The sequence below is a fragment of the Aeromonas simiae genome, assembly GCF_014892695.1.
Taxonomy (GTDB): Bacteria; Pseudomonadota; Gammaproteobacteria; order Enterobacterales; family Aeromonadaceae; genus Aeromonas; species Aeromonas simiae.
The window spans coordinates 194,696-242,500 of record NZ_CP040449.1 but is presented as its reverse complement, the minus strand read 5'-3'; the positions used below and the strand labels follow the sequence as shown (position 1 = coordinate 242,500).

The window sequence follows — 47,805 nt, the reverse complement described above, 5'->3', positions numbered from 1 at the left end:
TGCTGTTTCGTAACAGCCGCGCCAACATCCAAGGGTTCCCGGAGCGCCACCTCAACGTCTATCCCATGGCGCTGCCAGAACAATACAAGACCGCCATCAAAGTGATGGGCATGATGGGCAGCAACAGCGGCGACTTGCAAACACGCGCCCTGCGCTATCTCTATCCCGAAAAGATCTTCCAGCAGTTCGAAGGCGACAACGCCAGCTGGACTCAATTCGACCCCCGTGTCGACTGGCTGCTGGAGCTGCTGCTCTCGGCTCGCCAACAGAAGGTACTGGTGATTTGCTCCGAAGCGGCCACCGCCATCGCGCTGGAAGAGGCCGTTCGTACCCGTGAGGGGATCCGCGCCGCCGTCTTCCATGAAGGCATGTCCCTCATCGAACGCGACAAGGCTGCCGCCTACTTTGCGCAAGTTGAAGGGGGGGCCCAAGTACTACTCTGCTCCGAAATCGGCTCGGAAGGGCGTAACTTCCAGTTTGCCAGCCATCTGGTGCTGTTCGATCTGCCGCTGAACCCGGATCTGCTGGAGCAGCGCATCGGCCGACTGGATCGTATCGGCCAGCGCAATACGGTAGAACTCCACGTCCCCTATCTGGAAGGCACCTCCCAACGCGCCCTGCTGCGCTGGTATCACGCCGGTCTCGATGCCTTCGAGCAGACCTGTCCAACCGCCCGTCCGATTTTCGAAGAGGTGCGCGAGGAGCTGTTCACCCTGCTCGCGGCCAATGACAGCGCCGACGACGCGCTCGATGCCTTGCTCGAGCGTACTCGCGCCATCCACGAGCCGCTCAAGGCCAGGTTGGAATCAGGCCGGGATCGCCTGCTCGAGATCCATTCCAGTGGCGGTGACAAGGCCAATGCGCTGGTCGAGCTGCTGGCGGCCGAGGATGATGACACCGCCATGGTGGCCTTCGCCCTCAATATGTTCGACGAAATCGGCATCAATCAGGACGATCGTGGCGAGAATGCTCTGGTTCTCACCCCGGGAGATCATATGTTGGTCCCCAGTTTCCCGGGCCTGCCCCAGGACGGCATGACGGTCACCTTCGACCGCGAGACGGCGCTCTCTCGTGACGACATGGCGTTTGTCTCTTGGGATCACCCCATGCTGCGCGGTGGCATTGACCTGATCCTGGGCTCCGAGATTGGCTCAACCTCGGTGGCACTGCTGAAGAACAAGGCGTTACCGGTCGGCTCCACTCTGCTCGAGCTGGTGTTTGTGGCCGAATCGGCTAGCCATCCCCAGCTCTATCGCTTCATGCCGCCGACGCCGATCCGCCTGCTGCTGGACAAAAACGGGAATAACCTGGGTGAAAAGGTGCCTTTCGAAACCTTTAACCGTCAGCTCACACCGGTCAACCGCCACCTGGGCAGCAAGCTGGTGACCACCTCCCAGCCGCTGATCCACGGTCTCATCGGCAAGGGTCAGGAGATTGCAGAGACCCTCAAGGTCAAGATCACCGACGACGCCCGCACCCGCATGAGTCATACCTTGCAGCAGGAGCTGGCCCGTTTGACCGAGCTCAAGGCGGTCAACCCGAACGTGCGTGACAGCGAGCTGGCCTATGTGGCCGACTTGGAGGCAGAATTGCTCCATCTGATTGACCAGACCCAGCTCAAGCTGGACGCCATCCGCTTCATCGTGGTCACCCACCAGTAACAGACAGAGCGAGAGAGATGATCGACTACAACCCGCCCAAGGAGCCCTGGCTCGAGATCTTGTATCAGGATCGCGACATCATGGTGGTTAACAAACCCACCGGCCTGCTGAGCGTGCCCGGCCGTGGCGCCGCGTATGAAGACAGTGTGCTGTGGCGCGTGCAGCAGGAGGGGTTTCCACGAGCGGCAGCGGCCCATCGTCTCGACATGGCGACCAGCGGGGTCATCGTCGTACCGCTCACCCCCAACGCCCACCGGGAGTTAAGCCGCCAGTTTCGCGAGCGTGAAACCGACAAGCACTATCTGGCCTGGGTATGGGGTGAAATGAGTGAGGAGAGTGGTCAGGTCGACCTGCCCCTGTGCGTCGACTGGCCCAACCGCCCCCGGCAGAAGGTGGATTTTGAAGAGGGGCGCAACGCACTCACCCTCTGGCAGAAGCTGAAAGTAGAGCATGGCAACACACTCGTGAAGCTGACCCCCATCACCGGACGCTCGCACCAGTTACGGGTACACATGCTGGAGCTGGGTCATCCCATACTGGGGGACAATCTCTACGCCCACCCGCAGGCATTGGCGGCGGCCCCGCACCTCTATCTGCACGCGGCTCGCCTTGAGATAAGCCATCCACGCAGTGGCGAGCGTATCGCCTTCGAGGCGCCAGCCCCTTTCCCGCTCTGAACACGACCCATGAAAAAGCCTCGGCTAATGCCGAGGCTTTTTTTAATCACATCACACCTTGATATTGATGTGGCTGCCGAGCGTACCACTGCTGGAAGGCTGCGGCGCCGGTGCAGACTGCGCAGCCGATTCCAGCAACGCCAGGGCAGCCTGGCCTTGTTGCTCCTGCTGCTTCTTCGCAAGGCTCGCGACCATCACTTCCTGGCCATAGCTGGCAGAGACGGATCCGGATATTTCCATGGTTTACCTCCTGTCCAACACCATTATCGGCCGGCATGCTGACTTCATGATGACTTTATCGCCCCCCCTCCCGCACAGGTCCCCCGGAGGGAAAACCGTCCACAAAAAAAGGGCCCTGACGGGCCCTTTTTGAGAGTGCGGGTAGAGAGGCTGTCGGGTAGCAGGAGCACATTGCTGTTCCCCCGCCCCCTAAGAACCGTACGTGCAAGTTTCCCCGCATACGGCTCAAGCCTTTATAAGTCCATACCATGGCATGGACCAGCGACATAGATGAGACTTGAGATTACTTTATGGCAACCCATATGGAGACAGCAGCTGCGACGAGTCCAACGAGGATAACGAGTTCACGATATACCTGTTTCCACCCAGTTAGCTTTTGCCACCACCCTTTCTTTTGCTCGTGATAGTCGATCATGGCTTGTCGTCCCTCGAGTGTAATCTTGGGACTGAGGTAGCACCTCCCCGTGTCAGCACTTGCATCCTTAGCCTCAGCCAGACCTGCGCTGAGTAATTCCGCGAATGCGTCTATGTTGAACTCGGGAGATTCATCCACCCCATCGGCCAGTGAGCCATCAGCAAGCATCTTAAGTATCTGGGCGTGCTCTTCTGTAATCATCGAGCCTCCGTTCGGGTTGTCGAGCAACAAGGACACATACGACACCATATCTCTCAGCCAAATATAGCAGACTGAACGCTAATATGTGTTTGACCATGCATGTTGACCCGGTCCTGTGTTCATCTCGGCAAATTATGCACCTGCCGGTGGCAGTTCGGGTGCAACATCATCAAGTTCTCGGCCTCGTCCCCGCCGCCCTCTGTCTTCCGGATGATGTGGTGGATATCCCAATCCTCATCATCTTTGAACATCTGGCCGCAGATCGGACACCTGTGGTTTTGGCGCTCCCAGATCAACCGCAGTTTGCCTTGCTGTAGTTTGTTCTCCTTCCAGAGCTTGATTTGCCTCTGTTCGAAATACAGCTCGTCGCTACGATCGAAGGGATTGGCCTCCGCCCTGATCTTGATGTGCCGCTTGATCGGGGTCTCTTTGCTCTTGAGCAGCCGAACTGGCTTGCCCTCGGCATCGAAACTCTGGAATACCCAGTGCTCACCGCCCACCGAATGAAAGTATTTCTCCTTCACCCAGCGTTTATTGCGGTTCTGGTGCCTGCGACAGCACCAGCGCCAGAGTAGTTTCCAGACCCGGTAGTCCACATAGCCAAAGCTCTCTTTGGCAACCACATGACGGTGGTAGTTGGCCCAACCCCGAATAACCGGGTTGAGCAACCGGATCAACACGTCCTGCTTGACCATCAGATTGCCTCTGACGATTGCTCGAATCTTCTGGAGGTGTGTACGCAAGTTCTTCTTACTCGGCTTGATCAACATCTTGCCGTGATACTTACGCAGGTTTTGCCCCAGAAAATCGAAACCGTCCGTGATGTGCGTGATCACCGTTTTCTCCGGTGACAGCGCCAGCCCCCGTTCTGCCATAAAGGCCTCGACCAGGGGTTTGATCTCATCTTCCAGCAGCTCTTTCGAGATACCGGTGATGATGAAGTCATCGGCGTAGCGCACATAGTTGACCTTGGTCTTATAGCTGGCTTTGGTGTTCTTGCGCCCAAAATGAGCTTCGAGCACCGCCTCCAGTCCATCCAGCGCCAGATTGGCCAACACCGGTGAGATGATCCCCCCTTGCGGAGTTCCTGCCTCAGTCGGGAACAGACGGTTGGACTCCATGAATCCCGCCTTCAGCCACTTTCCGAGCACCTGTTTATCCAACGGTATGTTGGCAAGTAACCAGTCGTGGCTGATGTTGTCAAAGCACCCCTTGATATCACCCTCCAACACCCACTCGGCCGAGTTACCCCGGCTGAGATTGACGAAGCACTGCTCAATCGCATCTGCCGTCGAGCGCATGGGGCGAAAGCCATAGCTGTTGCGATCTGCGGTAGTCTCCGACACAGGTTCGAGTGCCAGCAGGTAAAGTGCCTGCATCGCCCGATCCAGCATGGTCGGTATCCCCAAAGGACGACGTTTACCGTTGGCCTTGGGGATGTAGACGGCGTTGTTTCCCAAATCAGCCAGCAAGTCATGACGTTCCCAGCCCAGGGTGAGCGCTACACTCGGGGCTTTCTGACAGGTAGGCCAAGGGTATTCAGTTTGTTCATCGCACACACGTAGGCCATGACCTCTCCCACTTGACCGTTGTAGTTACGCAGACTGATTTTCCCCGTCAGCAACTGTTTGAACCGGTACATCGCCGTCTCTGCCAGCGAGCGACGGTGATACCCCGATATCTTCTTCCAGTGCGCCAACCCTTCCTTGCGCATCACCAGCACAGCCTCATTTCTTGGATGCCCCTTTTTCCAGAGCCCCGCACTCTTGCGAGGCGGGATACAGGCTATCGCCCCTTTGCGCGAGATAAGCTGATGGCTGGCCTTGCTGTCATAGGCGCCATCTGCATAAACACGCCCCAGCTTACGCCGCAGAGGGTTAAGCAAGGTGGGCAACACCTCAGCATCATGGACATTTTCCAGCGAGACTTCCGCCGCCACGATATCGTGGCTCACCGGGTCTACCGCCAGATGCAACTTGCGCCACACTCGCCGCTTCTCAGCGCCATGTTTTCTAACCTTCCACTCGCCTTCGCCAAACACCTTCAGGCCAGTCGAGTCGATAACCAGGTCGGTGATGCGCCCCTTGCTGGGCTGCCGATAGGTCACGGTCACCGTGCGGGCCCGCTTGCTGACACAGCTATAGTCCGGTGCGCACAACGGCACATTCATCAACTCGAACAGGGAGTCGAATAGTCCCTGAGTAGCCCGCAGAGTGAGGTTGAAAATTCCCTTGAGCATCAGGAAGGTACAGATGGTCTGGTCAGTGTAAAGCTGGCTGCGGCCCCGCCGCCCATGATGGTCGTGGTAGAGCCAGTTGTTCATGACTTCGGCATCAACCCAGAAGGTGAGTGAACCTCGGTTAATCAAAGACTTGTTGTATTTAGGCCAATTGGTGATGGGGTGAAGCGACTTGCCCATAATGCAGACTTGAAGAGGATGGTGGTGATCAGATCACCAAGTCCTCTGTTAGTTCCATTCAAGCTGCATCGATTTGGGAAACAACGCCGATGTAGACCCGACGTAACGGCTTGGGCCGGTAGCCCGTGCGCGTCAGCCTGCCTATTGCTCGCCATTTGGCTTCTGGAGTACTCCACAACTCCCTGTCTACACCAGGCGTTTTCTTGCCCCGGTTTTCGGTGACTCGTTTCACTGCCAATGCCTTGGCTGCAAACGAGCGAGTCAGCATCCGTTGCAAGGCTTTTACCTTGCGCCAGCGCCGCTCTTTAGTCGCCTTCGCGATCCGTACCTGTAGCCCCCGAACCTGCCGCGTCACTCGATACCAGTCGATGGTATGCCAGCTCTGCGGTGGGCCGGAGAATGCAGGTACTGTTGTTGCTGTACTCATCTTGCTACTCTCCTCAGTGCTTTGTTGAGAAAGCCCCGAGCAGGTAACAGACGGATCATCCCCTTGCGGGAGTGATGTCTGCTCCCGCAAGGGTTCGGGCGAAAACGGCTGTCACCGTTTCGCCCACTTTCATCTCACTGTGGGCGCTTTACACGCCTTCACACGATTAAAGACCAGTTGGAAGTGGGCCCCGTTTCCGGTGGAGGAACCTTTAACCCCCTATCCACCCCATTACAGGGTGGCCTTCGCTTTTTCCAACCTCCTATACCCGCACCCTCGACAGCTCTCCTTGCGGATTGCCTGCCCCGTCAAAGCGGGGCAAAGATACGGGTTTTCCAAGTTCCGTGCCGATGACACGAGTCACTTAGGTCCTGCCAGTACACCGAAGGCGTGATGGCAACGTATCCCCAGATGTAAGAGGGATAGCCAGCCTTGTACCTTTTGGTCAGAGCGCGTCAGTAGCTTGCGCTCATTGCGGCTGACGGTGCTTGTTAGCAGTTCACATAATGTTGACCATATGACCCAGCCTAGCCTCTCATTCACCTGCTACTGGTGAAATCGCCGGGCGACCTCGCGGTCACATCGGCCCCTAGCGGGGAGTACATTGTCAGGAAGCTTCGCACCCCACCGTTACCGGTGACGCACTACCCCTAGGCTACTGTTGGTTGCACAACAGGTTCCGCTCGGACAGACAGCGATGGCTACGACCATCAAGGGCTACCGTGGAACAATCATCAGACACAGCTTCGCACCGGCAGGTGCTCAAGCTTTTGATAGACACGAGTATTCCCGTTACCTCGCTGCCTCACAGAGAGGCAACTTCAACGTGTATCGTACGCTTGCGCGGGGATACAGGCTTTCGCCCATACCTGAAATCGGACTCCACGTAGTGGAGACCGATATTCGGGCCTGGAACAAGCCCGAATATCGGGTTTTCTCAAATGCTATTTCGGCGGGAGGGTAGTGACCACCACTGTAAAAAGTTAGTGGTCACTATGGACGTAGCCCGCTCGGTTAGCTACCTACGCGACTCTCGTCGCACTACATCATGCCGCCCATACCACCCATGCCACCCATGTCCGGCATGGCCGGCGCATCCTTCTTCGGCAGGTCGGTCACCATGCACTCGGTGGTGATCATCAGACCGGCGATGGAGGAGGCAAATTGCAGGGCAGAGCGGGTCACCTTGGTCGGATCCAGGATGCCCATCTCCAGCATGTCGCCATACTGCTCGGAGTAAGCGTTGTAGCCGTAGTTGCCTTCGCCGCTCTTCACCGCATTGGCAATCACAGAGGCTTCTTCACCGGCGTTGATGACGATCTGACGCAGCGGGGCTTCCATGGCACGCAGAGCAACCTTGATACCCACGTTCTGATCTTCGTTGTCGCCACGCAGGCCGGCCAGCTTGGCCGCAACGCGAACCAGCGCCACGCCACCACCGGCAACCACACCTTCTTCTACCGCAGCGCGGGTCGCGTGCAGGGCGTCATCGACGCGGGCTTTCTTCTCTTTCATCTCGACTTCGGTGGCAGCGCCCACCTTGATCACCGCAACACCGCCGGCCAGCTTGGCCACGCGCTCTTGCAGCTTCTCGCGATCGTAGTCGGAGGAAGTCTCTTCGATCTGCTGACGGATCTGAGCCACACGGCTCTGGATCAGGGCGGCATCACCGACACCATCGATGATGGTGGTGTTCTCTTTGGTGATGACGATGCGCTTGGCGCGGCCCAGATCTTCCAGTGCCGCCTTCTCCAGCTCCATGCCCACTTCTTCGGAGATGACGGTACCGCCAGTCAGGATGGCGATATCTTGCAGCATGGCCTTGCGACGGTCACCAAAGCCCGGCGCCTTGACGGCAGCAACCTTGACGATGCCACGCATGGTGTTGACCACCAGGGTCGCCAAGGCTTCGCCTTCCACGTCTTCGGCAACGATCAGCAGCGGCTTGCCTGCTTTGGCAACGCCTTCCAGTACCGGCAGCATTTCGCGGATGTTGGAGACCTTCTTGTCGACCAGCAGGATGAAGGGATCATCCAGCTCGACAGAGCCGGTTTCCGGCTTGTTGACGAAGTACGGAGAGAGGTAGCCGCGGTCGAACTGCATGCCTTCTACCACAGCCAGTTCGTCGTCCAGGCCTTGACCATCTTCGACGGTGATGACGCCGTCACGACCGACCTTGTCCATGGCTTCTGCAATCAGCTTGCCCACTTTCTCGTCGGAGTTAGCGGAGATGGTGCCCACCTGAGCGATGGCATTGTTGTCGGCACAGGGCTGGGACAGGGTTTGCAGCTCGGCAACGGCGGCCACAACGGCCTTGTCGATACCGCGCTTCAGATCCATCGGGTTCATGCCGGCGGCGACTGCCTTCAGGCCTTCGTTGACGATGGCCTGAGCCAGTACAGTCGCGGTGGTGGTACCGTCACCGGCGGCGTCGTTCGCCTTGGAGGCCACTTCCTTCACCATCTGGGCGCCCATGTTCTGGAACTTGTCTTCCAGCTCGATCTCACGAGCAACAGAGACGCCATCCTTGGTGATGGTCGGGGCACCGAAGGACTTATCCAGCACCACGTTACGGCCTTTCGGGCCCAGCGTCACTTTAACGGCATCGGCCAGGATGTTGACGCCTTCCAGCATCTTGATACGGGCTTCGTTGCCAAATTTAACGTCTTTTGCAGCCATCTTGTTCAATCCTTATCAATGAATTCGGGACAGGGGTGAAATTACTCTTCGACAATCGCCAGGATGTCGGTCTCAGACAGGATCAGCACGTCCTGACCATCCAACTTCTCGGTCTTGACGCCATAACCCTCGTTGAAGATGACCTTGTCACCCACCTTAACGGCCAAAGCCTTAACCTCACCGTTATCCAGAATTCGACCAGTGCCCACGGCCAGAACTTCACCACGGGTGGACTTCTGGGCCGCAGTACCAGTCAAGACAATGCCGCCAGCAGATTTGGCTTCGGCTTCGATGCGCTTGATGATGACGCGGTCGTGCAGTGGACGAATTTTCATCGATAACTCTCCCAAAATGAGTCTTCTTTGTTTGGTGATACTGGCCATTCCTGGCCAACTCTTTGATGTTTCCAGATGTGGGGGCACAAGCCGCCCCTTCAAGGGCAGATACAAAAAAAATTTTTTCACGTACCATGAAATCTTGTTTATCGAGCCCCGGCATCGCCCAACACCAACCTTGCACTCACCCAATCCACTCCACCATGCCCCCATCCCCACCCTGCTGGCCCGTCTGACCGGCCCCATGCTGCTGGGGATTGTGGCGATCCACGCCTTCAATCTGATCGATACCTTCTTCATCGGCATGCTCGGCACCGACGCGCTGGCGGCGGTGAGCTTTACCTTTCCCGTCACCTTCGTGATCACCTCACTGGCCATGGGACTGGGGGCCGGTCTCTCCGCCGTATTGGGGCACACCCTCGGTCAGGGGCGCCATGAAGAGGCAGCCCGCTTCACCACCGATGCGCTGTTTCTCGCCGTGCTGCTGATTGTCGTGTTGGCCCCTCTCGGGGCGCTCACCATCACCCCACTGTTTCGTCTGCTCGGCGCCAGCGGCCCCCTGATCGCCCTCATCCACGACTACATGGCGATCTGGTACCTGACCATGCCCCTGCTGGTACTGCCCATGGTCGGCAACGCGGCCATGCGCGCCACCGGGGATACCAGAACCCCCAGTCTGATCATGGCCATGGCGGGGCTGCTCAACGGCCTGCTCGATCCCCTGCTTATCTTCGGCTGGGGGCCACTGCCGGCCTTAGGTATCAAGGGGGCTGCCATCGCCAGCTCCCTTTCCTGGCTGATGGCAACCCTGGGGAGCCTGCACATTCTCTATCGCCGTGAACAGTTGCTGCGCTTGCAACTCTCGGCAAAACCACAACTTTTGCTCCACTGGCAAGCCATGCTGCATGTGGCGCTACCTGCGGCTTTCACCAATATGCTCAACCCGCTCGCCAATGCCCTGTTGATGGTGCTTTTCGCCGGCCTGGGAACGGAGGCGGTGGCGGCCTACGGCGCTGCATCGCGAGTCGAAGCCCTGCTGCTCATCGTCATGATGGCGCTCTCCTCCGTGCTGGCCCCTTTCGTTTCACAAAACACCGGCGCTGGCCACCCACTGCGGGCGCGCGCCGCATTGATGCTGGCGATGCGCTTTGCCATCGTGTTCCAGCTCCTGCTCTACGCCATGCTCTGGCTGCTCGCGCCCTACATAGGCCCGCTCTTTAGCCGCAACCCCGCTGTGATAGGGGCCATCACTCTCTATCTTTCGCTGGTTCCGCTCGGTTATGGCTGCCAGGCGCTGGTCATGTTGCTGGCCTCGGCCCTCAACGGCGTGCGGGCCTCAGCCATCTCCTTGCTGTTCAACAGCCTGCGCCTGTTCGGCTTCCTGCTGCCGGCCGCCTGGATCGGTGCCAAGCTCGGGGGACTAGGTGGCATCTATACCGGCATACTGCTGGCCAACCTAGCCGTCGGCATCCTGGCCTATCTCTATGCCCTCACCCGCTTCGAGCCACTGTGCCGGCGCCGCTGCCCATAATAAAAAGCGGAGCCTGTGGCTCCGCTTTTTATGGCGATGAGGGCAAGTTTCATCTCAATCCTTACGCTCATACTCCCCCTCGATGGTGTGCCCATCGGAAGGCCGCTGGCCCGTCGGGCCATCGAAGGGGCCACCACGAACCGTGAAATGGCCTGATCCCATCAGCTTGTCGGCAAGGCGGTTACGCAGCGCCGGTTGCAGCAGCAACACCGCCACGATATCGGTGACAAAGCCGGGGATAATCAGCAGCAGCCCCGCTAGGGCCAGCATCATGCCACTCATTACCTCCCGCCCCGGTAGTTCACCCAATTGCATCTTGTGCTGGGCCTCCATCAAGGTGCGCAACCCCTGGCTGCGCACCAGCGAGGAGCCCACCAACGCGGTCAAAATCACCAGCGCCACGGTCGGTAGGGCGCCGATGACGGAGCCCACCTTGATGAGCACCACCATCTCTAACAGGGCCAGCCCAACCAGCCCGAGCAACAATTTTCCCATGAAGACCTCAATAATGGATGGTGGGGTAACCCCCCGCTCTTATCACCAATATGGGGGGGGGATGGAACGCTTTTCAAGCGCCACCGTTTCATCCATTGCGCCGAAGCGCCACAATTTATGGTGCAAGCGGGTGATGCGAAAGATAAGCTTTTGTATAACAGGCAAATAAAAATTTGAGGATGCTTAAATTTTGTCGTGAATCATCAAATTTAGTGATCCAAGTCTGATTAGAGTTACCCCCAATGAGATAACATCCCCTTCAGCTGTTGGGGTTTTACCCACTCTCCCACACTATGTGTAATGCTTCAGGACGATTCTCTGCGCAAGGAACACGCAATCACACGGTGAGGAATGTTCAATCCGTTTCATTTCTGAGGCAAAACAATGAGCGACATCAAAAACGTCCGCATTGAGGAAGACCTGCTGGGCACCAAAGAAGTATCCAATGATTTTTACTATGGCGTGCACACTCAGCGTGCCATCGAGAACTTCAAGATCAGCTCTCAGAAAATCTCCGACGTCCCTGAATTTGTCCGCGGCATGGTTCTCACCAAAAAGGCCGCAGCCCTCGCCAACGGCGAACTGGGCACCATCCGTCCGGACATCGCCGACAAGATCGTCGAAGCCTGCGACGTCATGCTCAACACCGGCAAATGCTTTGATCAATTCCCGATCGACGTCTTCCAGGGCGGCGCCGGTACCTCCGTCAACATGAACACCAACGAAGTGCTGGCCAACATCGCCCTCGAGCTGATGGGTCTGGAGAAGGGCCGCTATGACGTGGTCAACCCCAATGACCACGTCAACAAGTGCCAGTCGACCAACGACGCCTACCCGACCGGTTTCCGCGTTGCCGTGGTCAACAGCACCGACGTCACCCTGGCCGCACTGGAAACCCTGATCGCCGCCTTCGATGCCAAGGCCTCCGAATTCAAGAGCGTGCTGAAGATGGGCCGTACCCAGCTGCAGGATGCCGTGCCCATGACTCTGGGCCAGGAGTTCCACGCCTTCGCCGTCACCCTGCGTGAAGAGATCAAGTCCATCAAGCGCTGCCAAGAGCTGCTGCTGGAAGTGAACCTGGGCGCCACCGCCATCGGTACCGGCCTGAACACCCCGCCCGAGTACTCTGCCCTGGCCATTCGTCGCCTGGCCGAGATCACCGGTCGTGCCTATGTGCCGGCTGAAGATCTGATCGAAGCCACCTCCGACTGCGGCGCCTATGTCATGCTGCACGGCGCCATCAAGCGTCTGGCCATGAAGCTCTCCAAGATCTGTAACGATCTGCGTCTGCTCTCCTCCGGCCCGCGTACCGCGCTCAAAGAGATCAACCTGCCGGAAATGCAGGCGGGTTCCTCCATCATGCCGGCCAAGGTCAACCCGGTTATCCCGGAAGTGGTCAACCAGGCCTGCTTCAAGGTCTTCGGTAACGACGTGACCATCACCTTCGCCGCCGAAGCCGGTCAGCTGCAACTGAACGTCATGGAGCCGGTGATCGGCCAGGCCATGTTCGAATCCCTGAGCCTGATGGAGAAGGCGTGCATCTCCCTGCGCGAGAAGTGCGTGGAAGGCATCACCGCCAACCCGGAAATCTGCCGCAATCACGTGCTGAACTCCATCGGTATCGTGACCTACCTGAACCCCTTCATCGGTCACCACGAAGGGGACATCGTCGGTAAAATCTGTGCCCAGACCGGCAAGAACGTGCGTGAGGTTGTCCTCGAGCGCGGTCTGCTGACCCCGGAACAGCTCGACGAGATCCTCTCTATCGACAACCTGATGAACCCGCAGTACAAGGCCAAGCGCTATACCCGCGAAACCGCCTAAATTGCTTGAAGGGGTGGGCTGATGCCCACCCCTTGAGAGCCGTTTTCCGAATGTCTCTGCTACAGCACAGTCGGAAAACGGCTTTTTGAGTTAGTACACTAAAAAATCAAAAAATGGAGTTAACACTATGATTGGCATTGAGTTACTGGTCGTGCTCGCAGCGATCTATCTGGGCGCCCGGATAGGTAGCATAGGGATCGGTTTTGCCGGTGGTTTAGGGGTACTGGTGCTGACCTGGGGCCTCGGGGTGCAGATCCCGGGTGACCAACTGGTCAGCTACATCCCCTGGGACGTGATCATGATCATCGCGTCCGTCATCTGCGCCATCGCCTGCATGCAGTTGGCTGGCGGGATGGACTATCTGGTGCACCTGGCTGAAAAAGCCCTGCGCAAGAACCCCAAATACATCACCTTCGCCGCCCCCGTGGTCACCTACCTGATGACCATGCTGGCCGGTACCGGCCACACCGCCTTCTCCACCCTGCCGGTGATCGCCGAAGTGGCCAAGGAGCAGGGCATCCGTCCGTCCCGTCCGCTCTCCATCGCGGTCGTCGCCTCCCAGATCGCCATCACCGCCTCGCCGATCTCGGCGGCCGTCGTGGCCTTCTCCGGCATGCTTGAGCCGTTTGGTGTGGACTATCTGACCCTGCTGGCCATCTGCATCCCCTCCACCTTCATCGCCTGTATCCTGGGAGCCTTTGTTGCCAACATGCTGGGCAAGCCGCTGGAGCAAGATGAAGTCTACCTGGAGCGCAAGGCCAAGGGCCTGATCAAGCTGCGCGGTAGCACCCAGCTCGAGATCAAACCCTACGCCAAGCTGTCGGTCTGGATCTTCATTGCCGCCATCGTCGCGGTCATGGCCTATGCCACCGCCATCTCCGGTAAAGTGGGCCTCATCACCAACCCGCCGATCCCCCGCGACGGCGCCATCATGGGCATCATGCTGGCCGCGGCCACCATCATGACCCTGCTCTGCAAACTGGACGTGACCCAGGTGACCAACATGCCGACCTTCAAGTCCGGTATGTCCGCCTGTATCTGCGTACTGGGTGTGGCCTGGCTCGGCAACGTCTTCGTGAAGGGCAACATGGACACCATCCAGCTCATCGCCGGCGACCTGCTGAACCAGTACTCCTGGCTGCTGGCCGTGGTGCTGTTCTTCGCTGCCATGCTGCTCTACTCCCAAGGCGCCACCACCAAGGCACTGATGCCGGCCGCCCTGGCACTGGGTGTCAGCCCGCTGACCGCCATCGCCTCCTTCGCCGCCGTAAGCGCCCTGTTCGTACTGCCGACCTACCCGACCCTGCTGGCCGCGGTCGAGATGGACGACACCGGCTCCACCCGTATCGGCAAGGCGGTGTTCAACCACCCCTTCTTCGTCCCGGGTGTGGCCACCATCGCCATCGCCGTGGCGCTGGGCTTCTTCTTTGGCGGCATGATGATCTAATCTGCCAATCGCAACAAAAATGCCGACCCAAGGGTCGGCATTTTTTTATGGGCCAAGCTCAGGCCAGCGCGCGGATGCTCAACTCGGGGCGGCGAACAAAACAACGCGCCAGCAGCAGCATGGTCGCGATACCGATGGTGCCGAGCACCAACCAAGGCAGATCCGGCTGCCCCTGCGCCAGGGCTACATCGTAGAGCGAGCCGCCCCCCACGTACCCCGTCATCCCCCCGATGGCCAGCCCCAACCGGCTAAATCCCATATAACTGCCACGGGCGGCCGGATGAGCCAGCTTGGTCATCAGGGTCTCGCGAGCCGGCTCGCAGATGATGATGCCAAGATAAAAGCAGGCCAACAGGGCAAACACCCCTGGCAGGGTATGGGCAAACGCCACCAGCCCGATGCCGATGGTCATCATCAGCACTCCGGCCATCAGACGATTCTCCAGCCGAAAACGCCGCTCACTGAAGCGCGCTATCGGGTAGAGCAGCGCCAGCGAGAGGGCGGTCTCAAGGCAATACATCCAGCCCACCGCCGTCGTGGTCCCCGCCATCTGCTTGACCAAGATCGGGAAGATCAGCATCACCTGAACCCACAGCATGTAGTAGCCACTCAGCACCAGCACCAACCGGCAGAAGGCGCGGTCGGCCAGCACTTGGCCGAGCCCCTCCCACATCGGCGTCGGCTTGACCGAGAGGCGATAGGCCGGCAGCAACACGGCGTTGCACAGCGCCGCCAACATGAAGAGCGCCGCCCCAAGCAGGCAGACGTAGGTGAAGTCAAAGCGCAGCAGCCAACTGCCGAGCAGCGCCCCCAGCACGGCGCCGGCACTCTCAAGCATCATCAGCAGTGAGATAAAGCGACCACGCTGATGGGGACGGGTGAACTTGATGACCAACGCGGCGCGCGGCGGATCGAATAGGCATCCCCCCAATCCGGAGAGAAAACAGGAGAAGATCAGCATGGCGCCGCTGTCGGCCCAGGCCAGCGAGGCAAACCCGGCCGCCCGCAGCAACATTCCAGCGACGATGAGCGGGCGGGCCCCGAAGCGATCGGCAAGCGACCCGCCGAAAATGCCGAGCCCCTGCTGGGTCAACTGGCGCAGTCCGAGCGCCAGCCCCACCAGACCGGCGGCCCAACCCAGTTGATCCACAAAACGCAGGCTGATCATCGGCATCACCACAAAGAACCCGAGGATCACCAGCGTGGTGTCCAGTGCCAAAAACCAGCGCCCCCAATACCTTGCCTTATCGACCATGACCACCTCTCACACACTCAGGAAGTCATTGTGCGGTGGCATCAGATATAGTGGTAGACGACAACTATCTATATTTAATATTGGGTTTTGTTATGTCTCTTGATCTCGATGACCTGCAACTACTGCTCGATGTGGCCCAGTTAGGGAGCTTCAGCCAGGCGGCGGCCATCCGTGGCTGGTCACAACCCATGGTCAGCCAGCGCATCGCCCAGCTAGAACAACAACTGGGGGCGCCACTGTTTCAGCGTCACCGTCGCGGCGCCACCCCCACCCCGGCCTGCCAGCAGTTTCTGCCCGCCGCCGGCCATGCGCTGGCCGCCATCGCCGAGGGGCGCCTCGCCATTCAGGGGGCCCCCGCTCTGCCTCGGGTGCACTTGGCCAGCCTCCCCTCCCTCACCTCTGTGGTGTTCAGCCCACTGCTGATGACGCTGGTCGACAGTGCCTTCGAGATCCGCTGCAACACCGATCACTCCGGCGTCATCATGCAGGAGCTGCTGGCCGGGGAGACCGACATTGGCTTCGTGCTCAAATGTCCGCCGGTCGCCGGCCTACAGATGGAGCTGCTGTGCCGCGCCCCCATCATCGCCGTTGCCTCCCCGCTGCATGCGCTGGCCGGCCAGCAGGGGCTCACTCTGCACGATATCGCTAACCAGCGGCTGGCCCCGCAGCAGTGGGGGCCGGGGTGCGATGCCTTCATCCAACAGTTGCGGCGCCTGCGCCAACCCACCAGCCCACTGCATGCCATCCAGCCGGCGGGGGCGGCGCGCGAGCTGGCGCTGGAGCACGGCTTCATCACCTTGATGCCGGCATTAGCAGTCGAGCGGGATCTTGAACTGGGACGACTGGTGCAACTGGATGTGGTGGATCTGCCCCAGGATCACTGGGATGTGATGATGGCCTGGCGAGGCGGCAAGCGCCCCAATCCGGCCAAGGAAACGGTGTTGGAGGCAGCCCGCGCCATGGCCAGGCGCTGGCGCAAGGAGTAGCGGCGCAAAGGGAAGGAAAGTGAAGTCAGCCCCAGCCGTTGAATGAAAAACAGGCAACAATACAAAATATTGTCATTACGCCTCCTATTTGGGGGATTGTTCCTGGATTCTGCCCTTGGCGTCTCACTCCACGATTGGATAGAGTGAAAAAGAAACCTCTCAACAGCGGAGCCTCCCTTGTTTACTTGGCCATTGGATGAAGACCTCTCCTTGATTTTTTTACGGCCCGAGATGAGTACCGAGCTTTTCACCTTATGCCGTGATAATCGGGACTATCTGGGGCAATGGCTGCCCTGGCCTCCTCTGCTGCGCCACGTCGATGACATGGGGCTGTTTATTCGTCACGCCATCGAGGGGTTTGCCCGTGGCGAAAGCCTGCACTGTGCCCTCGAATATCAGGGAGAGGTGGTAGGAGCCATCGCCTACAACCAGATCGATCGCCGACTTGGCGTCGTGGTCATCGGCTATTGGTTGGCTGAACGCAGGCAAGGCAAGGGCATTATCACTCGCGCCTGTCGTGCATTGATCCAGCACGCTTTCGAGCAGATGGGTATGGAGAAAGTCGCCATCAATACCGCCGTCGATAACCAGGCCAGTCGAGCCGTCTGTGAGCGGCTGGGATTCCAGCTCGAGGGTATCAATCGCAACGCCGAACGGTTGCAACGGGGCATGGTGGATCACGCCTGTTATGGCTTGTTGCGCGAAGAGTGGCAGCAGAGGGAGGCGCGCGGGTGAACCAAATCCCCCATCTTGTCACCGCCCGCACCCGCCTGACCGTGCTGACACCGGATCACGCCGATCTCATCCTCGACTACTACCAGCGTAACCGCAGCCACCTCGAGCCGTGGGAGCCGCAGCGGCCGGCCAACTTCTATACCCTCCCCTTCTGGCACCAACGCCTGCGTGACAGCTACCAGCAGTGCTTCGCCGGTACCGCGCTCAACCTGGCCGCGCTGGATGAGAGCGGCCGCATGATCGCCAGCTGTAACTTCACCAATATCATTCTGGGGGTCTTCCAGGCCTGCCACCTCGGCTACTCTATCGACGCCACAAGGCAGGGAGAGGGATTGATGCAGGAGATCCTGACATGCGCCATCGATCACCTGTTCCAGGAACGCGGCCTGCACCGCATCATGGCCTGCTATATGCCACGCAACGAACGCAGTGGAAGGTTATTGACGCGGCTCGGCTTCGAGCAAGAGGGAAGGGCGCGGGACTACCTGATGATCAATGGTCGCTGGGAAGATCACATTCTCACCTCGAAACTGTGCACCACCCCATAAAAAAACGGGCCCGATGGGCCCGTTTCTTCGTCGCGTGGCGACTTACTTCTTGGCTTCTTCAACAGTAGCGGCGGCAGCGCTGGCAGCCTTCTCTACGGTTTCAGCAGCGGCGCTGACGGCCTGCTCGGTGGTGGCAACAGCTTCGCTGACGGCCTGCTCAGTGGTGGCAGCAGCTTCGCTCACGGCCTGGGCGGCAGTCGCGGCCGGCTCAGCGGCAGGAGCCTTGGCCTCTTCTTTCTGGCCACAAGCGGTCAACATCAAACCCAGGATACCGGCTACCAGTACTTTATTCATCAGTCATTCCTCAAACATGGTGGAGAGATGGCATCTCACCATCCCTGTGAACCGGAGCGAGCCCGGTCTGACACGGTGCGCACTATATCTCTCTGAAACCAGAAGGAAAACGTGTCTCTCAATGAGTTTTTTTTACCGTTTGATAAAAGATAAGACTGTAACGCCACAAGTCAGTAAAAAGTGAGAAATAAACGCACGGAATGTGGTGAAGAACACCAAATTCAGCTCATTTTCTGACAGCAATGACTCACGAAAAAAAGTGCGTTTTTTTTTCTTCTGACCCTGACTCAGACAAAAACTGACTCGCATCCCAGGCGGCGCCCCTCTGCGGCGCTGTGGGTGGCCAGCTCGAGCAGACGCATCACCCGTAGCGCCTCAACCGGCTCCACCGGATTCGCGCCCCGACCCGCAATGGCACGTGCCACCGCAGGATAGTAGCCCGCATAATCACCCGGCACAGGCAGGATGGTGGTCTCCTCGATCTGCTCATCCTGTTGGCGATAGAGCACACCGGCGCTCTCCCCCTCGCCCCAGCCAGGCTGGCCCGGCAGCAAGCCCGCCTTGAGCCAGCTCTCCTGCTGATCGAGCTCGAACTTGAGGTAGCTGCCCCGGTCACCGTGGACGGCAAAGCGTCGCACCCGGTGCGACACCAGCGAGCTCGCACCAAGACGCACCCGCCGTTCGCCATAACCCAACGTCACCTCGAAACCATCGTCACTCAGCGCCCCTGCACGCTGGGCCACGATGTCGGCCTGCAACCAATCGGGCTGGCCGAACAGCTGCAACACCTGATCGAGCAGGTGCGGGCCGAGATCGAACCAGAGGCCGGCGCCAGGGCCTGCCCCCTCGCGCCAGCGCTGGCGAACCACGGGGCGGAAGCGATCGAAGCGGGATTCCATCTGCTTCCAAGCCCCCAGATCCCCGCTTTCGATCAGCCGGCGCAGGGTCAGAAAATCGGCATCCCAGCGCCGGTTATGGAAGATGGAGAGCAGCAGAGCGCGCTCCGCCGCCAGCGTGATGAGCCCTTGCGCCTCGCTCACATCGAGGGCAAACGGCTTGTCGATCACCACATGCTTGCCTGCCAGCAACGCCTGGCGTGCCAACGGGGCATGGGTATCATTCGGTGTGGCAATCACCACCAGCGCGATGGCCGGATCGGCCAGCATGGTCTCCATGTCGCACACCCGCACATCGGGCAGATCCGCATGCACCTTGCTGGCGTCACGGCTGACCACCGTGCTCAGAGCGATCCCCTCGGCGCTGCGCAGCAGGGGGGCATGAAAGGTCTTGCCGGCATAGCCATAGCCCACCAGGGCAGTTTGCAACGTCATCACATTCTCCTCAGTTCAACGCACACAGGCGGCGCCCGCGTCGGGTCAATAGCAACAGCAAAGGCGGCAGCAGCAGCCACATGTGCAGTTCAAGCTGCTGCAATGGCGTGGCCACCAGCACACCGCTCAGACCAACTAGGGCTCCTGCGCCGCTCATCTGGAGCAGCCCCAGCAGGGCCGAGGCCGTGCCGGCACAATGACCAAAGGGAGCCAGCGCCAGTCCGGCAGCGGAGCCGAGCACCATGGCAAATCCGATGCTGGAGATAAACACGGGCCCCATCATGGCCAGCGGCGTCGCCATCCCCTGCAACAGGCTCAGCAGCAGCGCCGACAAGGATATCACGAGCAGACCGGCGCGCAGGGTGCGGCGCGGGCCGAAACGGCCGATAAGGCGCGGCGCCATGAAGCAGGCCAGGATGTTGAGCACAGCGTTAGCGGTAAACCAGTGGCTGAACCCCGCCATGTCGAGCCCCAGCGTCACCATCAACTGCACTGGGGCTGCGGTGACATAGGCGAGGATCACCGCCATTGCCAGCATGCAGAGCGAGGCATTGAACACAAAGCGCGGGTCACCGATGACGGGGCGATAGCGTGCCCAGGCGATGAGCGCCCCCTCGCTGTGGGTCTCGGTCGGGCGGGTCTCTGGCATACGCCACCACAGCCAGCCCCCGACCAGGGCCGCATAGCCGGCCATGAACCAGAAGTTCGCTTCCCAGTGAAAGCGAGTGGTGAGCCAGCCGCCAAGCAGTGGCGCCAGCGCGGGGATGAAACAGATGGCGCCATTGAGGTAAGAGATCATCTGGCCGCTTTTGCTCGGGCCATAACTGTCACGCACCACGGAGAAGGCCGCCACCGAGGTGGCACAGGCCCCCAGCCCCTGCAAAATGCGGGCTGCCATTAGCGCCTCCAACGAGCCGGCGTGGGCCGCCAGCAGCGCGCTGAGTCCATAGATGAACATGCCCCATAGGGCCACCGGCCGGCGGCCATAGCGGTCGGCTAGGGGGCCGGCCAGCAGTTGGCCCAGCCCCATGCTGAAGAGAAAACCGGTGATGGTGGCCTGCATCGAGAGCAGCGGCGCCCCCAGTGACTCGGCCATCAACGGGATGGCAGGCAGGTAGATGTCGATGGCGAGCGGGCTGAACAACACCAACAGGATCAGCAGCAACAACAATCGCACTCGGTGCTCCTTTTCATTACATGGCATTAACGGGTGCGGCGAGTCTACGGCGTCACTGTAATGAACGGAAATGGATTGTATTCACCTCTGTTATTCCCAAAAGGAAAGATAACTGGCGAGCCGCCACGGGTATAGTGATGGCAATGAAGGAGGCGTCATGGCATGCACCGGCATATCGATGTAAGCGGCACCGCCTGGTTCATGGGCGATCTGCACGGCTGCCTGAGTCAGCTGGAGGCGGCCCTCGCCCGCAGCAACTTCCGGCCTGAGCGCGGTGATGCACTCATCGCGGTCGGCGATCTCATCGACCGGGGCCCGGATAGCCTCGCCTGTCTTGCCCTACTTGAGCAGCCCTGGTTTTACAGCGTGCTCGGCAACCACGAGGCGATGCTGCTGGAGGCCATGGCCGGCGATCGCCAGGCCGGCGCCCTGTGGCGCCGCAACGGCGGCGAATGGGCCGATCAGCTCGCGCGCGGCGAGCGCCGCCACCTCTATCAACTGCTGCCACGGGTACGCGATCTGCCTCTGGCGCTGACGGTACGGCTCGCCGGGGGCGAGCGCATCGGCGTGGTGCATGCCGACCCCATCACCCATGACTGGCGCCTGCTGGATGAGGCCTTCTGCGAGCGCTACCGGCGCGATCTGCTGTGGCAGCGCCAGCGCATCACCACCCTGCTGCTGGGTGGCCATATCGATGCACAGATTGCCGGCATCGACCGAGTAGTGATGGGCCACACCCCGCTGCGCGGCCACTGGTTACGTCGGGGCAATCTGTGCTGGCTCGACACCGGCGCCGCCTATCACGGGCACCTCACCTTGCTCGATCAGCACGCCTTGTTGGCCGGCTGAATCCCCCTTGCGCCACATTGTTGCTTTCCCTGTCAGGAGAGAGCGCCTAGAATGCCCCGAAATTCGTTTCGGAGGTAGATGATGAACAAACTCGTACTGGCGACCGGCAATCAGAAGAAGGTCAAGGAGCTGGCAGCCATGCTGGCGGATCTCGACATCCAGGTAGTGCCCCAGAGCGAGTTTGCGGTGAGCGAAGTGGCCGAAACCGGCACCACCTTCGTCGAAAACGCCATCATCAAGGCCCGCCACGCCGCCAAGGTGACCGGGCTGCCCGCCGTGGCCGACGACTCCGGCCTGGAGGTCGATCTGCTACAAGGACGCCCCGGCGTCTACTCGGCCCGCTTCGCCGGCGATCAGGCCTCCGATCGCGATAACATCGACAAGCTCTTGTCCGAGCTGAGCGGCATGCCGACCGAGCTGCGTACCGCCCGCTTCTGGTGTGTGCTGGTCTACATGCGCCACGAAAACGACCCCACTCCCCTCATCTGCCAAGCGAGCTGGGAAGGGCGCATCACCGAGGAGCTGCACGGCCAGAACGGCTTTGGCTACGATCCGGTCTTCTTCGTCCCCTCCGAGGGATGCACCAGCGCCGAGCTGTCGGCCGAGCGCAAGAACCAGTTGAGCCATCGCGGCCAGGCGCTGGCCAAGCTCAAGGCCGCTCTCGCCGCCGCCGACTAATCCTGCACCGAACCGAAAGTGCGATAGACTGGGGCCCACGGGCCCCGTTTTGTTGATGGAACCACCATGCTGCAACTGCCTCCCCTCTCCCTCTACATTCACATTCCCTGGTGCGTGCAGAAGTGCCCCTACTGCGACTTCAACTCCCACGCCCAGAAGGGGGAGCTGCCCCACCAGGAATACGTCGCCGCCCTGCTCGATGACCTAGAGCAAGACTTGCCCATGGCCCAGGGCCGGCCACTGCACTCCATCTTCATCGGTGGCGGCACCCCCAGCCTGCTCAGCGTCGCGGCGATGCAGGCGCTGCTAGATGGCGTCCGCGCTCGCCTCCCACTGGTGGATGATTGCGAGATCACCATGGAGGCCAATCCGGGCACGGTCGAGGCGGAGAAGTTTGCCAGCTTTCGCGCCGCCGGGGTGAATCGCATCTCCATCGGGGTGCAGAGCTTCCAGCAGCAGAAGCTGACCCGGCTCGGCCGTATTCACGGGCCGGACGAGGCGCGCGCCGCCGCCGCGCTGGCCCACGCCATTGCGCTTCCTACCTTCAACCTGGATCTGATGCATGGCCTGCCGGATCAGAGCCTCGATGACGCCCTCTATGATCTCGAGCAGGCCATCACCTGCGCCCCGCCCCATATCTCTTGGTATCAGCTCACCATAGAGCCGAACACGGCGTTCGCCTCCAAGCCGCCGCGCCTGCCAGACGATGAGGTGTTGTGGGAGATCTACGAGCGTGGCCACGCCCTGCTCACCGCCAATGGCTACCGCCAGTACGAGATCTCGGCTTATGCCAAAGAGGGGTACCAGTGCCGCCACAATCTCAACTACTGGCGTTTCGGGGATTACCTCGGCATCGGCTGCGGCGCCCATGGCAAGCTAACCCTGCCCGCCGAGGGGCAGATAGTGCGTACCGCCAAGGTCAAACACCCCAAGGGCTATCTGGAGCCGGGCCGCCCCTATCTGGATCAACGCTGGGTAGTGGAAACGGACGACCTGCCGCTGGAGTTCTTCATGAACCGCTTCCGCCTGTTCGAGCCGGTTCCCAAGACGGAGTTCACCGCCTACACAGGGCTGTCACTGGAACGGGTCGAGAGCGTGCTGGCGATCGCCCAGAGCAAGGGACTGATCACCGACCACGGGGAGAGCTGGCAGCTGACGGCGCTGGGGCACCGCTATCTCAACGTGCTGCTCGAGCTGTTTATGGACGAATAAGAGGGAAGTGCGCTCAGCAGGCGACGAACATCATCGACTGCTGACCGCACTCCCACCCCTTGCGGTGCTTGGGGGTGCGCTGAAAACTGCCCTTGCCCTTGCCGCTTTTCTCGACCCGCACCTGAAACAGGGGCGAGGTCACCAACGCCTTGAGGTGATTGTCATTCACGGTGCCACGCTGATGCTCGTGGGCGGTGGCGACGTCGACCACCTTCTTCTTCTTGGCCATATCGGCTCCTTTTCATCGTATGCCCGGCATGGGGCGGTTAAAAAACGCGCCGATTGTGCGCCCACTTTCATTGCGATGCAATAGATTGCCCACCCCCCTTCACGCCCCGTGCTCGTGATGCTCGTGGTTCCCCGTTTCCCCCGATTCCAGGGTCTCGAGAATGGCGCAGTGCTCGGCCGAACGCGGCCCACCGCAGCAGATGGCGGAGAGCGCCTTGAGGTTCTCGCGAAAGCGGACCAGCTCGTGGATCTTCGCCTCCACTTGGTCGAGCTTGGCGTCGGCCACCGCCTTCACCTCCTGGCAGGTGACGCTGGCCTTATTGCGATCGAGATCGAGCAGCTCGCCGATGTCGGCCAGGGAGAAGCCCACCGACTTGGCCCGCAGGATAAACTCGAGACGGCGACGGTCAGCCTCGCTGTAGAGCCGATAGCCCGCCTCACTGCGAATGCTGGGGGCGAGCAGGCCATTCTTTTCGTAAAAGCGCAGGGTGTCGGCCTTGATGCCGCACGCCTTGGCCAGTTCACCGATCCGGTACATGTCTCCTCCTTACTCTGTTGGCGCTACTGTACACCCGCCACCCACTTTCCCCAATGCGGGCCAGCCTGTTACAACGACAAATTGGACTCGAAAACAATCGTTTGCTTCAAAATCAATGACAAACGTTTAACGCCGCGCCAATCAAGGCCTTGCACCGGCAAAAAATCCCCCACCGCTCACATTTTTTGTGTAAAATGCGCGCCGACAACCAACGCCGCCCTCAAGCGGGTATTTCCCAAAGCTGACTGCTTCAAGTCGGCTTTGTGAAATTCCCCCCACATCATCACGGGGACTCTCGTTGTGCGTGCGCGTGCCCGGGTCCCCATCACCTTGAGGACGATAGAGTAATGGAACAAGCCAGGCCCATCCGCCGCGCCCTGCTGAGTGTCTCGGACAAGACCGGAATCCTTGAGTTCGCCCGCGCCCTGAATGAGCGTGGCGTGGATCTGCTCTCCACCGGAGGCACCGCCAAGCTGCTGGCCGAGGCTGGATTGCCGGTGACCGAAGTCTCCGACTACACCGGTTTTCCCGAAATGATGGACGGCCGCGTCAAGACTCTGCACCCCAAGGTACATGGCGGCATCCTCGGTCGTCGCGACCGTGACGGCGCCATCATGAGCGAGCACGGCATCAACCCCATCGACATGGTGGTGGTCAACCTCTATCCGTTCGCCGCCACCGTGGCCAAACCGGGTTGCACCCTGGAAGACGCCGTCGAGAACATCGACATCGGCGGCCCGACCATGGTTCGCTCTGCTGCCAAGAACCACAAGGATGTCGCCATCGTGGTCAAGGCTGCCGACTATGACCGGGTCATCGCCGAGATGGACAGCAACGGCAATAGCCTGCGCCTTGCCACCCGCTTCGATCTGGCCATCGCAGCCTTCGAACACACCGCCGCCTACGACGGCATGATCGCCAACTACTTCGGTACCATGGTGCCCTCCTATGGCGATAACAAAGAGGGTGACGAGGAGTCCCGTTTCCCGCGCACCTTCAACGCCCAGTTCATCAAGAAGCAGGACATGCGCTACGGCGAGAACAGCCACCAGGGTGCCGCCTTCTATGTGGAAGAGCAGGCCGCGGTAGGCTCCGTCTCCAGCGCAACCCAGTTGCAGGGCAAGGCCCTCTCCTACAACAATATCGCCGACACCGACGCCGCGCTCGAGTGCGTGAAAGAGTTCGCTGAGCCAGCCTGTGTCATCGTCAAGCACGCCAACCCGTGCGGCGTAGCCATCGGCGGCGACTTGCTGGACGCCTACGAGCGCGCCTGGAAGACCGACCCCACCTCCGCCTTTGGCGGCATCATCGCCTTCAACCGTGAACTGGATGGCGCCACCGCCAAGGCCATCGTCGATCGCCAGTTTGTCGAAGTGATCATCGCCCCCGTGGTGAGCCAAGAGGCCCGCGACGCGGTGGCCGCCAAGCAGAACGTGCGTCTGCTCGAGTGCGGACAGTGGACCGCCCCGGCCAGCGGCTTTGACATGAAGCGGGTCAACGGTGGCCTGCTGGTGCAAGAGCGCGATCTGGGCATGGTCACCCTGGACGATCTCCAGGTGGTCAGCCAGCGCCAGCCCACCGAACAAGAGCTCAACGACCTGCTGTTCTGCTGGAAGGTGGCCAAGTTCGTCAAGTCCAACGCCATCGTCTATGCCAAGGACGGGCAGACCATCGGCGTCGGCGCCGGCCAGATGAGCCGGGTCTACTCCGCCAAGATTGCCGGTATCAAGGCCGAGGATGAAGGGCTGACCGTGGCGGGCTCCGTCATGGCCTCCGACGCCTTCTTCCCGTTCCGCGACGGCATCGACGCCGCCGCTGCCGCCGGCATCTCCTGTGTCATCCAGCCGGGTGGCTCGATGCGCGACCAAGAGGTGATCGACGCCGCCAACGAGCACGGCATGGCCATGGTCTTTACCAACATGCGCCACTTCCGCCATTGATAACGAGAGCGCGAGGTGGGTTCGCCCACTTCGCACACGACGAAACGAGCAACGGAAACAGACCATGAAAGTACTGGTGATCGGTAACGGCGGCCGCGAGCACGCCCTGGCCTGGAAGGCCAAGCACTCCCCCCTGGTGAACCGCGTCTTCGTCGCCCCCGGCAATGCCGGCACGGCCCACGAAAGCGGGGTCGAGAACGTGGCCATCTCGGCCACCGACATTCCGGCTCTGGTGGCATTTGCCAAGAGCCAGCAGATCGAACTCACCATAGTCGGGCCCGAGGCACCGCTGGTGAAGGGGGTGGTCGACGCCTTCCGTGCCGAGGGGCTGACCATCTTCGGCCCGACGGCCGCTGCCGCACAGCTGGAAGGCTCCAAGGCCTTCACCAAGGACTTCCTGGCACGCCACGCCATTCCGAGCGCCGCATACCAGAACTTCACCGAGGTGGAGCCGGCTCTGGCCTACCTGCGCGAGAAGGGCGCCCCCATCGTGGTCAAGGCCGACGGTCTGGCCGCCGGTAAGGGCGTCATCGTCGCCATGACCTTGGAAGAAGCCGAAGATGCGGTACGTGACATGCTCTCGGGCAACGCCTTCGGCGACGCCGGCGCCCGGGTGGTGATCGAGGAGTTCCTGGAAGGGGAAGAGGCGAGCTTCATCGTCATGGTCGACGGCGAACATGTGCTGCCGATGGCCACCAGCCAGGATCACAAGCGCGTCGGCGACGGCGATACTGGCCCCAACACCGGCGGCATGGGTGCCTACTCCCCGGCACCTGTGGTCACGGCTGACGTGCACCAGAAGGTGATGGAGCAGGTGATCCTGCCGACCGTGCGTGGCATGGCCGCCGAAGGCAACGTCTACACCGGTTTCCTCTATGCCGGTCTGATGATCGATGGGCAGGGCAACCCCAAAGTGATCGAGTTCAACTGCCGTTTCGGCGATCCCGAAACCCAGCCCATCATGCTGCGCATGAAGTCCGATCTGGTCGAGCTGTGCCTGGCCGCCTGTGCCGGCAAGCTGGATCAGATGGAAGCCGTCTACGACCCGCGCGTCGCCATCGGTGTGGTACTGGCCGCCGGCGGTTACCCCGGCGACTACCAGCAGGGCAAGCCCATCAGCGGCCTGCCGGTTGAGGAGGCGAGCGGCGAGATGGTGTTCCACGCCGGCACCCGCCTGGAAGGCGATACCGTCGTCACCGCAGGGGGCCGCGTGCTGTGTGCCACGGCGCTCGGCCAGAGCGTGGCCGAAGCCCAGCAGCGCGCCTATCAGTTGGCGGCACGCATCCAGTGGGATGGCCTCTTCTACCGCCATGACATCGGCTGGCGCGCCATCGAGCGTGAGCAGGGCAAGTAATCCCCCTGCACTCAAGGGCCCGCTTCTGCGGGCCCTTCTCTTCATCCTGATTCCCCCGCGCCGCGACGGCGGCACGATGTGTTGTAACCCCAAGCCTCGGACAAAACCCACCATGACCAGTGCGTCCCGCCCCCACACGGATCTCATCTACGGATTGGAGGCCAGACCTCCCTTACCCCAAACCCTGTTTGCCGCCCTCCAGCACATGCTGGCCATGTTTGTCGGCATCATCACCCCCCCGCTCATCATCGCCTCCTCGCTGGGGCTCAGTGCCGAGGAGAGCCGCTACATCGTCTCCATGTCGCTGCTGATGTCGGGCATCGCCTCCTTCATCCAGACCCGTCGCTTCGGCCCGGTCGGCTCGGGGCTGCTCTCGGTGCAGGGCACCAGTTTTAACTTCCTCGGCCCCATCATCGCCTCTGGGCTGGCCCTCAAGCAGGCGGCCATGCCCGAAGAGCAGATGCTGGCCACTCTGTTTGGCACCATACTGGTCGCCTCCCTCAGCATGATAGTGGTGAGCCGCTGCCTGCACCTGATCCGCCAGGTGATCACGCCGCTGGTCACCGGCATCGTGGTGCTGCTCATCGGTCTGACCCTGATCAAGGTGGGTCTGGTCAGCATGGGCGGCGGCTTTGCCGCCATGCAGGATGGCAGCTTCGGCAGCCTGGAGAATCTGGGGCTCGCCCTGCTGGTGCTGCTCACCATAGTGCTGTTGCAGCGCAGCCAGAACCCCTGGCTGCGGCTGTCGGCCATCGTCATCGCCATGGTACTCGGCTATGCCGTTGCCTTCCTGATGGGGCGTGTCACCCTGCCTACCCTGCCGGACGAGTGGATCGCCCTGCCGCGCATTCTGCACGTGGGGCTGGCGTTTGACTGGTACCTCTGCATCCCCCTCACCGTCATCTTCGTGGTGACTGCGCTTGAGGCCATCGGTGACATGACCGCCACCTCGGATATCTCAGGGGAGCCGGTAGAAGGCCCGGTGTACATGGAGCGGATCAAGGGGGGCGTGCTCTCCGACGGCATCAACTCCATGCTGGCCGCCCTGGTGGGTACCTTTCCCATGTCGGTGTTTGCCCAGAATAACGGGGTGATCCAGCTAACCGGCGTCGCCAGCCGCTATGTCGGCTTCTTCATCGCCGCCATGCTGGTGCTGCTCGGCCTGCTGCCGGGCGTGGCCGCCCTGATCCAGCAGATCCCCGAACCGGTGCTGGGTGGGGCCACCATCGTCATGTTCGGCACCATCGCCGCCGCCGGGGTGCGCATCATCTCCCGCGAGACCCTCGATCGCCGCGCCCTGATGATCCTGGCGGTGTCGCTGGCCATGGGGCTGGGGGTCGCCCAGGTGCCCGAAGTGCTGCAACACCTGCCGGAGCTGCTCAAAAGCGTGCTCTCGTTCGGCGTCGCTACCGGCGGTATCACCGCCATGTTGCTCAACCTGCTGCTGCCACGCCGCGCCATCGCCACGGCGCGCTGATCCTCGTGACCCCGCATGGGGCGCCGCTGGCGCCTCATGCCTCTCCCATCACTCCTGCCGACCGGCCCCTACTAACATCTGGGATCTGGTCACCGGCGATCGCAGAGCCTGCCCATAGCGCATCGCCACCATGGCGGGAAATCATCCCCGAGCAAGGCATCAAGCCAAGATGAAGATAAGGCGAATACAAGGAGGCGTAAGAGGAATGGCAGAAAGAGGCGACAGACGCGCAAGGAGGGAATAGGGCTATCGAAGGAAGATGGCCGACCTCAGGACGAGGTCTGCTAACACCACAGGGGACACAGATAGCGCAGAGGGGGACTCGCCCCCCTCGTTGCTATCAGCGTTTACATCCAGACCAGATCGTTGGGGTTGGCCTCGGTATCGGCTCGCAGCACCTCCATCAGCGCCACCATGTCCTGTGGGGTGGGCGAGTGCCACTGCATCATCTCACCAGTAATGGGATGGGCCAGTTGCAGCATGGTGGCGTGCAGAGCCTGACGGCGGAAACCACGCAGGGCCTCAGTCAGCTCAGGCGTGGCGTTGCGCAGCGGGCGCAGGCGGCCACCATAGACAGGATCGCCCACCAGCGGGTGCTTGATGTGAGCCATGTGTACCCGGATCTGGTGGGTACGGCCGCTTTCCAGGCGCAGACGCAGGCGGGTGTGACCACGGAACTTCTCGTGTACCCGGTAGTGGGTGACCGAAGGGCGACCGTTCGGCACCACCGCCATGTGGGTACGCTGGGTCGGGTGGCGGCCGATGGGGGCATCAACGGTGCCGCCGGCGGTCATGTGACCGATGGCGATCGCCTCATACTCACGAGTGATCTGGCGGGCCTGCAAGTCTTCCACCAGATGGGTCTGGGCCGGAACTGTCTTGGCGATCACCATGAGGCCGGTGGTGTCCTTGTCGAGACGGTGCACGATGCCGGCACGCGGTACTTCGCCGATACCGGGGTAACGGTGTAGCAGGGCGTTGAGCACAGTGCCGTCCGGGGTACCGGCCCCCGGATGGACCACCAGACCGGCGGGCTTGTCGATCACCAGGATGTGTTCGTCCTCAAACACGACGTTGAGTTCGATATTCTGGGCATCGAAGCGGGTATCCTCTTCCAGCTCGGCGCGAATATACACGCTCTGCCCGGCTAGGATTTTCTCGCGCGGAGTGTTGGCCACCTGACCATCCAGGGTCACTCTGTCCTGTAAGATCCACTCTTTGATGCGGGTCCGGGAGTAGTCCGGAAAGAGTTCGGCCAACGCCTGGTCAAGGCGCTGTCCATATTGGTGATCCTGGAATTCACCGGTCAGTTCAATTTGCTGGCTCATCTAACGTCTCTGGAGCAGTTATCTATTCGAAGAACGGGATATTCTAGCTTTTCTTTTAGCCAAGCATAACGGATACTTTGCCCATTTCGTGGAAATGGACCGGATGTTGTTGATGGTAAAGAAGTCTAGCCTGCTGTTATCACTGGCCCTGGCCGTCGTTATGGCCACGGGTTGCTCCAGCTCCAAGCCCAAAGTACCGGACGAGCCGCCGGAGACCCTCTATCAGAAAGCGCGCGTCAAACTGGACACCGGCAACTACGCAGGTGCGGTCGAACTGCTCGAAGCGCTCGACTCACGCTATCCGTTCGGCGCCTACTCCACCCAGGTGCAGCTGGATCTCATCTATGCCTACTACAAGCAGGATGACAACGCCCAGGCGATCGCCAACATCGACCGTTTCATCCGCCTGAATCCGGCGCACAAGAACATCGACTACGTCTATTACATGCGTGGTCTCACCAACATGGCGGCTGACTACAACTTCTTCCAGGATCTGCTCGGCATCGATCGGGATGACAAGGACCCCGGTTACGCCCATCAGGCTTTCCAGGACTTCAAGCTGTTGCTGCAAAACTACCCCAGCAGCCAATATGCCCCGGATGCCCGTGCCCGCATGATCGGCCTGAAGAACCGTCTGGCCAAGTACGATCTCAGCGTGGCCGAGTACTACGTCAAGCGTGATGCGCTGGTGGCGGCGGCCAACCGCGCCAAGCAGCTGGTGCAGGATTTCCCCGACACCCCGCAGGCCGAACGCGCCCTCGAGATCATGGTTGAATCTTATGAAGCGCTGAAAATGCCCGGCCTGGCCCAAAACGCCCGTGCCGTGCTGGCCAAGAACTACCCGGACAACAGTCTGGCGCGCGGTTAAACCCGAGCAATGAAAAACCGGAGCCTGTGGCTCCGGTTTTTTTATGGGCGTTTGCCGTTATTTGGCCACGTTGCCCGCCACGTTGAGCGCATCCCAGGTGCGGGAGAAGGGCGGTGCATAGGCAAAATCGATCATCCCTAACTGCGCCGTGGTCACCCCCATGGTGATGGCGACCGCCAGGGCATCGATGCGGTGTACCGCCCCCTTGCGACCTAGGATCTGCCCCCCCAGCAGACGCTGACTACCCGCCTCGTACACCAGCTTGACGTACAGGTCAGACTGCCCCGGGCAGTAGTTGGTATGGCACTTGTCCTTGATGACCACGCAGCGGTAGTCAAGGCCGAGCTGCTGCGCCTCGCGCTCAGAGAGACCGGTGCGCCCTGCCTCCAGCCCCAGCACCTTGAGGGCGGCTGAGCCGAGCGTGCCCGGGAATGTCGCGCTGCCACCAGCCAGGTTCTCGCCCACCAGGCGGCCGAGCTTGTTGGCGATGGTGGCCAGCGGCACATAAGCCTGCTGCTGTTTCACGCTATGCCAGACACTGGCGCAGTCGCCGGCGGCCCAGACGTTCGGCAGCGAGCTGCGCCCTTGTCTGTCCACCTCGATGGCCCCGTTACCAAGGCGAGCGATGCCAGTGCCGTCGAGAAAGGCGGTGTTGGGGCGAACCCCAGTGCAGACCACGACGATATCGGCCTCGTACTCCCCTTTATCGGTGCGCACGGCCGTGACGCCCTCCTCACCGAGCAGGGCCTCGACCCGCTCACCCAGGTGCAGCTCAACCCCCTGCTCGCGCAGCTCTTGCTCGATGTGGGTGGTGATCTCGGCATCAAACGCCTCGGGGATAACTCTCTCGGCTAGCTCAATGAGGCGCACCTGCTTGCCTTGATGCACCAGCGCCTCGACCACCTCCAGCCCGATGAAGCCCGAGCCGATGACCACGGCTCGCGGTCGCGCCTTATCCTCGGCGGCGGCCTTAAGGGCCAGCCCGTCGGCCATGCGCCGCAGGCCGAACACGCCGGGCAGGGTAATACCAGGGATAGGCGGCATCACCTCGCAGGCGCCGGTGGCGATCATCAGGCGATCGTAGCGATCCTCGAAAGTGTCGCCGTCATGCTCGACGGTGAGGGTCTGGCGGACGGGGTCCAGAGCGCTGACCCGGTGGCCGGTCTTGACCTCGATACCACGCGCCGCAAACTGCTCGACACTGAACTCGGCCATGAACTCGGGGTTCTGAAAATCGTCACCGACGAAATAGGGCAGGCCACAGGCCCCGAACGAAATGACCTCGGAGGCCTCGTAGACGACGATCTCGGCCTCTTTGATGAGGCGGCGCGCCTTGGCCGCCGCGCTCATGCCGGCAGCTTCGCCGCCAATGATCAGGATACGCATGGTTGACTCCTGTAAGGGCGGGGCGCGAACGCCCCGCGACATCGGGTTAAACGGCTGACTCTTCCCCGTCCAGCACCGGCGCTTCATCGCGGTTGAACAGGGACATGTCGGTCTGACCGAGCAGGCGGCTGGTAATGGTGCCTGCGGTCACCGAGCCAGAGACATTGAGGGCGGTGCGCCCCATGTCGATGAGCGGCTCAATGGAGATAAGCAGGCCTGCCAGAGCCACCGGGAAGTCGAGGGAGGAGAGCACGATGAGGGCGGCGAAGGTAGCACCACCGCCGACTCCGGCTACCCCGAAGGAGCTGACGGTGATGATGGCGATCAGGGTCATGATGAAGCCGGGATCGAGCGGGTTGATGCCCACGGTGGGGGCAATCATCACTGCCAGCATGGCCGGGTAGATACCGGCGCAGCCGTTCTGGCCGATGGTGGCCCCAAACGAGGCAGCAAAGTTGGCGATCCCCTCCGGCACGCCCAGCGCCTTGGTCTGGGTCTGTACGTTCATCGGAATAGCGCCAGCGCTGGTGCGCGCAGTAAAGGCAAACGCCAGCAGCGGCAGGATCTTCTTGAAGAAACGCAGCGGATTGAGGCCAACCAGGGAGACCAGCAGCAGGTGCACCGCAAACATGATGGCGATGGCGCCATAGGAGGCGAGCACGAAGTTGAGCAGGTTGAGGATGTCGGCATAGTTGGCGCCACAGACCACCTTAGCCATCAGGGCCAGCACGCCATACGGAGTGAGGCGCAGCACCAGGGTCACCATGCGCATCACGATGGCGTGGGCCACCTCCATGAAGCTGTCAAAGCGAGCGAAGATCTCCGGTTTCTTGCGGGCGATACCGGTGGCCGAGAGGCCGATGAAGATGGAGAAGATCACCACGGCGATGGTGGAGGTCTTGCGCGCACCGGTCATGTCGAGGAAGGGGTTGGCCGGGATGAACTCCTGCACCAGCTTGGCAAACGAGAGCCCCTCCACGCTGCCGAGGGAGTGTTGCAGCGCCGCCCCTCGCGCGGTTTCAGCGGCGCCAGCGGTGAGCCCCTCGGCGGTGAGACCGAACAGGTTGGACATCAAGATACCGGCCCCGGCGGCAAGCATGGTGGTGAAGATGAGCACCCCTATGGTCATGGCGCTGATCTTGCCAAGCGAGCTGCCGCCGCTGAGCTTGAGGATGGCGCCGATGATGGAGACCATGATGAGCGGGATGACGATCATTTGCAGCAACTGCACATAGCCGTTACCAACGATGTCGAGGTAGTCGACCGTGTGGGCGATGACCGGCGAGCCGCTGCCGTACAGCAGATGCAGGCCGGCCCCGAGCAGAACGCCAAGACCGAGGCCGGAGAAGACCCGGCGGGTGAAGCTCACGTGTTTTTGCTGCAAACGGTAGAGAAAAAGCAGCAGCATGACCAAGATGGCCAGATTTCCTATGACGCTGAGAGTCATGGTGTTGTCCCCTAAGAAACGGGTTGTGCCCGTAATGAGAGACGCCCGTGGCAACGGGCGTCGGTGGTTGTCATCGGCGGAGATCCGCCTGAAAGCGCGGGGCGGACTGACCGCCCGCCATCATGAGGTGTGACCCTTTTGTTTGGTCCGCATGATGTTGATGATCTCGATGTCGGTATCGAGCATCCCCTCCCGGGAGAGCCGCCCCAGGTTGGCAATGGTCTTGTCCACATCCTCTTCCACTATCCCCTCGCTCTGGGTTACCCGCAGGTTGTTGATGGCAAGCAAGGAGGATTTCACCGCCGCCGAGGTGGAGGTGGAGACCTTCATCGAGCAGGCGCTGCCAGCACCGTCGCAGATGATACCGGAAACGTCGCCGATCATGTTGTTGATGCAGTGACTGATCTGCTCGTACTGGCCACCGAGCAGCCAGGTGATGGCAGCGCCGGCCCCCATGGCGGCGGTACTGGCCGCGCACAGGGCCGAGAGCTTGTTCTGGTAGGTCTTGATGTAGATGGCGATGAGGTGGCTCATCACCAGGGCGCGGGTGAGCTGCTCGTCGTCGGCCTTGAGAAAGCGGGCGGCGGCCACCACCGGCATGGTGGCGGCAATTCCTTGGTTGCCTGAGCCGGAGTTGGACATGGCCGGCAGCATGGCGCCATCCATGCGCGCATCCGAGGCTGCCGAGGCGAGACGCATGGCGAGCGTCATCAAATCATCGGAGAGCAGCTTGCGCTCGACCTGCTCCGTCAGGATCTGGCCGATGCGCAGGCCATAGCCCTGCAACCCCTCGTCGGCAAGGGCTTGGTTGAGATGGGCCGCCTCCAGGATGAAGGCGATCTCGGCGTGCGGCACCGCTAGGGCAAACTCGACAATCTGGCGCAGGGTCATGGCCGGTTGATGAGATTGAGCCGGCTGCACCTGCACACCGGGGGCACTGTCTTGTTGCAGCAGCACCTCGCCATCTCTTTCCATCAAAGTGATGCGGGTGTGATCGGTGCAGATAATGACCCGCGCCGTGTGGCCATGAGCCTCGGCCAGCACCTCGGCGTAGAGCACATCCGGCACCGCCTTCACATCGACCGAGATCGACGGCAGCAGGGTCTTGGCGTGGGCAATTTGCTCCGGCGTGAGGGACTTGAGCACCTCCAGCCCCCCTTGCGGGTTGCCCCCCACGGCGCCAACGGCTGCCGCGACCGGCAAGCCGATCATGCCGGTGCCGGGCACGCCGACCCCCATGCCGTTCTTAAACAGGTTGCCGCTGACCCAGACGCTCATCCGCTGCGGCTCTTCCCCCAGCAACTGACGGCAGTTAGCTGCCGCCAGGGCGACCGACATGGGCTCGGTACAACCGAGGGCGGGCACTACCTCGCGCCGGAGCAGCGCGATGAAATCGGACCATTGTTGCATCATGGGGCTCTCGTGTTCTGCGTGTAATGGGGGCGCCGCGCCCCGGCACTCTGTGGGGCCACAGGGCCTTGGCTCAACAAAAGTTGAAGCCATGGGTGCTGATACACGCCATGGTAACCATGGCGTTGGCGCGACTCAATCCGATGCCCACACAATAGGCTCAAATTTTTTTGAGGCAGGGCGAGGCACCATGCGCCACCCGGAGACAATGCCCCTCCTGCCGGGGTCATCCGTGTGAATCCCACAAAAAACGGAGTCCGCAGACTCCGTTTTCAGGTCGGTGACAAGAGGCCTCACACCCCCTTGCTGGCAAAGGTGTTGCACACCTCGGGCTTGCCACTGTCAAAGCCACGCTTGAACCACTCATAGCGCTGGGCCGAGCTGCCGTGGGTGAAGCTGTCCGGCACCACCCGCCCATGCGCCTGCTGCTGCAAGCGATCGTCGCCGATCGCCTCGGCGGCGTTGAGGGCATCTTGCAGATCTCCGCCCTCAAGAACCTGCTCACGCTCCATATAGTGGCCCCACACCCCGGCAAAGCAGTCGGCTTGCAGCTCCATCTTGACCGAGAGTTTGTTCTGGGCCGTCTGGCTCAGGCCGCGTTGCTGCTCACGTACCTGACGTTCGATACCGAGCAAGGTCTGCACATGGTGGCCCACCTCGTGTGCCACCACATAGCCTTGGGCAAAGTCACCGCCCGCCCCCAGCTTGTCGCGCATCTCCTGATAAAACGAAAGATCGATGTAGACGGAGCGATCGGCCGGGCAGTAGAACGGCCCCATCACCGCCTGCCCCTGGCCACAGCCGGTGCGGGTCGCGCCACGATAGAGCACCAGTTTGGGGGCTTGGTACTGTTTGCCCGCCTGACGAAACAGGCTCTCCCAGGAGTCTTCTGTCGAAGCCAGGATCTTGGAGGTAAAGCGCGCCAGCTCATCATCTTGTGGCGAGATCGCCTGCTGCTGCACCTGACCCGGAGCCCCGCCGCCCAGCAGAGGCGTCAGATCGATACCGTAATAACCGGCCACCAACACCAGGATCAGCACCCCAATTCCGCCCTTGCCACGCAGCGGTAACGCAGAGCGGCCGCCCCCCTGTCCACGGCGATCTTCCACATTGGCGCTCTCGCGCCGATCGTCCATCCGCATATCCGCACCTCACTGATTCATTGGCCGCTTATATTAGGCGCCACGGCGATTCCCCCCAAGCCGCCTCACCCAAACCGGTGGCACTTTGTCACCCTCTGCGTCACCTCCTGTCGACAGATCGTCTCCACGAAGCCTGCGTCATCCCACACCGGCAAGGCTCATCAGAAAAGCCGTCGCCGCACATCAGACATTCTGCGCGTTCGCCGCTTTTGAAAGCATTTTCATTCACAGATCTCAACTAATTCCAACTGTTCGATTTTCAACCTCATCGATTTCATTGATGCTATTGAGCCGAACGAGGGTTGTTCGTAGTTCGTTCGATATTCATGCAGTGATAAATCAATAACAGCAACGTCGAAGGGAAAATCGTCATGCAAAGCACACTGTTTCGAACCGCCGTGCTGGCTGCCGTGCTGGGCTCATTTAGCCACAGTGCCGCCGCCGAAGGCGTCATGGTCCACCTGTTCCAATGGAAGTTCAACGATATCGCCAACGAGTGCGAGAAGGTACTCGGCCCCAAGGGATTCGGAGGGGTACAGATCACGCCGCCGGCCGAACACAAGCAGGGGAGCGAGTACTGGTGGACCGTCTACCAACCGGTCAGCTTCAAGAATTTCAACAGCTTCGGCGGCAGTGAGGCCGAACTCAAGAGCATGATCGCCCGCTGTAACGCAGCCGGGGTCAAGGTCTATGCCGATGCCGTCTTTAACCAGCTCGCCTCTGGTACCGGTACCGGCACCGGCGGTAGCAGCTACAACTCGGGGCAGTATCAGTATCCCCAGTTCGGTTACAACGACTTCCACCACAGCGGTGACATCACCACCTACAGCGACAGCAGCAACGTCTGGAACGGCGCCCTCTATGGCATGCCGGATCTCAACACCGGCTCCTCCTACGTGCAGGATCAGATCGCCACCTACATGAAGACCCTGCTCGGTTGGGGCGTGGCGGGCTTTCGTATCGATGCCGCCAAACACATGGCCCCTGCCGATGTGAAGGCCATCCTCGACAAGGCCGGCACACCCAAAGCCTATCTGGAAGTGATCGGTGCCGGCGGCGAGTCGCCCGACATCCAACCCAACCGCTACACCTACATCGATCGGGTCACCGACTTCAAATACGGCACCGATCTGGCCGCCAACTTCAACGGCCAGATCAAAAACCTCAAGACTCTGGGCGAGAGCTGGGGCCTGCTCCCCTCAAACAGCGCCTTCGTCTTCGTGGTCAACCACGATCGCGAACGCGGCCACGGTGGTGGCGGCATGCTCACCTTCATGAATGGCGCCCGCTATGAGCTAGCCAACACCTTCATGATGGCCTGGCCCTATGGCTGGAAGCAGGTGATGTCGGGCTACCGCTTCGCCGACATGGGCAAGTACGAAACCGACAAGGGCGCGCCTTCCAGCACCCCCTGTACCGACTCCCAGTGGAACTGCGAACAGCGCCGCCCGACCATCATGAACATGGCCATGTTCCACAACAAGACCGACGGCCAACCGGTCAGCAACTGGTGGGATAACGGCAACAACCAAATCGCCTTCGGTCGCGGTGACAAGGGCTTTGTTGCCATCAACAACGAGAGCGGCAGCCTGGTGGCCAGCGTCCCGACCGGCCTGCCGGCTGGCGAGTATTGCAACATCCTTGGCGGTGACAGCTATTGCAGCGGCAGCTACATCACGGTCGATGGTAGCGGCAAGGCCAGCCTCAATGTGCCCGGCATGAAGGCCGTCGCCATCGTAGCGGGCTGCACCAAGGCCACCCCATGCAGCAGTGTCATCGTGGGCAACAAGTTCAGCAGCATGAACATCCGCGGTACTTACAACGCCTGGGGCAACACCGCCATGACGGTCGATGCCAACCGCGTCTGGTCCGCCACCGTGACCTTGACCGGCGCCGGCGATGCCACCGGTGCCCAGCGCTTCAAGTTCGACGTGTTCGGCAACTGGACCGAAAACTACGGCGATAACGAAGGGGATGGCATTGCCGACAAGGGCAGCACCAAGGACATCTATGTCAGCGGTGCCGGCACCTATCGCATCTCCCTCAAAGAGAGCGACATGAGCTATACCGTCACGCCGCTGACCAGCAACCAAGCTCCGGTCGCCGCCATTTCGCCCAAGACCCTCAGCGTCACGCTCGGTGACAGCGTGGTGTTCGACGCCTCGGCCTCCAGCGATGATGCCAGCGTGGTGAGCTACAGCTGGTCCACCGGCGGCAGCGCCAAGACCGAGACCGTGCTGTTCGACACCCTGGGTAGCCGTACCATCACTGTGACCGTGACCGATGCCGAGGGGCTGACCTCCAGCGCCAGCGCCACCGTCAACGTCACCGATGTCAACGGCAGCTACACCAGCGTGTTGCCGACCCTGAACTTCCGTGGCACCCCCAACAGCTGGGGCTCCCTGGCCATGACCCTGGTTGGCGACAATCAGTGGGAAGCCCTGGTCACCTTCGACGGTCAAGCCAACCAGCGCTTCAAGTTCGACGTCAAGGGCGACTGGACCCAGAACTACGGCGATACCAACAAAGATGGCGTGGCCGAGCAGACCGGAGCCGATATCTACACCACGGTCACCGGCCAGTACCGCGTACGCTTCAATGACCAGACCCTGCAATACAGCCTGACCCCGGTCACGGTGAGCTATGCCAAGAACCTTGCCAGCCTAAACATTCGCGGCACCACCAACAGCTGGGGCACCACCCCCATGACCCTGGTCGGCGATCACCTGTGGCAGGCCACCGTCAACTTCACCGGTGCCGGTGATGGTAACGGCGGTCAGCGCTTTAAGTTCGACGTCTTGGGGGACTGGACCCAGAACTACGGCGACACCAACAAAGATGGCGTGGCCGAGCTGACCGGCGCCGACATCACCACCTCTGTGGTGGGTACCTACGTGGTGCGCTTCAACGACCAGACCCTGGCCTACACCCTGAGCGCCCAGTAACAAAGGCGGGGTGCAAGGCCCCACCTGACAGGGCACTGGCACCCCACCGGCGCCGGACGCTAACATGGCCTCCTCCCCATCAGGGCAGGAGGCCCTTTTCATGGTACAGATCTCCCGACTCAATACCCTTGGCACAGAAGATGCCCGCGCCCTTGCTCACCTGCTGATCGTGACCGTGCAGGACGGTGCTTCCATTGGCTTTATGGCCTCCCTCGATGCCCACCAAGCCGACACCTACTGGCAAGAGGTGGCCCGCGAGCTACCGCTCGGGCTACATCTGTGGGTGGCACACCGTGATGGCGCCATCCTGGGTACGGTGCAGCTCGCCCCGTGCGGCAAAGACAACGGTCGCCACAGAGGGGAGGTGCAAAAGCTGTTCGTCCACCCGGCGGCGCGCGGTCTCGGTATCGCCCGCACCCTGCTCGCTACTCTGGAAGAGGAGGCATGCCGCCTTGGGCTGACCCTACTGGTACTCGACACCGAAGCTGGCTCGGATGCCGAGCGCCTCTACCGACGGCAAGGCTGGCAAAAGTGCGGCGAAATCCCAGATTATGCCCTCTCACCGGATGGTCGCCCCCATGCCACCGCCTACTACTACAAGCGGCCTGGCGCCTGACGCCACTGGTAGCGCGAACAAAAAACAGGCAAATAGTGCTTGCATCTTGTGGGGAAGCGCCGCAGAATGCGCGCCGGCCAGTCAAGACGGCCCGCTTGTGTTATCCCCTGCCATACCCGCCGCCACGTTTGTCAGTTTTTCACAATCCCCCAGTCTGAACCGGCTCGGCTCCCTATCGGAGTCAACGCGATCCATTCCTCCCTTGCACTGTCCCGTTATCTGCGGGAAAGGGATCCTGAACCACGCCACCCAGGTGCCGTTTTTGCGAACAGAGGAGTCATCAAAACCTATTTAGTTGTGAGAAATACCATGAAAAAGATCACTACCCGCAAGCCGTTGCGACGCTGCAAGCCGCTTGAACTTCCCCTGCACGACGTGTTGTCCGATCACCCCTTTTTGATCCAGTTCAGCACCTGCTACAGCGGAGGCTATGCCATCCAGTGCGATGGCCTGCCCGGCGAGTTCTCCATCGAAGATCTCGTCTGATCCCCGGCTTGGGTCGCAGCTCACGGCGACCCACCCTCTCTACACCCTCGTAACCATTTCGCCATTTCCTTACCAAAAAAGACGTACTTTTCACGAACCTTTCACCCTTTGCCGTGGCATGATGTGCAGTGCGATCCTCGCGCATGATTCTCAAACGAATAACTCGCATGTCGTGCAACCATAAGGAAATCATCATGTTGAAAACTGTTCGTCCCCTGCTTCTGCCCCTGCTGCTGGGCGCCTTCACTCTGCCTGCCCTGGCAGGCGATCTCGAGCAACCGATGAAGAAGATCGGTTTCAACTACAAGCAGGCCGTCAAGGCCGATGACCCGGCCACCATGGAGAAGTTCATCACCCAGATGAAAGATGAGGTGGAAAAGGCCAAGGGCCGCGAGATGCCGACCGCCAAGAAGGCCAAGTTCCTAGAAGGGTTGGACGAGGTGCAGACCGAGCTCGATGCCAGCCTGGCCGCCCTCAAGAGTGGCGATCAGGAAAAAGCACGCGCCCACCTGGCCAAGGTCAATGACCTGAAGAAGGAGTATCACAAGTATGCCAAGCAGAAGGGTTGATACCTTTCGCTGGGATCCCCTGGTCAGGGTCGTACACTGGGGGATCGTGTTCTGCTGCGCCGCCAACCTCTGGTTCGACGAAGCAGGCGAAGCGCTGCACGAGCAGCTCGGTTATCTGGTCATGGTACTGATCGGGGTGCGCCTCTTGTGGGGCGTCACCTTTGCCGGCCAATATGCCCGCCTCGGCACCCTCTGGCCCACCCTGAGCGAGCTGCGCCAGCAGCGGGAGGCACTGCGCGATCGCCAGCCGCCCGCCCCCGGCCATCACGGCAGTGGCAAGCTGGCCGTGTGGGCGTTATGGCTCACCGTACTGGCCACCGCCTTCACCGGCTGGCTGCAAAACACCGAAGCCGGCTTCGGCTGGGGCGCCGACGAGTGGCACGAAGGGTGCGTCTGGCTATTGCAAGGGTTGATTGCCCTGCACCTGGCCGCCCTGCTTTTCACCTCGTGGCGCCAGCGCAGTAACCTGGTTCGCCGCATGCTACCCGGACGCGACTAACCCCGCCGGCTATGACACACTGGGCTCCCTATCACCTGAGAGGGAGCCCTTTATGCTGCACTGCCCATCCTGTGGCCACGCCACCCTGGCGCGCCTGTCCGAGCAGGAGCTGCGCTGCCACTGCGGTTTTCACTACTTCCACAACGTGGCCTCCGCCGTCATGGTCGCCCTGTGCTGGCGCGATGAGCTGCTGGTCGCGGTGCGCGCCCGCGAGCCGGGTCGCGGCCTGTGGGATCTGCCGGGTGGCTTTGTCGACCCGCGCGAGTCGCTAGAGCAGGCGGCCCTGCGCGAGCTCGGCGAGGAGATCGGCTGGCAGCCGGCACCGGAGCAGCTGCGCTATCTCGGCTCCTTTCCCAACACCTACCACTTCGATGGCATCGACTACTGCACCTGCGATGCGGTGTTTGCCGTCATGCTGACGGAAAAACCCCAACTGCGCGCGGCCGATGACGTGGCCGAGCTGCACTGGGTGGCGCGCCAAGCCCTGGCGCCGGAGCGCTTCGCCTTCCCCTCGACCCGCCGAGCCCTGACTCTGCTCCCCTAAACGTTCCAGCCAGCAGCCAGAGCCGCCACCACCTCGGCCGCCGCCACGGCGCGGCAGGCACTGTGCCCCTGCCCTGCCCACAACGGCGTAAAGTCATCCCGCCCGGCGGCCTCGGCGGCACTGCGCAGCGGCGCCAGCGCTGCGCCGGCGTGGGGGAAGGGGGGCGCGAGCGGCGAGAGGGGGCCGAGCCAGCCCATCAGGCGGTTGTGCAGGCCACGGGCCGGTCGCCCGGTAAACAGGTTGGTAATGGCGCTGTGACGCGCCGGGCCCAGCAGCGCCGCCCGGTGCAGCGGCGGCGTGGTTGCCTCGTCACACAGTAAAAAGGCGGTCCCCACCTGCACCCCGGCCGCCCCGAGACTGCGCGCCGCCCGCACCGCACGGGCATCCATGATCCCTCCCGCCGCCACCACAGGCAGGCGCACCGCATCGACGATCTGCGGCAACAGGGCGAACAAGCCCGCCTGCAAGGTCAGATCCTCGTCAAGGAAGTGCCCGCGATGCCCCCCCGCCTCCAGCCCCTGGGCGATGATCACGTCGGCGCCGTGCGCCTCAAGCCAGCGGGCCTCGGCGACCGTGGTCGCCGAGGCGAGCACTTTGGCCCCCGCCCCCTTGACCCGCGCCAGCAGATCAGGGGCCGGCAGCCCAAAGTGAAAGCTCACCACGGCCGGGCGCAGCGCCTCGATGAGGGCCGCCTGCTCGGGGCCGAAGGGTTGCCGCGATGGGCCGGGCACGGTGCAGCTTTGCGGGATCCCGAGCCGCTCGTAGCCAGGTGCCAGCGCATGACGCCAGCGCGCCAGATGGGCAGCGTCCGGCGTTACCTCGCGGTGACAGAAGAAGTTGACGTTGAACGGGGCCGAGGTTGCCCCCTGCAACTCGGTCAGCGCGGTGCGCAGCGCCGCCGGCGTCAGCATGGCGGCGGGCAGTGAGCCGAGTCCGCCGGCACGGCAGACCGCCAGCGCCAGCCGATGATCCTGCACCCCCGCCATGGGAGCCTGAATGATCGGCAGGGCACAGCCCAGCAGTGAGGTGAGCGTCATGACATCCTCCTTGATGTGAACGCCGCTAACGCACCGCGCGCAGCAGAAAGTCCGGTTGGGCGCACAGGCGCGCCTCGCGCCGCTGCATCTCCTGCGAGCAAGCCCGCGCCGTCTTGCCGTCCGGGGTCAGGCAAAGATAAATTTCACGCAAAAAGCGGCCACCGGTTCCGCAAGAGAGGGCGATGCTCTCCTCCTTGAGCCAGTTGTTGGCTGCCAGCAAATCCCGGCGCAGCGCAGCCGGGCTGCGTCGCAGCGGCTGCACCGGCGCCCGGTAGGCCTCGGGGATCACCAGCCGACCCTTGAGGCGTTCGGCCAGGGCATGATAGTCACGCTGCGGCAGACCCGAGCAGGTGCCGTGCTTCTTCCACTCGTGGCGATAGAGGTGGGCGCTGGGATAGAGGGTCGGAAACGCCTTGCCCATGGCCGCATCCCACGGCTCACCAGGGCAGTCGGCCGGATAACCGCGCTCACGCTGCGGCCACAGGCCGTGCAGGACAAAGCCGTAACCCCGGCCGCACTGGTTGTCGTTGCGACGGGCGACGCAATGCTCCGGCGACCAGGAAAGAGCAAGAGCGTAAAAATCAAAACGGGCCGGGCGATCCCCCGCCAAGGCTTGGGAACCGAGCAAGCCCCCTAACAGAAGAACAAGAATGTGGCGCACAAAGGGCTCCATGCAGGTCATGAATGTGCAGCCATGGTAACCGCTTGCGGCCATCCGGCAAGTGCGCAAATGCAGGGGCTGGGCAAGGGCCCATCCACCCCGGCTTCGCCGCCACCTTGCTGATCTTACGCAAATGGATGCACCACCGGCACGCCCCCGAGGTGACGCTGGCGCCATAAAAAGGCCCGCCAGATGGCGGGCCTTTGAGCAGATGTGGAGGCGATCAGGCCAGGGCAGCCAACGCGGCGGCGTAGTTCGGCTCTTCGGTCACTTCGGCCACCAGCTCGCTGTGCAGCACCTTGTCTTGCTCGTCGAGCACCACGATGGCGCGGGCCGTCAGCCCCACCAGCGGGCCGGAGGAGAAGGCCACACCGTACTCCTGCATGAAGTCACCGCTGCGCAGGGTGGAGAGGGTCACCACCTTGTCGAGCCCCTCGGCGCCGCAGAAACGAGCCTGGGCGAACGGCAGATCGGCGGAGATGCACAGCACGACGGTGTTGGTCAGCGCGCTGGCTTCGGTGTTGAACTTGCGCACCGAGGCGGCGCACACCGAGGTGTCGACGCTCGGGAAGATGTTGAGGATCTTGCGCTGGCCGGCAAAGCTGGCCAGGGTCACGTCGGCCAGATCCTTGCCAACCAGGGAGAAGGGCTTGGCCTGCTGGCCGGCGGCGGGGAAGGAGCCAGCCACGGAAACCGGGTTGCCTTGCAAAGTGACGGTGTTGCTCATGATCAATCCTTGTGAAGGTTTATTAGTATCGTCGGGGAGCCAGTATAGGCGCAGGCTTGCCGGCAAAACACCCGCAAAATGGAGGGAGAAGGCCACCCGAATAGAGCAGGAGCGGCGCCGCCCATCGCGGCCCGCCAGCGGGTTCGGGCTAGCTCACCCGAGCCGCGCAGGGCGCCGTGACGCGTGCCGCCCTATTTTTCACTGGCTCGCGGCCGGTCGGCAGCGGCTGATGCGGTCACCGCAGCGTGGGCTGATTTTCTTTCCTCGAGTAAAACCCCCGCTAATTCATGGGTTTTAGCCATACCCCTCCAGTTTGTGATCCCCTCAGCATTCTCGGGAAAATATCGCGTGGCCGCGCTCAGTTACAGGAGAAGCCGATTGAGGCGCGTAGACGATTGTTATAAAGATGCAAATGCCAACAACCAATCTATGTAACACCTCAATAACGGACGTGACTTATGGAGAAGTTCGGGAAACACCTTGGCTGGGTGGTGCTGGCACTGCTCGGTGCCTTCGCCCTCGGCTATATCGCCCTCAATCGCGGTGAACAGATCAACGCCCTCTGGATCGTGGTGGCGGCGGTGTGTGTCTATCTCATCGCCTATCGCTACTACGGCCTCTTCATCGCCCACAAGGTGCTGGGGGTAGACGGCACCCGCATGACGCCAGCAGTGCGCCACAACGACGGGCTGGACTATGTGCCGACCGACAAGAAGGTGCTGTTCGGCCACCACTTCGCCGCCATCGCTGGCGCCGGCCCTCTGGTGGGGCCCGTGCTGGCCGCCCAGATGGGTTATCTGCCCGGCATGCTCTGGCTACTGGCCGGGGTCGTGCTGGCCGGCGCGGTGCAGGACTTCATGGTGCTGTTCGTCTCAACCCGCCGTGACGGCCGCTCCCTTGGCGAGCTGGTCAAGGCCGAGATGGGCAATACCGCCGGGGTTATCGCTCTGGTCGCCACCTTCATGATCATGGTGATCATCCTGGCGGTGCTGGCGATGATAGTGGTCAAGGCGCTGGCCCACAGCCCGTGGGGTACCTACACGGTGGCCTTCACCATTCCGCTGGCCCTGTTCATGGGGATCTACACCCGTTACCTGCGCCCCGGCCGCATCGGCGAGGTGTCGGTGATAGGCCTAGTGCTGCTGATGTTCGCCATCATCTCCGGCGGCTGGGTCGCCGAGAGCGAAACCTGGGCCCCCTACTTCGACTTTAACGGGGTGCAGCTCACCTGGATGCTGGTCGGCTACGGCTTCGTCGCCTCCGTGCTGCCGGTCTGGCTGCTGCTGGCACCGCGTGACTACCTCTCGACCTTCCTCAAGATCGGCACCATAGTCGGGCTGGCCATCGGCATCCTGATCATGCGTCCGACCCTGCAAATGCCGGCGCTGACCCAGTTCATCGACGGCACCGGCCCGGTGTGGGCCGGGGATCTGTTCCCCTTCCTGTTCATCACCATCGCCTGTGGCGCCGTGTCGGGCTTCCACGCCCTCATCTCCTCGGGCACCACCCCCAAGATGCTGGCCAACGAGAACCAGGCCTGCTTCATCGGCTACGGCGGCATGCTGATGGAGTCCTTCGTCGCCATCATGGCTCTGGTGGCCGCCTGCGTCATCGATCCGGGTGTCTACTTCGCCATGAACAGCCCGATGGCTGTGCTGGCGCCGGCCGGTACCACCGACGTGGTGGTCTCTGCCGCCTCCGTGGTGAGCGGCTGGGGCTTCCAGATCACCCCAGAGACCCTGACCCGCATCGCCAGCGAGGTGGGTGAGCAGAGCATCATCTCGCGCGCCGGCGGCGCTCCGACCCTGGCGGTCGGCATGGCCTACATACTGCACGGAGCCCTCGGCGGCCTGATGAACGTCGCCTTCTGGTATCACTTTGCGATCCTGTTCGAGGCCCTGTTCATCCTCACCGCGGTGGACGCTGGCACCCGCGCCGCCCGCTTCATGCTGCAAGATCTGCTGGGGGTCATCTCCCCCTCCCTCAAGCGCACCGAGTCGCTGCCGGCCAACCTGCTCGCCACCGCCCTGTGCGTGCTGGCCTGGGGCTACTTCCTGCATCAAGGGGTGGTCGACCCGCTCGGCGGCATCAACACCCTGTGGCCGCTGTTTGGCATCGCCAACCAGATGCTGGCCGGCATGGCGCTGCTGCTGTGCGCCGTGGTGCTGTTCAAGATGAAGCGCCACGCCTACGCCTGGGTGGCCCTGCTGCCGACCAGCTGGCTGCTCATCTGCACCATGACCGCCGGCTGGCAGAAGGTGTTCAGCGACAACCCGAAACTGGGCTTCCTCGCCATCGCCAACAAGTTCCAGGCGATGATCGACAGCGGCGCCATCCCGCCCCAGTACACCGAGTCGCAGCTGAGCCAACTGGTGTTTAACAACCGCCTCGACGCCGGCCTCACCCTGTTCTTCATGGTGGTGGTGGTGGTGCTCGCCCTGTTCTCGCTCAAGACCGCGCTCAAGGCGCTGCGCAACCCGCAGCCGAGCGCCAACGAGACCCCGTATCAGCCGATGCCGGCGGACAAGACCGCTCAGTCCGACGCGGATGACGACAGCGATCTGGCCCCCAGCCTGAAGTAAGTCAGCAGGCCGGCCCCCTGGGGCCGGCCCTCATCGACGCTAAACGAGGAGCAAGCATGTTCGACACCCTGGCCAAAGCCGGCAAATACCTGGGACAGGCCGCCAAGCTGATGGTCGGTGTGCCCGATTACGACAACTATGTGCAGCACATGCGGCTGACCCACCCGGAGCAGACCCCCATGAGCTACGAAGAGTTTTTCCGCGAACGCCAAGATGCCCGCTACGGCGGCAAGAACGGCGGTCGCTGCTGCTAGATAGGAATCCCCATGAACCAGGCGATTGCGGTCACCCTGCTGACCGGTTTTCTCGGCGCCGGCAAAACCACCCTGCTCAACCACTTCCTGCGCCACCATCAAGGGCCCCCTGTGGCCATCCTCGAGAACGAGTTCGGCGCCGCCAACATCGACGGCGCCCTGCTTGAGGGGGGCGAGGGGGTGAGCGTGGTCGAGCTCAGTAACGGCTGCGTCTGTTGCAGCGTGCGCGGCGAGTTCGCCGCCGCCCTCACCGATCTGCTGGCGCGCCGGGCGCGTGGCGAGCTGGCCTTCGAGCGGCTCATCGTCGAGACCACCGGCCTCGCCGATCCGGGCCCCATCATCCAGACCTTC

General features: G+C 61.7%; 46 protein-coding genes (2 of these 46 only partly in view). 24 read left to right on the top strand and 22 right to left on the bottom strand.

The window, feature by feature from the left end; genetic code table 11:
- Nucleotides 1-1,661 carry the 3' portion of an RNA polymerase-associated protein RapA gene (gene rapA / locus FE240_RS01100; protein ID WP_193003050.1) on the top strand. 1,207 nt of this gene lie to the left of the window's left edge, so 1,661 of the gene's 2,868 nt are visible here — the last part of the coding sequence; the start codon falls outside the window, past its left edge; its stop codon occupies nt 1,659-1,661.
- 17 nt (nt 1,662-1,678) lie between these two features.
- The gene (rluA, locus tag FE240_RS01095; protein WP_193003049.1) at nt 1,679-2,338 is read left to right on the top strand and encodes a bifunctional tRNA pseudouridine(32) synthase/23S rRNA pseudouridine(746) synthase RluA; all 660 of its coding nucleotides are present in this window, start codon (nt 1,679-1,681) and stop codon (nt 2,336-2,338) included.
- Between the two features lie 51 nt (nt 2,339-2,389).
- On the opposite strand, the gene FE240_RS01090 is transcribed toward rluA, so the two are convergent.
- From FE240_RS01090 to FE240_RS01060, 7 genes are all read right to left on the bottom strand, one after another.
- Complete coding sequence (locus FE240_RS01090) at nt 2,390-2,578, bottom strand: hypothetical protein (protein WP_193003048.1); 189 nt, start codon at nt 2,576-2,578, stop codon at nt 2,390-2,392.
- A gap of 283 nt (nt 2,579-2,861) precedes the next feature.
- Nucleotides 2,862-3,230, bottom strand: coding sequence for a hypothetical protein (locus tag FE240_RS01085; RefSeq protein WP_193003047.1), 369 nt, complete (start codon nt 3,228-3,230; stop codon nt 2,862-2,864).
- Nucleotides 3,231-3,313: 83 nt separating this feature from the next.
- Complete coding sequence (gene ltrA / locus FE240_RS01080) at nt 3,314-4,666, bottom strand: group II intron reverse transcriptase/maturase (RefSeq protein WP_226798928.1); 1,353 nt, start codon at nt 4,664-4,666, stop codon at nt 3,314-3,316.
- 29 nt (nt 4,667-4,695) lie between these two features.
- Nucleotides 4,696-5,613 carry an IS5 family transposase gene (locus tag FE240_RS01075; RefSeq protein WP_193000518.1) on the bottom strand — a complete coding sequence of 306 codons (918 nt, stop codon included), beginning with the start codon at nt 5,611-5,613 and terminating at the stop codon, nt 4,696-4,698.
- Nucleotides 5,614-5,671: 58 nt separating this feature from the next.
- On the bottom strand, nt 5,672-6,040 hold the full coding sequence (locus tag FE240_RS01070) for a reverse transcriptase N-terminal domain-containing protein (protein WP_226798926.1): 369 nt from the start codon (nt 6,038-6,040) through the stop codon (nt 5,672-5,674).
- Between the two features lie 1,041 nt (nt 6,041-7,081).
- The gene (gene groL, locus FE240_RS01065) at nt 7,082-8,719 is read right to left on the bottom strand and encodes a chaperonin GroEL (protein ID WP_042048850.1); all 1,638 of its coding nucleotides are present in this window, start codon (nt 8,717-8,719) and stop codon (nt 7,082-7,084) included.
- 41 nt (nt 8,720-8,760) lie between these two features.
- The gene (locus tag FE240_RS01060) at nt 8,761-9,054 is read right to left on the bottom strand and encodes a co-chaperone GroES (protein ID WP_005340573.1); all 294 of its coding nucleotides are present in this window, start codon (nt 9,052-9,054) and stop codon (nt 8,761-8,763) included.
- Nucleotides 9,055-9,298: 244 nt separating this feature from the next.
- Between FE240_RS01060 and FE240_RS01055 the strand changes: the two genes are divergently transcribed.
- Complete coding sequence (locus FE240_RS01055) at nt 9,299-10,585, top strand: MATE family efflux transporter (RefSeq protein WP_404800069.1); 1,287 nt, start codon at nt 9,299-9,301, stop codon at nt 10,583-10,585.
- Between the two features lie 54 nt (nt 10,586-10,639).
- On the opposite strand, the gene FE240_RS01050 is transcribed toward FE240_RS01055, so the two are convergent.
- Nucleotides 10,640-11,080: an FxsA family protein gene (locus FE240_RS01050; protein ID WP_193003045.1), complete on the bottom strand. Its 441-nt coding sequence runs from the start codon at nt 11,078-11,080 to the stop codon at nt 10,640-10,642.
- A gap of 384 nt (nt 11,081-11,464) precedes the next feature.
- On the opposite strand from FE240_RS01050, the gene aspA reads away from it, so the two are divergent.
- Both aspA and FE240_RS01040 read left to right on the top strand, forming a co-directional pair.
- Complete coding sequence (gene aspA, locus FE240_RS01045; protein WP_193003044.1) at nt 11,465-12,904, top strand: aspartate ammonia-lyase; 1,440 nt, start codon at nt 11,465-11,467, stop codon at nt 12,902-12,904.
- Between the two features lie 127 nt (nt 12,905-13,031).
- Nucleotides 13,032-14,351 (top strand): anaerobic C4-dicarboxylate transporter, encoded by a 1,320-nt coding sequence (locus FE240_RS01040; protein ID WP_193003043.1) that lies wholly within the window; start codon nt 13,032-13,034, stop codon nt 14,349-14,351.
- Between the two features lie 58 nt (nt 14,352-14,409).
- Here the strand turns inward: FE240_RS01040 and mdtH are convergent, their stop codons facing one another.
- A complete protein-coding gene (mdtH, locus tag FE240_RS01035) occupies nt 14,410-15,606 on the bottom strand; it encodes a multidrug efflux MFS transporter MdtH (RefSeq protein WP_193003042.1) in 1,197 nt (398 codons plus the stop codon).
- Between the two features lie 92 nt (nt 15,607-15,698).
- On the opposite strand from mdtH, the gene FE240_RS01030 reads away from it, so the two are divergent.
- The 3 genes from FE240_RS01030 (at nt 15,699) to FE240_RS01020 (ending at nt 17,875) form a co-directional block, all read left to right on the top strand.
- On the top strand, nt 15,699-16,592 hold the full coding sequence (locus tag FE240_RS01030) for a LysR family transcriptional regulator (protein WP_193003041.1): 894 nt from the start codon (nt 15,699-15,701) through the stop codon (nt 16,590-16,592).
- A gap of 177 nt (nt 16,593-16,769) precedes the next feature.
- A complete protein-coding gene (locus tag FE240_RS01025) occupies nt 16,770-17,327 on the top strand; it encodes a GNAT family N-acetyltransferase (protein WP_193003040.1) in 558 nt (185 codons plus the stop codon).
- A complete protein-coding gene (locus FE240_RS01020; protein ID WP_193003039.1) occupies nt 17,324-17,875 on the top strand; it encodes a GNAT family N-acetyltransferase in 552 nt (183 codons plus the stop codon). The genes FE240_RS01025 and FE240_RS01020 overlap by 4 nt, the downstream gene beginning before the upstream one ends.
- 42 nt (nt 17,876-17,917) lie before the next feature.
- On the opposite strand, the gene FE240_RS01015 is transcribed toward FE240_RS01020, so the two are convergent.
- The 3 genes from FE240_RS01015 to FE240_RS01005 form a co-directional block, all read right to left on the bottom strand.
- Nucleotides 17,918-18,169, bottom strand: a complete 252-nt coding sequence (locus tag FE240_RS01015) for a hypothetical protein (RefSeq protein WP_193003038.1) — start codon at nt 18,167-18,169, stop codon at nt 17,918-17,920.
- 287 nt (nt 18,170-18,456) lie between these two features.
- On the bottom strand, nt 18,457-19,500 hold the full coding sequence (locus FE240_RS01010; protein WP_193003037.1) for an oxidoreductase: 1,044 nt from the start codon (nt 19,498-19,500) through the stop codon (nt 18,457-18,459).
- Between the two features lie 10 nt (nt 19,501-19,510).
- Nucleotides 19,511-20,671 carry a multidrug effflux MFS transporter gene (locus FE240_RS01005; protein ID WP_404800068.1) on the bottom strand — a complete coding sequence of 387 codons (1,161 nt, stop codon included), beginning with the start codon at nt 20,669-20,671 and terminating at the stop codon, nt 19,511-19,513.
- A gap of 168 nt (nt 20,672-20,839) precedes the next feature.
- Here FE240_RS01005 and FE240_RS01000 point away from each other — a divergent pair, with 168 nt between their 5' ends.
- From FE240_RS01000 to hemW, 3 genes are all read left to right on the top strand, one after another.
- Nucleotides 20,840-21,526, top strand: coding sequence for a metallophosphoesterase (locus FE240_RS01000; RefSeq protein ID WP_193003035.1), 687 nt, complete (start codon nt 20,840-20,842; stop codon nt 21,524-21,526).
- Nucleotides 21,527-21,607: 81 nt separating this feature from the next.
- Nucleotides 21,608-22,204 (top strand): XTP/dITP diphosphatase, encoded by a 597-nt coding sequence (locus FE240_RS00995; RefSeq protein WP_193004388.1) that lies wholly within the window; start codon nt 21,608-21,610, stop codon nt 22,202-22,204.
- 66 nt (nt 22,205-22,270) lie between these two features.
- Nucleotides 22,271-23,416, top strand: a complete 1,146-nt coding sequence (gene hemW, locus FE240_RS00990; RefSeq protein ID WP_193003034.1) for a radical SAM family heme chaperone HemW — start codon at nt 22,271-22,273, stop codon at nt 23,414-23,416.
- Nucleotides 23,417-23,429: 13 nt separating this feature from the next.
- Here the strand turns inward: hemW and FE240_RS00985 are convergent, their stop codons facing one another.
- Nucleotides 23,430-23,645, bottom strand: a complete 216-nt coding sequence (locus FE240_RS00985; protein ID WP_042048866.1) for an alternative ribosome-rescue factor A — start codon at nt 23,643-23,645, stop codon at nt 23,430-23,432.
- Between the two features lie 99 nt (nt 23,646-23,744).
- Nucleotides 23,745-24,182: a Zn(2+)-responsive transcriptional regulator gene (zntR, locus tag FE240_RS00980; RefSeq protein WP_193003033.1), complete on the bottom strand. Its 438-nt coding sequence runs from the start codon at nt 24,180-24,182 to the stop codon at nt 23,745-23,747.
- A gap of 347 nt (nt 24,183-24,529) precedes the next feature.
- Here zntR and purH point away from each other — a divergent pair, with 347 nt between their 5' ends.
- From purH to FE240_RS00965, 3 genes are all read left to right on the top strand, one after another.
- Nucleotides 24,530-26,122: a bifunctional phosphoribosylaminoimidazolecarboxamide formyltransferase/IMP cyclohydrolase gene (gene purH / locus FE240_RS00975; RefSeq protein WP_193003032.1), complete on the top strand. Its 1,593-nt coding sequence runs from the start codon at nt 24,530-24,532 to the stop codon at nt 26,120-26,122.
- Nucleotides 26,123-26,186: 64 nt separating this feature from the next.
- Nucleotides 26,187-27,476 carry a phosphoribosylamine--glycine ligase gene (gene purD / locus FE240_RS00970; RefSeq protein ID WP_193003031.1) on the top strand — a complete coding sequence of 430 codons (1,290 nt, stop codon included), beginning with the start codon at nt 26,187-26,189 and terminating at the stop codon, nt 27,474-27,476.
- 112 nt (nt 27,477-27,588) lie between these two features.
- Complete coding sequence (locus FE240_RS00965) at nt 27,589-28,953, top strand: nucleobase:cation symporter-2 family protein (protein WP_193003030.1); 1,365 nt, start codon at nt 27,589-27,591, stop codon at nt 28,951-28,953.
- Between the two features lie 347 nt (nt 28,954-29,300).
- On the opposite strand, the gene rluD is transcribed toward FE240_RS00965, so the two are convergent.
- Nucleotides 29,301-30,281 (bottom strand): 23S rRNA pseudouridine(1911/1915/1917) synthase RluD, encoded by a 981-nt coding sequence (rluD, locus tag FE240_RS00960; RefSeq protein ID WP_193003029.1) that lies wholly within the window; start codon nt 30,279-30,281, stop codon nt 29,301-29,303.
- Nucleotides 30,282-30,393: 112 nt separating this feature from the next.
- Here rluD and FE240_RS00955 point away from each other — a divergent pair, with 112 nt between their 5' ends.
- Complete coding sequence (locus FE240_RS00955) at nt 30,394-31,149, top strand: outer membrane protein assembly factor BamD (protein WP_193003028.1); 756 nt, start codon at nt 30,394-30,396, stop codon at nt 31,147-31,149.
- A gap of 57 nt (nt 31,150-31,206) precedes the next feature.
- Here FE240_RS00955 and FE240_RS00950 read toward each other — a convergent pair whose 3' ends face one another.
- From FE240_RS00950 to ypfJ, 4 genes are all read right to left on the bottom strand, one after another.
- Nucleotides 31,207-32,535, bottom strand: coding sequence for a CoA-disulfide reductase (locus FE240_RS00950; protein ID WP_193003027.1), 1,329 nt, complete (start codon nt 32,533-32,535; stop codon nt 31,207-31,209).
- 46 nt (nt 32,536-32,581) lie between these two features.
- Nucleotides 32,582-33,982: an L-cystine transporter gene (locus tag FE240_RS00945; protein ID WP_193003026.1), complete on the bottom strand. Its 1,401-nt coding sequence runs from the start codon at nt 33,980-33,982 to the stop codon at nt 32,582-32,584.
- Nucleotides 33,983-34,102: 120 nt separating this feature from the next.
- Nucleotides 34,103-35,395: an L-cysteine desulfidase family protein gene (locus FE240_RS00940; RefSeq protein WP_193003025.1), complete on the bottom strand. Its 1,293-nt coding sequence runs from the start codon at nt 35,393-35,395 to the stop codon at nt 34,103-34,105.
- A 290-nt stretch (nt 35,396-35,685) separates the two neighbouring features.
- The gene (gene ypfJ, locus FE240_RS00935; protein WP_193003024.1) at nt 35,686-36,534 is read right to left on the bottom strand and encodes a KPN_02809 family neutral zinc metallopeptidase; all 849 of its coding nucleotides are present in this window, start codon (nt 36,532-36,534) and stop codon (nt 35,686-35,688) included.
- Nucleotides 36,535-36,905: 371 nt separating this feature from the next.
- On the opposite strand from ypfJ, the gene FE240_RS00930 reads away from it, so the two are divergent.
- The 6 genes from FE240_RS00930 (at nt 36,906) to FE240_RS00905 (ending at nt 42,193) form a co-directional block, all read left to right on the top strand.
- Nucleotides 36,906-39,479 carry an alpha amylase C-terminal domain-containing protein gene (locus FE240_RS00930; protein WP_193003023.1) on the top strand — a complete coding sequence of 858 codons (2,574 nt, stop codon included), beginning with the start codon at nt 36,906-36,908 and terminating at the stop codon, nt 39,477-39,479.
- Nucleotides 39,480-39,579: 100 nt separating this feature from the next.
- The gene (locus FE240_RS00925) at nt 39,580-40,095 is read left to right on the top strand and encodes a GNAT family N-acetyltransferase (protein WP_193003022.1); all 516 of its coding nucleotides are present in this window, start codon (nt 39,580-39,582) and stop codon (nt 40,093-40,095) included.
- Nucleotides 40,096-40,404: 309 nt separating this feature from the next.
- Nucleotides 40,405-40,581, top strand: coding sequence for a hypothetical protein (locus FE240_RS00920; RefSeq protein ID WP_193003021.1), 177 nt, complete (start codon nt 40,405-40,407; stop codon nt 40,579-40,581).
- Between the two features lie 194 nt (nt 40,582-40,775).
- Nucleotides 40,776-41,150 carry a cytochrome b562 gene (locus FE240_RS00915; protein ID WP_193003020.1) on the top strand — a complete coding sequence of 125 codons (375 nt, stop codon included), beginning with the start codon at nt 40,776-40,778 and terminating at the stop codon, nt 41,148-41,150.
- Entirely contained in the window at nt 41,131-41,649 is a 519-nt protein-coding gene (locus FE240_RS00910) for a cytochrome b/b6 domain-containing protein (RefSeq protein WP_193003019.1), read from the top strand. Before FE240_RS00915 ends, FE240_RS00910 begins: the two co-directional genes overlap by 20 nt.
- Before the next feature lie 55 nt (nt 41,650-41,704).
- Nucleotides 41,705-42,193, top strand: coding sequence for an NUDIX hydrolase (locus tag FE240_RS00905; protein WP_226799097.1), 489 nt, complete (start codon nt 41,705-41,707; stop codon nt 42,191-42,193).
- On the opposite strand, the gene FE240_RS00900 is transcribed toward FE240_RS00905, so the two are convergent.
- From FE240_RS00900 to tpx, 3 genes are all read right to left on the bottom strand, one after another.
- Nucleotides 42,190-43,230: an NAD(P)H-dependent flavin oxidoreductase gene (locus FE240_RS00900; protein ID WP_193003017.1), complete on the bottom strand. Its 1,041-nt coding sequence runs from the start codon at nt 43,228-43,230 to the stop codon at nt 42,190-42,192. The genes FE240_RS00905 and FE240_RS00900 overlap by 4 nt on opposite strands.
- Before the next feature lie 25 nt (nt 43,231-43,255).
- Nucleotides 43,256-43,891: a ribonuclease T2 family protein gene (locus FE240_RS00895; protein WP_193003016.1), complete on the bottom strand. Its 636-nt coding sequence runs from the start codon at nt 43,889-43,891 to the stop codon at nt 43,256-43,258.
- Between the two features lie 223 nt (nt 43,892-44,114).
- Nucleotides 44,115-44,618 (bottom strand): thiol peroxidase, encoded by a 504-nt coding sequence (gene tpx / locus FE240_RS00890; RefSeq protein WP_193003015.1) that lies wholly within the window; start codon nt 44,616-44,618, stop codon nt 44,115-44,117.
- A 458-nt stretch (nt 44,619-45,076) separates the two neighbouring features.
- Here tpx and cstA point away from each other — a divergent pair, with 458 nt between their 5' ends.
- The 3 genes in view from cstA to FE240_RS00875 are tightly spaced (at most 56 nt apart) and all read left to right on the top strand, a layout consistent with a single transcriptional unit that may run on beyond the window.
- Nucleotides 45,077-47,200, top strand: coding sequence for a pyruvate/proton symporter CstA (cstA, locus tag FE240_RS00885; RefSeq protein WP_193003014.1), 2,124 nt, complete (start codon nt 45,077-45,079; stop codon nt 47,198-47,200).
- Nucleotides 47,201-47,256: 56 nt separating this feature from the next.
- Nucleotides 47,257-47,454, top strand: a complete 198-nt coding sequence (locus FE240_RS00880; protein ID WP_193003013.1) for a YbdD/YjiX family protein — start codon at nt 47,257-47,259, stop codon at nt 47,452-47,454.
- A gap of 12 nt (nt 47,455-47,466) precedes the next feature.
- A protein-coding gene (locus tag FE240_RS00875) for a CobW family GTP-binding protein (RefSeq protein WP_193003012.1) crosses the window boundary here: on the top strand, nt 47,467-47,805 show its 5' end (the start). It continues 669 nt past the right edge of the window; the window shows 339 of its 1,008 coding nt (coding positions 1-339); its start codon is at nt 47,467-47,469; the stop codon falls past the right edge of the window.

Excerpts from the sequence above, each read along its gene's own strand:
- rluA (WP_193003049.1), top strand. The coding sequence starts at position 1,679 with ATGATCGACTACAACCCGCCCAAGGAGCCCTGGCTCGAGATCTTGTAT.
- FE240_RS01090 (WP_193003048.1), bottom strand. The coding sequence starts at position 2,578 with ATGGAAATATCCGGATCCGTCTCTGCCAGCTATGGCCAGGAAGTGATG.
- FE240_RS01075 (WP_193000518.1), bottom strand. The coding sequence starts at position 5,613 with ATGGGCAAGTCGCTTCACCCCATCACCAATTGGCCTAAATACAACAAG.
- FE240_RS01070 (WP_226798926.1), bottom strand. The coding sequence starts at position 6,040 with ATGAGTACAGCAACAACAGTACCTGCATTCTCCGGCCCACCGCAGAGC.
- groL (WP_042048850.1), bottom strand. The coding sequence starts at position 8,719 with ATGGCTGCAAAAGACGTTAAATTTGGCAACGAAGCCCGTATCAAGATG.
- FE240_RS01060 (WP_005340573.1), bottom strand. The coding sequence starts at position 9,054 with ATGAAAATTCGTCCACTGCACGACCGCGTCATCATCAAGCGCATCGAA.
- FE240_RS01055 (WP_404800069.1), top strand. The coding sequence starts at position 9,299 with ATGCTGCTGGGGATTGTGGCGATCCACGCCTTCAATCTGATCGATACC.
- FE240_RS01050 (WP_193003045.1), bottom strand. The coding sequence starts at position 11,080 with ATGGGAAAATTGTTGCTCGGGCTGGTTGGGCTGGCCCTGTTAGAGATG.
- aspA (WP_193003044.1), top strand. The coding sequence starts at position 11,465 with ATGAGCGACATCAAAAACGTCCGCATTGAGGAAGACCTGCTGGGCACC.
- FE240_RS01040 (WP_193003043.1), top strand. The coding sequence starts at position 13,032 with ATGATTGGCATTGAGTTACTGGTCGTGCTCGCAGCGATCTATCTGGGC.
- mdtH (WP_193003042.1), bottom strand. The coding sequence starts at position 15,606 with ATGGTCGATAAGGCAAGGTATTGGGGGCGCTGGTTTTTGGCACTGGAC.
- FE240_RS01030 (WP_193003041.1), top strand. The coding sequence starts at position 15,699 with ATGTCTCTTGATCTCGATGACCTGCAACTACTGCTCGATGTGGCCCAG.
- FE240_RS01015 (WP_193003038.1), bottom strand. The coding sequence starts at position 18,169 with ATGAATAAAGTACTGGTAGCCGGTATCCTGGGTTTGATGTTGACCGCT.
- FE240_RS01010 (WP_193003037.1), bottom strand. The coding sequence starts at position 19,500 with ATGACGTTGCAAACTGCCCTGGTGGGCTATGGCTATGCCGGCAAGACC.
- FE240_RS01000 (WP_193003035.1), top strand. The coding sequence starts at position 20,840 with ATGCACCGGCATATCGATGTAAGCGGCACCGCCTGGTTCATGGGCGAT.
- FE240_RS00995 (WP_193004388.1), top strand. The coding sequence starts at position 21,608 with ATGAACAAACTCGTACTGGCGACCGGCAATCAGAAGAAGGTCAAGGAG.
- hemW (WP_193003034.1), top strand. The coding sequence starts at position 22,271 with ATGCTGCAACTGCCTCCCCTCTCCCTCTACATTCACATTCCCTGGTGC.
- FE240_RS00985 (WP_042048866.1), bottom strand. The coding sequence starts at position 23,645 with ATGGCCAAGAAGAAGAAGGTGGTCGACGTCGCCACCGCCCACGAGCAT.
- zntR (WP_193003033.1), bottom strand. The coding sequence starts at position 24,182 with ATGTACCGGATCGGTGAACTGGCCAAGGCGTGCGGCATCAAGGCCGAC.
- purH (WP_193003032.1), top strand. The coding sequence starts at position 24,530 with ATGGAACAAGCCAGGCCCATCCGCCGCGCCCTGCTGAGTGTCTCGGAC.
- purD (WP_193003031.1), top strand. The coding sequence starts at position 26,187 with ATGAAAGTACTGGTGATCGGTAACGGCGGCCGCGAGCACGCCCTGGCC.
- FE240_RS00965 (WP_193003030.1), top strand. The coding sequence starts at position 27,589 with ATGACCAGTGCGTCCCGCCCCCACACGGATCTCATCTACGGATTGGAG.
- rluD (WP_193003029.1), bottom strand. The coding sequence starts at position 30,281 with ATGAGCCAGCAAATTGAACTGACCGGTGAATTCCAGGATCACCAATAT.
- FE240_RS00955 (WP_193003028.1), top strand. The coding sequence starts at position 30,394 with ATGGTAAAGAAGTCTAGCCTGCTGTTATCACTGGCCCTGGCCGTCGTT.
- FE240_RS00950 (WP_193003027.1), bottom strand. The coding sequence starts at position 32,535 with ATGCGTATCCTGATCATTGGCGGCGAAGCTGCCGGCATGAGCGCGGCG.
- FE240_RS00945 (WP_193003026.1), bottom strand. The coding sequence starts at position 33,982 with ATGACTCTCAGCGTCATAGGAAATCTGGCCATCTTGGTCATGCTGCTG.
- FE240_RS00940 (WP_193003025.1), bottom strand. The coding sequence starts at position 35,395 with ATGATGCAACAATGGTCCGATTTCATCGCGCTGCTCCGGCGCGAGGTA.
- ypfJ (WP_193003024.1), bottom strand. The coding sequence starts at position 36,534 with ATGCGGATGGACGATCGGCGCGAGAGCGCCAATGTGGAAGATCGCCGT.
- FE240_RS00930 (WP_193003023.1), top strand. The coding sequence starts at position 36,906 with ATGCAAAGCACACTGTTTCGAACCGCCGTGCTGGCTGCCGTGCTGGGC.
- FE240_RS00925 (WP_193003022.1), top strand. The coding sequence starts at position 39,580 with ATGGTACAGATCTCCCGACTCAATACCCTTGGCACAGAAGATGCCCGC.
- FE240_RS00920 (WP_193003021.1), top strand. The coding sequence starts at position 40,405 with ATGAAAAAGATCACTACCCGCAAGCCGTTGCGACGCTGCAAGCCGCTT.
- FE240_RS00915 (WP_193003020.1), top strand. The coding sequence starts at position 40,776 with ATGTTGAAAACTGTTCGTCCCCTGCTTCTGCCCCTGCTGCTGGGCGCC.
- FE240_RS00910 (WP_193003019.1), top strand. The coding sequence starts at position 41,131 with ATGCCAAGCAGAAGGGTTGATACCTTTCGCTGGGATCCCCTGGTCAGG.
- FE240_RS00900 (WP_193003017.1), bottom strand. The coding sequence starts at position 43,230 with ATGACGCTCACCTCACTGCTGGGCTGTGCCCTGCCGATCATTCAGGCT.
- tpx (WP_193003015.1), bottom strand. The coding sequence starts at position 44,618 with ATGAGCAACACCGTCACTTTGCAAGGCAACCCGGTTTCCGTGGCTGGC.
- cstA (WP_193003014.1), top strand. The coding sequence starts at position 45,077 with ATGGAGAAGTTCGGGAAACACCTTGGCTGGGTGGTGCTGGCACTGCTC.
- FE240_RS00880 (WP_193003013.1), top strand. The coding sequence starts at position 47,257 with ATGTTCGACACCCTGGCCAAAGCCGGCAAATACCTGGGACAGGCCGCC.